A 57,671-nucleotide genomic window follows, 5' to 3' on the forward strand; every position below is an offset into this window, starting at 1 on the left:
TTGTGCTGCAAAGAGTGCTGGAGAAAGTGACCGGTGCGGGCATTACGGAGTACCTGGAGCAGACGCTGCGCGCGCCGCTGGAGATGACCTACTTTACCTTTGGTCTGGATGAGGTGGGGAAAAATGCTGTCGCGCGGAACTACGCCACGGGGCCCGACGCGCCTTTTCCTGTGTCCTGGGCGCTCAAGCGCGCCCTGGGCGCGGATATGTCCGCCGCTGCGGCTATTTCCAATGAGCGACGCTGGATGGACGCCATCATTCCCGCCGCCAATTTATACGCAACAGCGGAAGAAACCTCGCGTTTTTTTCAAATGTTGCTAGATGGCGGCGAGTGGCGCGGGCGGCGAATTCTGCAGCCCGTCACCGTAAAACGGGCGACTCAGGAATTCGGCGGCTGCACCTTCGATCGCACCATGATGATCCCCATGCGCTACAGCGCCGGCTTTATGCTGGGGGGAAACCCGGTGGGATTATGGGGACCGCATACGGAGCGCGCCTTCGGCCATATCGGGCTGATCAATAAGTTCTGCTGGGCGGACCCAGATCGGGAAATTTCCGTGGCGTTGCTCACGTCGGGGCTGGCTCTGCTGGCGCACCATCTGCCGCGATTGGCGGCGTTGATCCGGCAAATCAATCTGCAATGCGCGCCGCTCGCATTGTAATCGGAGCGACGCGAATTCGGGGCGTGGAATTACTCGTGGCTGGACCAGCGGTTGGCCTGTTGTTCGATTATCAGCATGACATTTTTCAATAGCTGACGCAGTCTGACCTGGGTCTGGGTGCGCTCCACCACCTGAGAGACGGACGCCTGCAAGCGATGCAGTTTGGGGCTGACCTGTCGAATGCCCTCGGTGATCATCTCATAGGGGTAATGGTGGTCCTGAATACTGAGTTTATTCAGTTCGGACGCTTCCTGCTGGAACACGCTCAACACGTCATAAATCGTATCTTTGTTAGTGATAGTGGACGCCTCCCAATAAGCGTCGTCCAGCACTTCAATCAAGTTGAGGAACTCGGTGCAGGCATCGGATATTTTTGCGGGTGTCATGTGCGCCTCAAATTTACGGATAAGCTTGGAACGTTCTTACATTCAGCATAGCAAAAACTGGCGCAGGCGCCTGAAAACTGGACACTCTCGCCCAGTCCTGGCCTCGGGAAGGCCTAAAACGTTAGTTTTAGCGAGGGTTGGCGTTATGTAACCGCATTGTGTGCGTAGCGGTTTAAAATGTGTATTAAGGTTAATTTTTGAACTATTTCTCCAATTGTGGAAGAAATGTGGATATACTGGTTTTTACCTATCCCGGCTGCGGGCGCTTCGGGAGGCCAAACAACAACAGGAAGTCGTAAGCCATGAACACCCTTGAGGCTCAGCGTTGTCGCTTGCAGGAAGAGTTAGCGTTGGCGGAAAAAGAACTCGAAGAGTTATTACGCACCCCGAACCCGAACAAAACGATGGTGAATTTCTACAGTGATCTGCTGGTGCGCAACCGCGAGCTGATCCGCATGATTGACACCCACCTCAGTCAGTCGTCCCATTGGATCACCGACAAAGCGATCGGTATCGCCAAACTGGCGGACGGCTTAGCTTAAACTGGCCGGGGTCCGGATCAAAGCTCCGGACTTTCGCTCTCTTCGCGGGTTAGAGACAAACGGCCGATCCAGTCACCGGTCAGCGTGCCGAAAAGCAGGACGTCGCCGACCTGCTCCACTGATGTGATGGTGTGCAGGCGTTCGCCCTCCGGGTCCTGTAGATTATGCAAAATCTCCCCTTGCTCATTGACGCCCAGCACGAAGCCATAACGCTCAGCCTGCGGCTGTAATGCTTCCGGCAGTTTGGACATGCGGCTTTTCAGCCAGGGAAACGAATGCATGAAGTCCAGTACGCCGTTGCGCGGCGCGATCAGCGCGATCCAGAATTCTCCCGCTCCATTGCTGGAAACGCCGTCAGGAAATCCGGGCAGGTTCTCTATCAATATATCGCTGGTTCCCTGTTTGGGACCTTGCAGCCAGTACCGGCGCACTCGGTAGCGGCCGGTTTCGCACACCGCCACAAAGTCTTCGTTCTGGGACAGGGCGACGCCGTTGGCGAAGTACAGGTCTTCCAGCAATACGGTAGTGACCCCGGCGCCGGGGTCATAACGGAGCAGCCTTCCATGAGGACGGCTTTCTATCAGGTCTAAGCGATGCTCATGTACGCCCCAGCGCCAACTGGCGTCGCTGAAATAAATAACGCCATCTTCGCCGACATCCACATCGTCGGCGACGCCAAAGGGCAGGTTATCCGCCTTGCTGGTCAGGACGGTGAGTTTGCCCTCTTTATCCAGTTGCAATAACCCTTTTGCGGCGTCGGCCACGATCAGGTCGCCGGCCGGATTGAACTCAAGCCCCAGAGGGCGGCCGCCCGTATTGGCGAGGACTTTGAGCTCTCCATCCTTGTTGATGCGGACTATGTCGCCGTTGGCGAGTCCGGCGTAAATGGCTCCGTCGGCGTCCTGAGCCACGTCTTCAGGGCCGTCCAACCGCCCCTGACCGATCAGCTCCGCTTCCAGCAGACGTTGATTGGGAGCGTAGGACCCTTCCAGATCCGGCGCCGATGGCGCGTCGTAGGCTTCCGGATTAATGACGGCGGGCGAAAACAAAAAGTAGGTCAGTAAGATGACCCCCACCACCGTCAGTAGTCTGAGAGAGGCTTTCATTACTCCGCGTGGGTTCCTGTCCGTTTATTGAAGCGGATAGGTTACTCCATCAGGCGATGTAATGCGTCATACTCGTAAGTCACCAGCACAATGATGTCCCCGTCTTCACCCTGGGGCTCGGCGTCTGCGGCATAGCGTTCCAGATAGACATAATCCAGCAGTCCATCCTCCCGGTATACATAATGCTCGCACCACTTGAAATAGGGGGTGTGAATGTCGGTATAGCGGCGGGTCAACCTGCGGCCCTCGGCGTCATAGGTGAAGTTGGACGCCGCCACTTCACACCCCGGCTCCGTAACGCAGGAGCTCTCCGGCCTGTCTGTAAAGGTGCGTGCGCCGTTCAGGCTGCCGTCACTGGCGTACGCGTATTGCGTGGTCAGCTTTTCCAGGTCGTTATCGTAGGTGTCGTGGGACAAACGTCCGTCGCCGTCAAAGACGAATGAGCGTTTGACCAGCACCTGATTATGGGAGGCGCTGTCGGTGGAGTAGGAGTTAATGCGGACGAGACCTGCGCCCGCGTCTTTCTGCGGCTTCATCTGGCCTGTAACGGTTTCGCTGGTGCGTTGGCTCAGCGCGGCGTCACTGACTTTGCTGAAGGTTTCCACCCAACGGCCGCGATCCAGCGTCAGGACGTTGACGACGTCCCACTCGCCATCCGCGGGTGAAATCTCCGTATACAACGGGTCCAGGCTCAGGGAAGAGACATAGGCGTCCAGAGACAAGGCGCGACGGCTCATATCGACGCCGCCGTCCAGACGCACCGCCGCCACTGCGCCTTTGGAATCGTAGGTCAGCCCGGCGCGGCCGACGTGCTTGCGTTGCGGGTCCTGTACGCCGGCGAGGGCGAACAGTTTAACATCGTTGTCATTGCGTCCCTCCAGCGCCGCGCTCTCCGTGTCTGCATGCACATACCAGTTTATTTCTTTGACCGTTAAGGGATCGCTGAGGGCGTTTTCATACTGTAGTGCAGTCTTCCAGGGACTGAAGTCATAGGCCGTGAAGTCTTCCGTTGAACGGATATCTTTCATGACGCCCGCCGCCGCATAAGCGATTTTGGGCGCGTTGTGCAGCAGACTGGCGCTCATCACCTTCACCTTGGTGGCGTCCAGGTGGTTGAGGCGGTTGGCGGCGTCGATACTCTGCGCTTCTTCCGTCATCATGTTCTGCAGCGCCATAGCGAAAGCCTTGGCGTAGACATGGTGGCGATACTGCCCGCTTTTGACGTAATCGAACAGGTAATTGTTATTGAAGCCCACTCGCTCACGGGCGCGTTGATGAGCCTGCTCGACAGTGGCTTCCGGGTTTTCCTCCCGCATCAGATCGTACTGCATGCGCACCAGTGTGGTCAGAGGGGAAATGACCGGACTCCCCGGCGGCGCCATCAGAAAGTAGGCTTTATCCACCAATCCCGGCTCGCTGGAGGCGCAATCCGTCGCCGGAGGGGCGACGGCGTTAATTAAATCTTCGTCTTGCGTCACGCAGGGAAGCGCGTAGGCCATGAGCGGGTATAGCCTGGGATCGTCCACGCCAGCCAGTTGTTCCGCCGTAAACTCATACTCCCCGCCAACGCCGCTCATTACGGCAGGCTCGTCATCGCCAGCGAGGTAATCCCCATTCAAATCCAGCCAGACCTTGGCCTGACGCAGGTAACCGTCCAGCACTACGCCATGAAAGTTGGCGTTGGGCGGCGGCGGTTGCTCCGGCTCGCGAGGGTCGCGCAGTGTGGATACATCGGATTTCTCGCCGCCGCAGGCGCTCAGAAGCGGCGTCAGCAGGCTGACGATAAGCAGTGCGCCACAGTGGATTCGCATGGTGGTCCCTGTCCTTTTTGTTTTTGTGAGCGAGTCAATCTAGCGGGGAGCAAGAGGAAATTCGTTGATAGGTTTAACAAATGTTTACAAAGGATAAGAGGAGAGTGGCGGTATCCGCCGCGCAGACAAAAAAATGCCTCGCTTCCGGGGTGTCCCTATTAAAAAGTCCATCCTGGTCCCATCGCGAGGCTTAAGGCACGAGCGTAGAGGTAACAGTCGTTGTACAAAAGAAGTACCCTGACTATTGATGAAGAAACGTTAAGCCTGTAACAACTTAGCGAAATCTCTTCACCCTGTTTATCGCACAGATTGTGCCAATTTCGACTTTTTATTTAACGTATTGATAATTAAGTGTTTTATTTTCATTTCAGTAAAAAATACGGAAAGCTAAGGGAAGATTTCATGCCCTAAATCTAATCCAGGCTGCTCCATTGCGGTGCATTTTGGCCGTCTGGACAGGTTTTAGCGGGAAGAGGCATCCAGATGGGGACGCTGACGATAGCCCAGACGTCGCCAGATCATGGCGGTGAAAGCGAAGTACGTGGTCATACTTAAGGCGAAGAACCACTCAATGACGTTCTCCCATCTGTCCTTGGCGGGGTTTTCCAGCAACAGGCTGTTGGCGACGCTGGCCAGCCCCAGGGCCAGCATCCACCAGCACAGCCAGGTTTTCGCCCGCAGCCATTTCTGAACGCCGGTGGCGGCATGCAATGCGGGCGAGCGAAAAAGCGTCAGGAGGCTGCGCAAAAGCAGCATTTGCGCCAGCACGGTGAAAGAGAAATAAATGGTGACGCCATACTGCCGCAGTAACCGGTAGACGCGTCCGTCCACGCCGAGGAAATCGGCGTATAACACCAGAAACAGCGCGCCGATCGCCCCCAGGCACTGCATGGCGCGTACAGCGCCTGTCGAAGCCTGATTAAGCTTGAGAAAAGCGCCCGCCTGGAACCAGAAGACGAGCAACAACACAGCGTGGATAATCATGCCGGCGCGAAACAGATACAGGGCGTCGCTGGAGCGCGCCGCCTTGCTGATGGACACGCAACCGTCCCAGTACGGCAAACAGCCGTCGATAGCGCCGACCAGACTACTCCAGAGCCAGGCGGCATGAGCCACCAGCACAGGCAGTAAAAAGTTGCTCCAGGCGATTCGCTGCGGTTGCATGACGGCCTACTTTGGCATCGCGTTTAGCTGACACTTTAATGCTATAGTGCGCAATTGACGACTGCGCTATTAAGGCATGGATTTTATTCAGAGGTGAATGATGCGAACCGAGCGTATTCAATTGATGAGCCCGTCCCCCGGCACCCGTCGGGAGTTGCTTGTCCATCGACTGGGACAGGCGGATGCGCGCCCGAAAGTGTATTTCCAAGCGGGTCTGCATGCGGATGAGTGGCCCGGTCTGCTGGTGCTGCAACATCTGCTGGCGTTATTGCAGGATGCAGAGCGTCGGAACGCGATCCCAGGGGAGATCATTGTGGTCCCCTACGCCAACCCCATTGGTCTTTCCCAGAATGTATTCGGCTATGTGGCGGGTCGATTCGACCTGACCGGCACCGGCAATTTCAACCGCAACTTTGCGGATCTTTACCTGGATACCCGCGACAGCGTGGAAGGTCGACTTGGCTCTGACCTGGAAACCAACAATGAGCTGGTGCGCAACGCTTTACGCGCCGCGGTGGCGGCGGAGCTGGCGGAAGATGAAACCACAGCATTGAAGAAAACCTTGCTCGCCTTGTCCATCGATGCGGATTATGTCTTCGACCTGCATTGCGACGACCACTCCAGCGCCCATGTCTATTCCGTCAAACGTCAGGCGGACAAGGCGCAGGATCTGTGCCGTCATATCGGCGCCCGTTATCTGTTGACGGAGGATCTGGACGGAGTCGTTGCGTTTGACGGCTCGCATTTGCAACCCTGGCATTGGCTGCAAAAGGACTTTCCCGATAACCCCATGGAAATGCCGAAGCTGGCGGTGACGGTGGAGTATCGCGGTCAATATGACGTGTCGGATGAGTTAGCCGCCGTCGACGCCGCCAATCTGTTCAACTATCTGGTCGGCGAAGGTCTGATTCAGGGGGATGCGCAGCCGCCGCAACTGGAGGACGTCCATGTCAGCGCATTGGAGTCAGTGGATTCCATGAAGGCGGAGGCGGCGGGATTGCTGGTGTTTCAAAAGCCGTTGGACGCCTGGTTGGAGCAAGGGGATGTTTTCGCTGAGATCGTCTGCCTGGACGGCGACCAGCCCAATCAGCGCACGCCTGTGCGGGCGCGCACGGCGGGATATCTGATGGCGCGCACCCACCGCCGGCTGGTGCGACCCGGAGATCAGATCGCCAAGGTGTGCGGTGAAAAACCGCTGCCTCATCGCAAAATTGGCAATTTGTTGCAACTTTAAGCGGCATTGCCGACACTTAAATTACAACTATTTATTTGGCTGTGAACGCTTAAACGCGGTAAAAGGCTGCGTAAGGCGAAGGAACACTCCGACTCCGCTCATGAAGTGTATGGCGGATCGGGACACAATAACGGGGAGTTTAAGCGTTTTGACGATGTGATTCTGATCAGGTGTGGAGTCAGTGACGGTAAGGGTTGTCTGGTTTAAACGTGACCTCAGGGTCACCGATCATGGGCCGCTTTATCACGCCGCCCGACAAGGTCCGGTGGCGCCGCTGTATGTGGCGGAGCCGGAGTATTGGGCGCAGCCTGACGCCGGCGAACGGCGTTGGGGATTTGTGCGGGAAACGCTGCAGGAGTTGGACCAGACGCTGAGCAAGCTGGGCCAGCCCCTGTGGTTCATGCATGACAGCATGATCAACGTGCTTGAGTACCTGAAAGACCGGTTTGGCGTTTTTGAGCTGTATTCCCACCAGGAAACCGGGGTGCAGTGGTGCAATCGGCGCAATCAGATCGTTCGCGAATGGTGTCGCCGTAATGGCGTGCTGTGGCGGGAGTGGCCAGTCTGCGGCGTGCTGCGTCGCGCTACGGCCGCTGAGCGCTGGCAGGCCGCCTGGAAAGACTTCATGGCGCAGACCCGCTACCCCAGTCCCAAGTCTCTGCCGATGCTGGGCACGTCGCCGCTCAAGCCGGAAGCCTGGCCTGAGACCATCGGCGCAGACCCCACGCCTTGCGTGCTGCGACAGGCGGGCGGACGCGCCGCCGCCGCCCAGGAGCTGAAGAGTTTCCTGCAGACGCGGGGTATAAACTATTTTCGCGACACCCATTATCCCGCCACCTCCTTTGAAGGCGGCTCACGTCTGAGCCCTTATCTGTCCCATGGCGTCATCAGCTTGCGAGAGGCGGTGCAGCAGTCGCGGCGCGCCTTGCAGATCTACCATACCCACCGCTCCGCGGATTGGGTGAAGTCTATGACCGAGTTTCTGTCCCGGCTCTATTTGCGCAGCCATTACATGCAGCAGATGGAGGACGAGCCGGGCATGGAGTCCATCAATCTGCACAAAAGCTTCAACGGATTGCGTGAGCATCAGTTCGATGAGGCCAAATTCGAAGCCTGGAAGAACGGTGAAACAGGCTTTCCCCTTATCGACGCCGCCATGAAGGCGCTGATCAACTACGGTTGGATCAACTACCAGTTACGCGGGCTTCTGATGTCCTTCGCCGCCAATCAGTTGTGGTTGCACTGGCGTGAGCCGGCGCTGCATATGGCGCGTCTGTCCACGGATTATGACCCGGCGGTGCATTTTCCGCTGACGCAACAGTTCGCGGGCACCACAGGGATGTTCGAGCAGAAGATTTACAATCCGGTCACTGAGTCGCACCGGCTCGATCCCGCCGGCAAATTTATCCGGGCGGAATGTTCCGCGTTGCGGGAGGTGAGCGACGCTTATTTGCACGCGCCGTGGAAAATGCCGCATGCGGAGCAGATCATGTCCGGATGCGTATTGGGACAGGATTATCCTATGCCTATCATTAATAACGAAGACGCTTCGCTTATCGCCGGCCAACGCCTGAAAGCCCATCTGGAAGAGCGGCTCGATCCGATGGAGACCGCTCGCGTACGCGCTGCTCACCTGCGCTCCATCAAGCTGGACTGAGCACGCAAAAAAGCCGGCGCGCCCTGGGGCGGCCGGCGAAAAAGGGGAGCCTGCAACGGACGTAGCGTTATGCTTCTTCGTCGCCTTCTTTGTCGCAGTTTTCAGGGTGACGGCGACGTTCTTTGTGCTGACCGCGCGCCTCGTGCATTTCTTTCAGCTTTTCCATTTGCTCTGCGTTCAGCACCGTGGCCAGTTTGGCGTCAGTTTGCGTGCGCAGATTTTCCATCGCAGTGTGCATCTCTTCACGCTGGGGCTTGTATTGCTCCTTCAGGCTGTGACGTTGCTCGCGGCTCTCTTCCATGATGGTCTGGAACTGTGCTTTCTGTTCTTCCGTCAGCGACAGTTTTTCCGCCAGACGGTCAATGTTCGGGCCTTGGTGGGGGCCGCCCTTGGCCAGTGCGAATCCGCTGGCGGCGATTAAACATGTCAGGGTGAATGCAGCGAATTTTTTCATAACCGTTTTCCTCAATTTCCTGTTTGGCTTTATGTGATTATCAATCTATGCCCGAAATGTGCAGGAAATGAGGAGGCATTAAGGAATAGAGATTACAACGCCGTCATCCTTCGTATTTATAGCCCAGACCGTAAACGGAATGGATGTAATCCTGGTCGGGAAACAGCTCGGTCATTTTCTTGCGCAGCTTCTTGATGTGGCTGTCCACGGTGCGGTCGCTGACGATGCGATGATCTTGATAAATACCGTCCATAAGCTGGCTGCGGGAAAAGATGCGGCCGGGTTCGTCCGCCAGTATTTTCAGCAACTGAAACTCAATGGCGGTCAGCTCCAACGGTTTGCCCCGCAGGACTGCGCGATAGCGCGAGGGGTCCAGCATCAGCGCGCGTTCTTCTACGGGCGCGCCGCGCACACGGCGCAGGATGGCCTTGACCCGCGCCACCACTTCACGAGGGCTGAAAGGCTTGCAGACATAGTCGTCCGCGCCCAGCTCCAGGCCGAGCAGCCGGTCGATTTCCTCCACCCGGGCGGTCACCATAATAATGGGCGCGTCAGTGAAGCGACGCGCTTCCCGGCACACGGACAGGCCGTCCAGACCCGGCAGCATCAGATCCAGCAGAATCAGGTCCGGGGCCTCGGCGCGGATACGCTCCAACGCCTGCTGACCGTCGCCAATGATGTCGCATTGGTAGCCTTCCTGCTGCAGATAGTCTTTGAGCAGACTGGCGAGCTTGGGTTCATCTTCCACGATGAGTATGCTGGCTTGAGGCATGTGCGTTGTCTCCGCTGTCGTTCAGATAAGGGGGCCGGCTTCACTCTTTACCGGCTGGCAGCGTCACGTCTATGGCCAGTCCGCCAAGAGGAGAACGGGACGCGCTGATTTCGCCGTCATGAGCCTCGACGATTTTACGGCAAATCGCCAGTCCAAGCCCTGAGCCGCCGGTGTTGCGGTTACGTGAGTTTTCGACGCGATAAAGATGGTCGAACAGCTTGGGCAGGGCGTCATCCGGCGCGCCCGGACCGGAGTCTTCGATGCGCAGTCGGACCTGATTATGGTCAGTACTGAGGGCAACGCGCACCTGAGCGCCGGGGTCGGCGTATTTGCACGTGTTGCTGAGCAGATTATCCAGCAACTGGCTTAAGCGTGTGGCGTCCGCCCACACTATGGCGGGGCTGGGCGCCAGGTCGCTGATCAACTGAAAGCCGGCGGCGGCGAAACTGGATTGGTGTCTGTCCAGGGCGTGTTGCAGAATCAGGCGCAGATCTTCCTCGTCTTTCTGGTAGCGCAGGGCGCCCACTTCGGCGTTGGTCAGCTCATACAGGTCGTTAATCAGTTTCTGCAGGTGTTCAATTTCCTGCTGGATGGAGAGCAGGTTGTCCCGATTGGTCGGGCGAACGCCGTCCACCAGCGCCTCCAGCTCGCCTTTGGCGATGGCCAGGGGCGTACGCAATTCATGGGAAATATCCGCAATCCAGCGTCTCCGGGCGGTTTCATTGGATTTGAGCGTTTGCGCCAGTTGATGGAAATCCCGCGCCAGTTGTCCCAGTTCGTCTTTGCCCGAAATTTTCAGCTCCATGTCATAAGCACCCTGCGCCAGTTGCCGGGTGGCGGTTGCGAGGCGTTTGATGGGCGTTACGAACTGGCGCGCCAAAGGCAATGCGATCAACAGCGAAATGGCCACCATCAGTGCGCTGATGACCAGAAAGGCCTTGTCCTGGCTCTTGCTGAACGCCAGGTCGTTTTGCTCCGTCACCCGCACCCGCGGCGGCAGCGCCAGCCAGCCGATGGTCTGATCGCCGAGCTTTATCGGCGCCATGATGAAGTCACTGCGATAGCGGCCGGTCACCACCTGCTTGTCTGCGTCCAGCAAGGTAGGCGGACGTGGCGGATGCGGGCGGTCAGGGCGATTATCGCCGCCGCGCCGAGGCGGACGCCAGGGTTGCTGGTCGTCTTCATCGGCTTCCAGCAGGCGCCGCCACAAATTGTGATCGCGACGCAGGGGCTCCCAGCTGCCGGTTTGTCGATAGAAGCGTTGGAGATTATTGATCAGCGTCTCCTGCCGTTGCAGATCGCGGCGATTGACGTAATCCAGGAAACCCCGGTCGAAGCTCCACTGCATGAGAGAATACATGGCGGCGAACATCGCCGTGGTGGCGATCAGCAGCGCCAGAATAAGCTTGGTTTGAATGCGCACGTTGGTGTCCGGTTGGCCTGGTCGGGATAGGTCGCTTCACCGATTAATCTAGCGGCTTTTCCCGACGCCGTTAAGCGCAGGGACGCTATGAGGGCGTTATTTCCTAAGTTTTTTCACATTCGTCCGCTGGTGACGGGAGTGTGAAGAAGGTCATAAACCCAATGTCTGGCGTTATTTACCAAAAATTAATTTTTCTCTAAGATACGCCGGTTTTTTTACCTACCTTGTGGAATCCCCATGCGCAATTTATCAATTGGATTGATATCCATCCTGACAGGCCTTGTCCTGACTGTTGTCGTCACCTGGAACAGTATCTTTTACGCCGAGCCCGGCTATGTGTATCACGTCAGAACGATTTTGGGCGATGAACACGTGGTGTCTGACGTCGGTTACCAGTTTTATCTGTGGGGTCGCTGGAACGCCTGGAAACGCGCGTTGACCGTGCAGGCGGTGAAAGGCGGCGACAGCACCGTTTCCTACGTCGAAGTGGAGAACTCGGAAACCAGCGCTGCGTTGCCGCCGCTGAAAATCATGTTTCTGGACCAGGTGGACGCCGCGGCGGAAGCCACCGTCCGCTTCAGCATTCCCACCGATCAGGAAGGCTTCACCCGTCTGGCCCATGAATACCGTACTCCCGCCAACCTGCTGCGCACGGCGCTGATTCCGGCGTTCAAGGAAACCCTGCAGGCCACCGCATCGCTGATGAGCGCGGAGGACTACTACAGCGGCGGCCGCACCGAGTTCAACACGGAATTTGAAAACCAGATGTCCAACGGCATCTACATCGTCAAGCGTGAGGAAATGCTGGTGAGCTCGCAGCGTAAAATTTCCGGCTCCGCCAATGTGTCGCTGGGCGCCTCTCAGGAAGAATACGGTGACGAAGCCAAAGCGGTATTCGTTGTGCGCAAAGTCACGGACGCCAACGGAACTCCCCGGCGTAAGGATCAGAAGTTCACCCAGTTCGGCATCAGTGTGGTGGATGCGCGCATTACTGACATGACGCCCAACAATCGTTTCATTGAGCGCATGCAGTTGAAGCAGAAAGCCAGCGCCGACCGCGCCATCGCCCGTGAGCAGCGGATTCAGGAAGAAGAACAGCGTCTGTTGGCGATCGCCCGCGGCGAGCGCGAAGTGGCGGAGCGTCAGGCCAAGGCCAAGGTGGACCAGATTCAGAAAACCACCGAAGCGGAAACGGACAAACAGTTGGCTGTGACGTCTGCGACCAAACTCAAAGAACAGGCGCGCATCGAAAAGGAAACCGCTGAGATCAATCTGGAAAAGGCCCGCATTGAAGCGGAAACCAAGCGCACTCTGGCGGAAGCGGAAGCCTACCAGAAAGAAGTGATCCTGAAAGCGGATAACGCGCTGGCGCAGAAGCTGGATGCGGAAATCGAAATTCACAAACTGTGGGCGGACGCCTTCGCACGCCGTTCCGTTCCGACCAACGTCTTTGGCGGAGGCGCCGCCGGTGGCGCGCCGCAGGGTTCCGATACGGAAGTCACCGCCTTTATGCAAATGCTGACGCTGGACGCCGCCAAACGTCTGGCGTACGAACGGGAGATCGGCAAGGGCGCCGACTGATCGGTGCAGCTGACAGCCGTCGTGAAAGGGGCGCCCGCCAAGCGGAGCGCCCCTTTTTTTATGGTTAAACCTCAACAAATCCTAGCGCGAGAGCGGCAGGGCGAGACCGATGAGGATAAAAAGGCCGCCGCAAAATCGATTGAAGCGTTCGCCATGGGTTTGCAGTTTCGGGCCGATGTGATGCGCGGACAGCGCCAGCATCGCCTCCACACTGAATTCGATGACTGCGAAGGTCAGCGCCATCGTCGCAAACTGACCTGACAGCGGCCGCTGCGGATCGACGAACTGGGGTAAAAAGGCGGCGAAGAAAATCAGCACTTTCGGGTTGGACAGCGCCGCCAGGGCGCCTTGGCGAAACAACATGACATTGTTGTGCGACGACCCGCCATTCGGGTTGAGGCGAAGTCCCGGCGCGCGCCATTGCTGGATTCCCAGCCACACCAGATACGCTCCCCCCAACCACTGCAACGCTGTCAAAGCCGTGACGGAAGACTGCAGTAACGCGCCAACGCCGAACATGGACAGCATCATCAGCAATAGAAACCCCAACACGCCGCCAAGAATTGTGAACACGGCCCGGGCGCGCCCATAAACCGCGCCATGGGTGAGCGCGAGCAGTCCGTTAGGGCCGGGAGAGAACGACAGGCCGGCGGTGGCGGCCAGAAACAGAAGCCAAGTTTGCAGAGTCATTGCTAACGCCTTGGTGAATGGGGGATGTGAGCAGTTTAAGGCGTAAGAGTGGATTTAAATGGTAATAATTAGACATATTGGGGTAGATTCTAGTCATTAGGAATTAAGGAAACACTACGTCTGAATATGACTCAACCTGCCCCATCCGCACCGGACGTACGCTTTCTATTGTTGCCGCTGCCGGAGTTCACCATGCTGCCTTTCGGTGGATTTCTGGATAAGCTGCGCTTCAGCGCCGACGACGAGGATTACAGCGCGCAACGCTATTGCGCCTGGCGCGTGCTGGGCCTGGAGCCGGGCAGTATTGTCTCCAGCAGCGGCGTCGCCATTGAAGTGCAGGAAATCGCGGCGCAGACGCGGCTCACTGATTTTGATTACCTGGTGGTGTTCGGGGGACGCACCGCCCGCCGCAGCATGGCGCTGGCCAGTGAATACGGACCACTGTTGCGTAAGGCGGCGGCGCAGGGGCTGTCTCTGGTCAGTATCGACAACGCCTGTTTCCTGCTGGCCGCCGCAGGATTATTGCAGGGGGCCAAAGTGGCGATGCATTGGCGTCATGTGCAGGAGTTTCAGGTTGCTTTTCCCCATATTGAAGTTCGCACCGGGCAGCTGTATTGCTTTGACGGTAAGCGCATCAGTTGTGGGGGAGGCGTCGCTGCGGTGGACCTGGCGGTGGAGTTACTGGCGCGACATTGCGGGAGAACCCGGGCGCTGAAAGGCCTGGCGGATATGCTGGTGGACGAGGCCCGCAGTGAAACCCATCCGCTGAAATCCCTGGCGCAGGAGAGCGGGCTCGGTCGTAACGTCGGGCGTGCTGCGAGCCTGATGCGGCATTGGCTGGGAGACGCCTTCACCGTTGAAGACATTGCGGCCGCCATCGGCGTCAGCCGCCGTCAATTGGATCGTCTCTTTATCACGGAGTTTGACTGCACGGCGCGAGCCTATTGGCGGGAAATGCGTTTGCAGCATGTGCGCTGGCGCTTGCTGAACTCCCACCACAGTCTGGCTGCGCTGGCTGATGAAATCGGCGCGCAGGACGTCAGTCATCTCTGCAAACTATTCCGCCAGCGTTTCGGCGTCAGCCCGGACGCTTTCCGCAAAAGCGGCGGTTGAGACCGCTGTTCATGCTTAGGTCCTTTCCCTTTATTCGAACCTTTTAACGCAATTTTTAAGCTTTTTATTCAAGGATATAGCTTCTAAGGTGAGGTTTTGGCCGGTTCACCGGGAGGAGATGGGTTATGGGTTTGCTGGTTGACGGAGTCTGGCGCGATCAATGGTACGACACCGCTAAAAGCGGAGGCAGGTTTGAGCGGGAAGCGTCTCGTTTTCGTCGCCGCGTCAGCGCTCAAGGGGAAGATGGATTTCCGGCTGAGTCGGGTCGTTACCATCTGTATGTCAGTCTGGCCTGCCCCTGGGCGCACCGCACTCTGATCTTTCGTAAGTTGAAAGGACTGGAGCCTCATATCAGCGTTTCCGCCGTATCTCCGGATATGATGAATAACGGATGGGAGTTTGACGCCGCCAAGGGGCTGCCGGATCATCTGTACGACGCTGACTACCTGTACCAGCTCTACCTGAAAGCCCATGCGCAATACAGCGGTCGCGTCACCGTGCCGGTGTTGTGGGACAAGCAGACTCAGACCATCGTCAATAATGAGTCGGCGGAGATTATTCGCATGTTCAATGAGGCGTTTAACGGTCTGACCGACAATCACGCCGACTTTTACCCCGAACCGCTGCGGGAACGCATCGACGCCGTCAACGAATGGGTGTACGCCCAGATCAACAACGGCGTGTATCGCTGCGGCTTCGCCACCACGCAGGAAGCCTACGAAGAAGCGTTCAACGGACTCTTCGCCGCCCTCGACAGAGTGGAGGACATTCTGGCGCGGCAGCCTTTTCTGGCGGGCGACTATCTGACGGAGGCGGACTGGCGTCTATTCACTACGCTGATCCGTTTCGACACCGTTTACTATGGGCACTTCAAATGCAACCTGCGTCGGATCGCCGACTTTCCGAATCTGAGCCAATACATGCGTCAGTTGTACCAGCATGAGCAGGTGGCGGACACCGTCGATCTGCATCATATCAAGCGTCATTACTACTATAGCCACGCCGCCATCAATCCCACGCGCATCGTTCCTCTGGGGCCGGAGTGCGTTTTGAACGGGCCTCATCATCGTGGTTCGGTGCGGATCATGGAATAAGTCTGCGGGTGGCCGGATGCGACAACAGGGTCTAGGCTATTAATCAGGCAGACTAATAGCTTCCTTCTATTTGTCTGCAACGACAGGGCCTGCCCATGTCAGGTCCTGTCTCCCGCGGCTCTCCGCCGCGCAGGCGCATCCATGCGCCAGATATTAACATGTCAATATCATTGCCATATTAATATTAGCGGTTACCTGAAATCATACGGAGCGGCGCAATCATCCTCTGCGTCGCCTGGAGGGCGAAATGGCGCTATGTTAGGTAAGGATAGAAGATGGTTATTCGCGTTCCTGTGGCTGGCGTTTGGAGTTTCGATGCAGATCGCCGCCGCGCAGGCGCAGGAACTCAAAGTGGCGCTGATGGTGTTCAGCGGCGATCAGCGGGCGGCGTTCAATGAATTGTCCCGCCAGTTTGAGAAAGAAAATCCTGGCGTCAGCGTACGTTGGCTGGCCTACGACGAGGATGCATATAAAAGCGGCATTGAGCGCTGGCTGAGCAAGAACGAGCCCGCCGACGTGCTGTATTGGCAGGCGGGGGAGCGATTGCTGCAATACGTGCGCAGAGGCTTTGTCGAGCCTATTGATGATTTGTGGGAAGCGCAAAACTTCGATGCGGATTACACCGAGGCGATCAAGGATATTGTCTCCTGGCGCGGCCGCGTTTATGCGGTTCCCTACTCCTACTATCAGTGGGGTCTGTACTACCGGCAGTCCGTGTTTCTTCGCCTGGGACTGCAACCGCCCCAGGACTGGGACGGCTTGCTGAAAATGTGCGACGACATGCGCAAAGCCGACGTCGCTCCCTTCACTATCGGCACCCATTATCACTGGACCTCCGCCGCCTGGTTCGACTATCTCAACCTGCGCATCAACGGGTTGGCCTTTCATCGGGAGCTGACCAGCGGAATCGCTTCCTACACGGACCCTCGCGTGCGCAGTGTATTCGAGCACTGGAAAACCCTGTTGGACAGAGACTGTTTTATCGACCACAAACTGCACCGCGAGTGGGATTGGAAACAATCGTTGCCGCTGCTCTATCGCGGGCGCGCCGGCATGCTGCTGATGGGTAATTTTTTCAGCAGCACCCTGCCGGGGGATCTGGCGGAGGATTTTCGCTTTGCGCCTTTCCCTGTCATCAATCCCGATTTGCCGCGCTACGAAGAAGCGCCGACGGATGTTTTCCTGCTGCCGGTTAATTCCGCCAACAAAGAATTGGCGAGAAGATTCCTGGCTTTTATGGGCAGGGCGGACGTACAGGCGGCCTTGAATGATAAGGTCGGCAAAATCTCCACCAATCTGCGCGCTGTCCATGGCGACGATTATTTCATTCGCGCCGGCGCGCAATTATTGCAATCCGCGGCGGGCATCTCACAATTTTTCGACCGCGACTCTCCCAAAGCCATGGCGGATGACGCGGTGAGAATCTTTACCGAATTTATGGTGGTGCGGGATGTTGATCGCACCCTGACCGCCCTGGAGCGGGCCCGGGAAAAACATTATTGACGGGCCAAGCCTTAGCAAATGCGCGGCAGCGGGTCGCCGCTGCGCCAGTCCACCACACGCTCCCCGCCGAACCCTGTACGCAGTCGAACGAAGCAACGCGGGTCCTCAATCACCTCGCCGATGATGGCGGCGTCGCGCCCTTTCGGGTGCGACCGCATTGCCTGTAACAGGGCGTCAGCCTGCTCCGGCGCACAGAAGGCGATTAATTTGCCCTCGTTGGCGATGTATAAGGGGTCCAGCCCCAGGAACTCACAGGCGGCGCGCACTTCCTGGCGAACAGGGATAGCGTTTTCGCGCAGACGCATGCCCACTTGCGCCTGTTGTGCGATTTCATTGAGCGTCGCAGCGAGACCGCCGCGGGTGGGATCGCGCATGCAATGCAAACCGGGGTCTACGGCGATCATTGTCGCCACCAGGTCGTGCAGGCTTTGGCTGTCGGAGCGCAGATCGGCTTCAAACTCCAGGTTTTCCCGCTGTGACAGGATCGCAACGCCATGATCGCCAAGGCAGCCGCTTACCAGAATACGGTCGCCGATCGCCACCCGCGCCACGCTACAGCTAACGTTCTCAGGCAGGCGTCCAACCCCGGTGGTGGTGATGAAGACGCCGTCGCCTTTGCCCCGCTCCACGACCTTGGTGTCGCCGGTGACGATGGCGACGCCCGCCTCCCGCGCCGCTTCCGCCATGGACAAGACAATGCGGCGCAAGTCGCTCAGCGGAAACCCTTCTTCCAGAATGAAAGCGGCGGACAGATACAGGGGGACCGCGCCAGCCATACAGACGTCGTTGACTGTGCCGTGCACGGCGAGAGCGCCGATATCGCCGCCTGGAAAGAACAAGGGGGAGATCACATGACTGTCGGTAGTCATGACCATGCGGCCCGGAGCGACCTGAAAACAGGCCTGGTCGTCGCCTGCGCGCAGCAGAGGATTATCAAAGGCCTGCAGGAACAGGGCGTCAATCAATCGCCGCATGGCGCGGCCGCCGCCGCCATGAATCAACTCCACGCAGCCGTGGCGAAAGTCGGGGTCCAGGCTCATTTAGCGAGTATGTCCGTAACTGTAGTGGGCGGCGCAGGCGCCTTCGGAAGACACCATGCAGGCGCCGATGGGATTGTCGGGGGTGCAGACGGTGGCGAACAGTTTGCAGTCGGTCGGCGCTTTGGCGCCGCGCAGCACCGCCGGACATTCGCAGGCTTTGTTCTCACGCGCTTCGCTGGGACTTAATTCAAAACGCCTCTCCGCATCGTAATCCGCGAATTCCGGCCTGATTCGCAAGGCGCTGTGCGGCATCCATCCCAGCCCGCGCCATTCGAAGCTATCGCGCAGCGTCATGGTCCGCGCCGCCATGGATTGGGCTTTGGCGTTGCCGGATGCCGTCACTGCGCGGGAGTATTGGTTCTCAACGTCGTAGCGACCTGCGTTGCACTGGCGCACCAGCAACAGGATCGAGTGCAGAATGTCGAGGGGTTCAAAGCCGGCGATGACGATGGGGGTGCGATAACGTCGCGCCAGCGAGTCGTAGGCGCCGCCGCCGGTAATGACGCTGACGTGGCCGGGTCCGACCAGTCCCTCGATGATGCGTTCGCCGGCCTGTTGCGCCGGCTCCAGGATGCCGGTGATCGCAGGGGGGGTGAGCACATGATTGCAGAACACCGAAAAGTTGCGCAGCTTCAGTTCCTGCGCTTTCAGCAGCACCGCTGCAGTGGGCGGCGTAGTGGTTTCAAAACCGATAGCGAAAAACACCACCTGGCGCTGCGGGTTTTCCAGGGCGATGCGCAATGCATCCGCCGGGGAGTACAGCATGCGCACGTCGGCGCCTTGAGATTTTGCTTTCTGCAGACTGGTGCGATGGGCCCCGGGAACGCGCAGCATGTCCCCGTAACTGCATAGAACGACCTGATGCCTTACCGCCAGTTCAATGGCGGCGTCGATGCGCGCCATGGGCAGGACGCAGACGGGGCAACCGGGTCCGTGAATCATCTTCACATTGGCGGGCAGCAGGTCAGGGATGCCGTAACGGAACAGGGTGTGGGTATGGCCGCCGCAGAACTCCATGAAGCGATAGCGCCTTTCCGGATCGGCTTCTGCGTGGATGCGGCGCGCCACTTCGGCGGCGTAATCGCCATTGCGGAATTCGTCGATGTATTTCATCAGTCGCCGCTCCCGTCGGACTCCAGACTTGCGCCGAGCTCCTCTTGCAGCGCCTGCATCTGGTCGAATAACTCTAACGTGCGCAGGGCTTCGTCCTCATCGATTTTACTGAGCGCGTAACCCACGTGCAGGATGACGTAATCGCCAACGCATACGTCGTCCACCAGCGCCAGGGAGATGCGTTTTTTCAAGCCGCCGATATCCACCAGGGCTTCGTCGTTGTCCAGCAGGCTTTCCACCTGCACCGGTATGGCTAGACACATGTGGGTTGGTCCGTCTCGATGACTGCGTTAGGCGCAGGGGGTTGATGTTGGGCGCGGAGATAAGCATACCAGACCTGGCCCAGGCTGATCCCGCTGTCGTTGGGCGGCATTTGGCGAGGCGCGTGAACTTGCATGCCCCGCGCGCGTAATCCGCACGTCAGCGACTCGCGCAGCACCCGGTTAAGAAAGCAACCGCCGCCCAGCGCAATGCGGCCTACGCCAGTTTTGGCGCGAGCCCAGTCGACCCAGGCGAGCAGCCCGCGAACCAGCACGTCGTGAAACAGGCGCGCGCCGGCGTGCGGCTCGCAGGTCGTCAGCGCGTCCAATAGAGGATAAAGATCCAGAGCGCCTTCAGAGGTGATTTCAAACAAGAATGACGCGTCTGACGTCGGCGGCGTTTGTCGGCACAGGGTCTCCAGCGCCATCGCGGCGTGAGCTTCGTGATCTGTATGATGGCGTACGCCCAGAATTGCGGCGGCGGCGTCAAAGTAACGCCCGGCGCTGCTGGTGCGGGGACAATTGACGTTCTTCGCCAGCATTTGGCGTAGCATCGCGTAACCCGGATGTGCGCCGAACAGGCGCTCGGCGTCCTCCTCTCGGCCCTGTGACAGCAAGGCGGCGACGCCAAGACGCCAGGGTTCGCGCACGGCGCTGTCGCCGCCGGGAAGCGGCAGCGGACGCAGTCCCCCGAGACGCCGATAATCGGCGCCGTTCATCCACAGCAGCTCTCCGCCCCAGATGCCGCCGTCGTCGCCCAGTCCAAAGCCGTCCAGCGCCAGCCCCAAGACCGGGCCGCGCAGCCCCGCTTCCGCCATGGTCGCCAGACAGTGGGCGTGGTGATGCTGCACTTGCAGCAGCGGAACGTCCAGGCGTTCGCTATAACGGCGGGCGGCCTGGGTGCTGTAAAAATCGGGATGCAGATCGCAGGCGATCAGGTCGGGCTGTATGGCCAGGGTCTCCAATAGGCGCTCCACGGTGAGATCGAGATCGCGGCAGGCGGCGGCGCGATCCAGGTCGCCGATATAAGGCGAAACGAATGCGCGATTCCCCTGGCTGACGCAAAGGGTATTCTTCAGAAATCCGCCGAAGGCCAGCACTGAGGGTCCTTCCTGGGCCAGCTCAATCACGTTGGGCGCCAGCCCGCGACCGCGTCTGACATAGATGGCGGGCTGGGAGTTCTGCAGGACGGAGTCATCGCTACGCGCGAGGATATCTCGGTTGTGCAGCAGAAAGCCGTCGGCGACGCCCTGTAAATCCCGCAGGCATTGCGCGTTGTCGGTGATCAGCGGCTCGCCGCTGAGGTTGGCGCTGGTGACCACCAGGGTCAGAGGCTGCGCCTGCTCCAGCCAGGTCGTATCCGCGGGGCATCGCAGGGCCTGGTGAAACAACAGGTAATGAATTGGCGCATAGGGATACATGACGCCGATATCCGCGCATTGCGGCGCTACGCCGGACAAACGGCGGTCGCAATCAGGGCCTTTGCGCGTCAACGCGATAGGCGCATCGGCGCCCTGCAGCAATTGTTCCGTGTGATCGTCAATTTCCGCCATCCCGGCAAGCGAAGCGCGGTTCAACGTCATGATTGCGAAGGGTTTATGGGGGCGCTGCTTGCGCTGACGCAGGTCCGCCACCGCGCGCGCATTACCGGCGTCGCATAGCAGGTGGACGCCGCCGACGCCTTTGACGGCGATAATTTGTCCCTGACTCAGCCCTTGCCAGGCTGCGGCGATGGGGTCGATGTTCTGGTGAAGATCTCCGTGTTTGTCATACCACTGCAAGGCAGGGCCGCAGGCGGCGCAACTGTTGGTTTGCGCATGGTGGCGACGCTGCTCTGGATCATTGTATTCATGCAGACATGCCGGACACTGTGGAAACGCATCCATACTGGTGCGGGCGCGATCGAACGGCAACCTTCGGATCAAACTGTAGCGGGGGCCGCATTCAGCGCAGGTGATGAAAGGATAGCGATAACGGCGATGATGAGGATCGAACAGTTCGTTCAGGCACTGGGCGCACAAACGCAAATCCACGGGGATGGCGCCCTGAACGGCTCCGGGGGTGGAGTCGACGATGGCGAAGTCATGTCGATGAGGAATCACTGTCGCCGTGTCGGCGGCGAGGGCGCGCACCTGCGCCTGTGTCGGTTTATTCGCCAGTAGCTGCGTTTTATAAGCCTGTAACTGACTGGGCGAACCCTGGATATCGATCAGCAGATCTCCGCCTTGATTCCAGACTTTACCGACGAGTCCCAGCGAGGTGGCCAGACGGTACGCGAAAGGACGAAAACCGACGCCTTGCACCACCCCGCTAAGGGTCAGGATTTCCCGGGCAGGCGCTGCTGTAGCCATTGTCGCCACTGCTCCATTCCAGCGCCGGTTTTGGCGGACAGATGGATGATTTCCATGTTCGGATTGACCCGACGGGCGTATTCCTGCGCCTTGTCCACATCGAAGTCGACATAAGGCGCCAGATCGATTTTGTTGATCAGCATCAGCTGGGAGGCGTGGAATATATCCGGGTATTTTAGCGGTTTGTCTTCGCCCTCGGTGACGGACAGAATCGCCACCTTGGCGGCTTCCCCCAGATCGAAGCCGGCGGGACACACCAGGTTGCCGACATTTTCGATAAACAGAATATCCAGCTCCGGCAGCGGCAGGCGCTCCAGGGCGTGGCCCACCATATGCGCATCCAGATGGCAGCCTTTGCCGGTATTGATTTGCACTGCTTCGACGCCGGTGGCGCGAATGCGTTCGGCGTCGAATTCCGTCTGCTGATCGCCTTCGATCACTGCGATATGCAGCGATTCTCTGAGCTCGGCGATGGTGCGGGTCAGCAAGGTCGTCTTACCGGCGCCGGGACTGGATACCAGATTGAGCGTCAGCACCTGATGGACGCCGAGCAGATCTCGGTTGGCCATGGCGAACTGGTTGTTCTTGTTCATGACGTCCTGCTCGATCAGCACCATACGCGTCTGAGACAGGCCGGACGCGTGGGCGTGAGCCGGCGCCAAAGGACTGCCGTTGAGGCTGGCGTGTTCATCGCCGCATCCGCAAACGCCACACATGTTTTTCTCCCTCTGATTAGCTATTACCGGGTGATGATGTCACATTGTAGCTCCGGTGAGTGAATTTTGGCGCAGCATCTGGTTGCATCTTGCCCCAAGTCAAACCCCTCGTCATGACGGCGACGCTCACAGGCCGGCGAAGGTATCCGGCTGCGCCTGAAACAGAGATTCGAACTGCGGTTTGCAATAGTAATAACCCTGCTGAAGATAAATCCCCAGATCCCGCAGCGCCTTGGCTTCGTCCAGGGTCTCCACGCCCTCGGCGATGATGGTGATATCCAGTTCGCGGCAAACTTCTGCGATGGCTTTGACGATAGACTGGCGCGGCTTGTGACGAGGCAGGTCGCGCACCAGCTGCATGTCCAGTTTGATGATGTCGGTCGCCAGTTCCGCCAGCAGATTCAGGCCGGAATAGCCGGAGCCAAAATCATCAATGGCCACCAGAAAGCCCTGTTTTTTATATTCGTGCACGATTTCGCTTACGTGTGGCAAATCCTTGATTTGCTCGCCCTCGGTGAATTCGAAAATGATGCGCGATGTGGGAATGTTGTGCTCGCGTGCGGATTCCAGGGTGGTGCGGATGCAGAGTTCGGCGCGATACACGGCGTTGGGCATGAAGTTAATACTGACCCGCGTATCCAGGTTCAGCTTGGCGGTCAGCTCAATGGCCTTCACCCGGCAGGCCTGATCGAAGCGGTAGCGGTTGTCGTAATCGACTTGTCCCAATATAGCGCCTGCGCTTTCGTTGTTGACGCCGCGCACCAGCGCTTCATGGGCGTACACGCTGTGTTCGTTTAGGTCGACGATAGGTTGGAACGCCATGGAAAAGTCAAAGCTCAAACCCGCCCCATGGGCGCATTCCGAACAGTTCAACGGCTTGAAATTATGTTGCGCCTTCATCCTCCGGCAGCCTCCCTTGGTTAGTCGCGATCTGTTGTCAGTTTAGTACAGACGGCGTGTTTTTCAGGTCTGCTCCCAGCTTTCCGCGCGCAAGGCGGCGGCGCGGGCGAACTGGTCATCGAAGCGACGGGGGAAAGGGAGGAAGCGGTGCTTATGTCGATATGGCTGTAACTGGCGCACGGTGTTAAAGCCGCAAGCGCTGAAGATGCGCTGCGCTTTGGCGAACCAGGGCGTGGCGGGGTACACGCAGCGATGGACCACGTCAGCCGGCAGAGCGGTCGGGCGCTGCGGCGACAGCAGCACAAGCTGCGGGGACACGCCCTCCAGGGCGGCGCTATCCCGGGCCAATGCGATCAGCTCCAGAATTTCCTCTGTAGAGCCTGCGTGCACAATCAGCCATAGCGGCGCGGAGGATAGAGCGTCTTGTGGTGAGGGCCGGACTGGATCAAGAGGCGGATCGTCCAGATGCAGAGAATCGATGCGGTCGCAGCAGGCAGTCAGCGCAGCGGCGTGATCCCCGCTGAGGGTCTCCAGCTGAAAACAGCGTTGATAGCGCGGCAAGGCGCCCTTGAGCATGGGGGCGTACACCGGCCAGCGCAGCAGGCGGGCGCAATGGATCAGCTCGGCGTCAGCAGGAAAAGGAAAGTCGCACAATTCTCCCAGCAGGCCGCCGGGAAAGGCGTCGATGATGATGCGTCGGTAGGTTTTCTGCGCCAGGGCTGCGGACAGCCACCGGCGCACGCCATCTGGATCTTTGCTGAGCCCCTGCGGGGCCCGTAGTGTGAGGAACTGTTGGGATAAAGGCGGCTCTGTGTCATTCCAGGCGGAACTCATCGCAAGTGTGACGGGTTCTTCCAGCCCCAGGGTATGAATCAACGCCTGGGCGCGGGTGATGTGTCCGAGGCCGCCTCCCAGCGCGTAGAAAAAAATCATGGCTATTGCCGCATCAGAATTTCCGCCATCAGGATATAGCGATGCTCAGGCCGGATGCGTTCGTCCAGCAACAGGCCATAGGCGGAGGACAGGCGATAGTCATTGATGCGATAGCGCTCGTCCTTGTCCGCGTCTTTGACTTTCACTTCCTTCTTGTCCTGACTCAGCTGGGCCTGACCGATAAAGATCTCCGTTTCGCCGGACACCCGATACACTTTGAGCTTGTCGCCCTTCGCTTTGATCTTCACCGGACGCGCTTCGTCGCCGTTGACGACGATTTTCAGCTTTTCAATGTCCCCTTTGACTTTGATTTCTCCGTTGAGGTCGTCCGCCCTCAGTTTGAAGTCGTCGCCCTTGCTTTTGACTTCCGCCACCAGCACGCCGTTTGGGCCGTAATACTTACGTTTGTCATCCTTCAGTCGGGAACTGAGGCGAGTCATGACGCCGTGATCCCGATAGCGGATGGAGAGGTCGTCATAGGACAGCGTGAACTCCACTACCAGATCGCCGCGGTCGTCTTCGACCTTGAGCGCCTGCGCTGCGGCGGCTTGCGTCCAGAGAGCGGTCAGGAACAACAGCCATAGCATGCGCCAGGACTGTAAAAGCGGGTGAGACATACAGATATTCCTCAAAGGCTGTGCAGATGACTGACTTTCTGTTCCAGGCTGATGACCTCACGGAACAGAATCTCATAACGGCTGATTTCCGCATCCAGGTTCAGGCGTCGCGCGGCCAGCTCGCGACAGGCGTCGGCCATTTCTTCCCGTTGCGCCGGCGCGACGGCGAAAGCGCGTCTGATGGCGGCGACGCAGGCGTCGGTCTGACCGGAATCAAACAAGAAGCCGTGCTGGTTGTCTTCCAACACGTCGGCCATGCCGCCGGCGCGGGACGCCAGCATAGGAACGCCGAGCGCGGCGGCCTCCAGCATGACGTTGGGCATGCCGTCGTAATAGGACGGAATGCACACGTAATCGCAGGCGAGATAGTAGGGCGGCAGAGCGTAGCGGTCCGCGAAGGGAACGTGGCTGTAATCCAGTTCAGGCGCGTTCTCAAGGCGCTCCTGCAGCGTCGGTTCCATATCGCCCACCACCAGCAGGTGCGACTTGTCCGCCAGGCCGGAGCGCAACAGCGCGTCGATGAAGTAGTCGCCGCCCTTTTTGCGCTTGATATGGCCGAACATCCCCAGTATCAGACGGCTTTCTCCGCCGATGCGCTGCCGGCGCAACGTCTGCGCCTGTTCGTAGTCGGACTGGATCGGGCTCCAGGAGGCGAGATCAATGCCGTTGGCGACCCATTCCACGGCGGCGCCCGGCCATAAGCGCTGAATCTTGGCGACTTTATCGCGGCTGACCGCCGCTACCCGGGCGCTGGCGCGGATCGCTTTGTCCAGCACGGCGGAGCGCTTGGGATCGAACACGGCGGCGTCAAAATCGTTGCCGCGAATCAGTACCGACAGCGGCTTTTGCAGCCAGGCGGCGTAGACCGGCCCGGCCAGCATCGGCGCATAGCCGCCGAAGGCGACTACGGCGTCGTAGCTTTCGGCGCCGAGGTGGGGCAGGGCGCACCAAAGCCGGTTCAGGGTATGGCTGACGTCCGCTTCCAGTGGGCAACGGATGTTGACCCCGCCCAGCTTGCGCTGCGCATTCAGGTCGCGCCACTTGCTGCTGAAGTGGACCAGATCAATGCGCCAGCCGCGGCGGCGTAATTCAGACACAATGCGGTCGCAGCTTTGCGCCATACCGCCCTGTTGCGGGAAGTGGTTCTGGGTCAGCCAGAGTAAGGTTCCGGTCATAGGCGCGCCTTCAGCTGTCGAACAGGTCGGCGGAATCATCGTCGCCGCCCAGGTCGTCCTGCATATCCAGCATATCGGCGGCGCCGACGAAAGCGGCGACTTCGTCCGCGCCGAATCCGTGGTCTTGCGTCAGCATGTCGGCGTCGCCGGTCTCGGTGTAGTAATGTTGGCGATAGTAATAAAACCAACGGGCGGAATTACCGCCGTCATCGTCCATGTAGGCATCGTCTTCCATATAGCCTTCGTCATCGCCAGTGTCGCTATCCCCTTGTACGGCGGCGCATTCAGTGCATAGCAACTCGCCTTCCACTGTCATACTGTGCCGGAGGCACATAGGACGCGAGCAGATGGAGCAAGTCATAGCGGAGGGCGCTTCACATGGGCGCAGTACGAAAAACCCGGCTTTTACTTTACATTCAATCATTGCATCACCCTACCGGTTTTAAGCTTTTATAAATCGCGGACACGCTGACCAGAAGCTCTTTGAGAGCCATTTTTTCCCCCGGACGAGCGCCGCCCGGCGCCTGGCGGCGACATCTGAGCACGCTTCTGCGTTCTCCTTCTTTCTTAACCTGCGGCGCTGTGGCGCCGGGCCTGATCTGAGCCTGATAACAGTCGTTCTTATAGCTCAGACTGACGTCCATGCGAGTTTTGATCTTGTACTTGGTTTTCATTTTGATTTTGCCGCGGGGGTTGCGCTTGCGTATGTTGCGGCGGCGCACCATATCCAGCACCTCCCAGTTCAGTACGCTGCCGTCGGCGAGGCTGAGGCTGCCCTGAAACCAGGGATCGCTGAACATGGACTCCTCCACTTTGGGATATTTGTTCCCGGCTTTGACAAAGTTGATGCGCTTTGACAGCAACTCTGGTCCCAGCAAATCCACTTTCAGCTTCAAGGGGGTTTCCGGATTGGCGTCCTGGCGCAGAATCGTCAGCAGAGGCAGCACGGAATCACGCAGTCGATTGGGAATATCTTTGCTTTTTAAGGAAAAGAAGGCGATAAGACTGAACACGAAGGCGACCGCAAAGCCTGCGGCGGCGGGGGGAAACTCAGCGACGAGCGAGCCGATAAAGCCCACCACCCAGAGGGCGATGGAGACGCCTACCCATTTCCTGACGCTATCCCCGCTTTTATCGCGGGCGGCCATAAAGCGTATGCGCTTGAGCCACTCGTCGATACTGAATTCCCCTTCGAGCTTTTTCGTGCGCATGGCTTCACGAAAGTATTTTTTTAACTCTGGGGTGGGCGCTGGCGCCCTGTGTTGCTTTGCTTTAGCCATCTACTTCCCCGCTATCAGTTCTTCATGAATGTGTTGCAGCGCGGCATTGGCGTGGGACCACTGCAACCCCTCCGCGATTTTGCGCTGCGCCGCGACGCCCATTTGCGTCACGATGTCAGGATAATCCAACAACACCCGCAGTCCGCGAGCCAATTCCGCCGGCCGTTCCGGCGCCACCAGATAGCCGTTCTCACGGTGCTCCACCAGCTCCCGCACCACCGGCAGATCGGAGGCGATCACCGGAACGCCCGCTCCCATGGATTCCAGAATCTTTAAAGGGCAGCAGCCCTGATCGATATTGCGCGGGCACTCCGTCAGCGGCGCCACGCTGATATAAGCGTTGCTGACCCAGGGCGCCAGCTCTTCCCTGCTGAGACGATGCAGCCAGGTGGTCCGTTCCGCCACGTCTAATTTTTCCGCCAGCTTCTGGTATCCCTTGGCGCGTCGGGATTTCACCGAACAACAGATCACCAGGTGCAGGTCCGGGATATCCTGTAGCCGTTGCAGCGCCCGTAACAGAACATCCAGTCCCTGCCACGGCTGCACCGCCCCAAAATATAAAATATAGCGCTTTGGCGCGGCTTCGGGGCGCGCATGGCCATAGTTAAGCTCCGTTCCGTTGGGAATCACGCTGACGCGTTCCGGCGCTACCCCGCGTCGCGCCAGATTGTCGCGGATGACGCCGGAGGGGACCACGATGCGGTCCGCCCGGCTCAGGCACTCGTCTTCCAGCGCGCGGATTTTCGCCAACGTGGCGGCCCCGACATTGGGATACGCCATGGGCAACTCTACGGAGGGCAGGCCATTGACCTCGTAAAGGGTGCGGTAGCGTCCGGCGGCGCGACGCACCAGCGGCAGGCCGCCCCAGGGATCGCGGAATTGCGCGACTTTCAGGCTGTCCTGCAACCCTCTTTCCAGCACGCCCTGTAGTTCGCTGCTGTAAGCCAGCGCGCGATGCAGATAGTTATCCAGCAAGCGTCCGAAGCGCAGGATTTCCACGGCGCCTTCCCGTTGAAAGCGAGGTAGGCGCTCATTTCCCAGCACATAGAGAAGTCCCCCTCCCGCGGCGTCAAACAAGGTTTGCGCTGCCTGCTGAATGTGCGTGGCGGCGCCTTTGGCGGAAGGATAAACATCGAAAGCGGCGTACAGTGCGGGATGAGATTGCAGAGGTAAATTCACGTTGTTGCGCTTATTCCATGAGGCGGTTGCTGAGCGTTTTGTTCTGAGGCTGGTTGACGTGTTTTCACGCCCGCGCATGAGAGCGTTAGCGGATACTAGCAGAAACCGGCGCCGCGTCTCTACTCCGGGCGCATAGAGCAAGAACCTCTCACTGGGATACGTTTTTTCACAAGAGATATTTGTTTTTCCAGCAAATTCGGCTTTAAGAAACCAAATCCCTGTCTAGACTTAGAGAAAACGCTCATATTTTTTTTCCGGGGTTGTGAACATGCACTTCAGACGTTTCAAAATCGGTCATCGCACCGCCGCCGGGTTTGTGGTCGCCCTCGCTTTCATTCTTGGACTGGGCTTGTTTTCATTGAAGCAGATGTCGGCCATCGCGCAATCTTCCGCTGAAATTGCGGAGGACTGGTTACCCCGTCAACGGGTGTTGGGAGAGATACAATCCTCCCTTAATTTCTTCCGCACCCAGGAGCTGTTACATGTGATGGCGGAGTTCAATCAGGAAATCATCGATGCGGATGAACGCATGAAAGCGGCGCAGAATAAGCTGGAAGGGTTGATGGCGGACTACAAGAAAATTCTGGAGTCCGAACAGGAGAAAAACCTCTTTGAAACCCTCACCGCCTCCTGGAAGAGCTATCTGGAAACCCACGACGAAATGATTGGTTTATCCCGGGTGAAATTCAAGGAAGAGGCCCGCGAAATGATGACCGGCCCCAGCAATGAAAGACTGGAGCAGCTACGCAAGGTCTATGTGGACCTGTCCGACTTTGTGGCGTCCGGCGCCGATTCCGCCAAAGGCCGCGCCAGCGAGCTGTATTCCGCGACCAAAGAACTGATGATTATCGCGATCGCCCTGGCGGCGGTGATTACTTTCACCTTCGCGCTGGTGCTGACCCGCAGTATCAACAAGCCGTTGAAATCCGTGCTGTCCGCTGCGCGCCGCATCGCCCGTAACGATCTGACCCAGACGATCGAAGTGGAAGGCCAGGATGAGATTTCCGACCTGCAGAAAGCGCTGGCGGAAATGCAGGATCGCTTACGTAAAACCCTGCAGAAAGTGACCTCCGCCGCCGCTCAGGTGGCCTCCGCGTCGGAAAATCTGAATGCGCTGACGGAGGACGCCACCAACGCCTTGAACATGCAGAACAGCGAGATTCAGATGGCCGCCACCGCCGTTACCGAAATGTCTACGGCGGTGGACGATGTGGCCAAGCACGCCAACGATGCCTCTGAGGCTTCGCAAGCGGCGGAGTCGGCCTCGACCAGCGGGCGTAAACAGGTCGGCGAAACCAAACAGTCTCTGGAAGAGCTGACCAACTCCGTCACCAGCACGGGGGGGGAGATTCAGGCTCTGGCCAATCAGGTGGGGGAAATCAGCCGCGTACTCGATGTGATTGGCTCCATCGCCGACCAGACCAACCTGCTGGCGCTTAACGCCGCCATTGAAGCGGCGCGGGCGGGAGAGCAGGGACGCGGCTTCTCGGTGGTGGCGGACGAAGTGCGCGCTTTGGCTCATCGCACGCAGGAGTCCACCCGGGAAATCACCCAGATGATCGACAATATCCAAAGCGTCACCCGCAAAGCCGTGAACTCCATGACCGCCAGTAACGAGCACACGCATAAAACCCTGTCACTGGCGGAAGCGGCGGATGGCGCGCTTGAAGAAATCATGCGTATGGTGGGACGCATCAACGAGATGAACCTGAGCATCGCCAGCGCGTCGGAAGAACAGGCCCATGTGGCCCGGGAAGTGGACCGCAATCTGGTGAATATCCGCGATGTGGCGGACCACACCGCGGAGGGCGCGCAGAAAACGTCGGCGGCCAGTCATGAGCTGGCGGATCTTGCGCATGATCTCAACGGCATCGTCGCCGGCTTTAAGCTGTAGTCATCGTCGTTTTGCCATAGCCGCCGCGGGAGACAGGGCCTGACATGGGCAGGCCCTGTCGTTGCAGACAAATAGAAGGAAGCTATTTGGCTGCCTGATTAATAATGGCAGACGTTCCCTGACACCGTCGGCGTTTGCGCGGTGGCGGACCCTTTCTGACCAACCATGCCAAACTCCACATAAGCGCCGGGCTGGATGGTTTTATTCCAATCCAGAGGGCTCGCCTTATAGGGATTTTGCCCGGATAAATTGGCGTTCCAGTGATTGTCAATCAGCGTGCCGTCGCTGTACTCCCAGTTGACTTCCCAACCGTCCAACGGCGTTGATCCCTGGTTGTGAATGCGGATCAGGGCAACGAAACCGCTGTTCCACTCATTCTGTATGATGTATTCGCAAGCCCCTTGCGAGTCGCCGTCGTCGAGGATCGCCTGTTGCGTCAAACTGGCTTCGCCGCCGCGACCGTCCGTCACTTTGAGCGTGACGTTATACACGCCGGGCGCAGCATACTCATGGCTGGCGGTTTTACCTGAACCGACGGCGCCGTCGCCGAAGTCCCATTGATAGTTGAGCGTGTCGCCGTCAGGGTCATTGGAGGCGCTGGCGTCAAGACTCAAAGTCAGACCGGCGGCGTTCGTGGTGAAAGCCGCCACCGGATCATGATTGGGGTCTGGATCGGGTCCATCGCCTGCTTCCGCCAAGTCATTGACGAAGGCCAGGGTCCACACCAGGGCGCCGTTCCAGTTGATGGTGATCTCATTGGTGGACCAGGAGCCGATGTCGTCGATGAAACACGTCTGCGGTTTGCTTTCGCAGCCGGATAACGCCGCTTTCGCCACATCATCCTCCAGTCCGGGGTTTGGTCCTCCCGCCAGCGCGCCGGGGGGCGCCCAGGGATAACTGCTATTGAGAACGCCGGCCCAAAAACGATGGTGAGGCTGTTTGACCGCATGGGCGCCATGCCCGGTGACGTAGGACAAAGACAAGGCGTTGCGGCCGAACAGGTAATCCACGGATTTCAGCGTGGCCTGGGCGTATTTGTCCTCGCCGGTGAAATCATAAGCCAGGGCGGTGATGGCCAGTTTGTTGGCCAATACATTATTGGAGCCCCAGTAATATTCCTCGTTCCCCAATGGCAGCAGGTACCCTTGCGAATCAATGACCGCGACCAGTTTGTCCGCTAATGACACCAGCGTTCCCCGGGCCCGCTCGCGCAAGGTCGCGCTGTGATCGGCGGGAACCATGGCCAGGGACATCAGGGCGGGAATGCGGGTTTGCGGCCAGGCCCAGTCAGGCGCCAGATCCTCATCCCATTGAATGTCGTGCTTGTAGCTGGCGTCGCCGGTGGTGACGAACAGCTCCGCCGCCGCCCACACGAATTCATCGCTGACGTCCTGGTCGCCGTATCCACCGCCGCCATTGTTGAAGTCGTCTTTGTAGATGACGTCAGGGTGCTGCTTGGCGGCTTGCCAGGCCCGTTGCGCCGCGGTCAAACAGCGGGCTGCGAAATCCGGGTCGATGTCTTTCCATATCCGCGCGCTTTGCGCCGCGGTGGCGGCCAGGTTCAGGGTGGCGGCGGTGGAGGGAGGAACCAGATAGCGCTGGCGCGGGTCTTCATGGGGCGCCAGCGGTAGACCGGTCCAGTTTTCATCATGCATTTTGTGATGAACCATGCCAGCCAGGGCTTCGCCTTCCGGAACCTGCATCGCCAGCAGGAATTCCATCTGCCAGCGGGCTTCGTCCAGCAGGTCGGGCACGCCGTTGCCGCTTTCGGGGATATTCAGGGTTCCGTCGGCGAAAGCGTCCTTATGCTTGCCGAAATGTTGATTGCGTTCATAGGCGTTCAACAGCTTCCACACGGAAATGCCGCCATTGACGACATATTTGCCGTGATCGCCGGCGTCATACCAGCCCTTGGAAACGTCCAGCGAGTAATTGCAGGTTCCCGGCCAGCAGGGGACGTTGTAATCGCCCAGGTTAGGCGCGACGCCGATGTGCCCCGCCGGGCGCGCCAGTTTGGCGTCCGGCGCATAGCTACTGCGTCCGCCGCCGGTAAACTGGGGTTCGATCTCAATGCCGCTGCGATTGTGGTAGTAGTAACGGATGGCGTCATACAACGGGCCGGTAAAAACCTGGTCGTCAATGGCGAAGGGATAACTGCGATCGCCGCCGACCTTCAGTTCGTAGCCTTCTCCTTCAATATCCACATTGGAAAAATCGATGTGATGCAGACGCTCGCCGGAAGCGGCGTCGGCGCCTTTACGTGCGGTCATGCCTGAAGCCACCAGGGCGCCATTGCGCCATAATTCCCAGCTTTGCGCGGCGTCATTGGCGGTGGCGTACACAGCGACTTTGGGCGCCTCCGGCAGATAACCGCGCTGGTTGACGCGAGGATTGCCGTCGGCGGAATACGCCTGGATCGGGGTCATGGCGGCGGCCAGTGCGGCGGCCAGGGCCAGGCTCATGGAACTTAATAAAAACATTGGCGTGCGCATAATCAGCGTCTCCTTTTCAGGTTTTTGTTGGTCCTCAGGCGATCCTCCCTGATCGCCTGGTTTCAGGTTCGTGCAAGCGGACCGGATCACCGGCCCAGCGTTTTATGCGATTTATTCAATCGGCGGATAAGCGTTCTCCACCAGCATGCGGAACTGCTCATGGAACCAGTGTCCCGCCGCCGGCGCGCCGTCTTTCGCTCCAGTGGGGTAGCCGGACTTGCCGATGTAGTCGGGGCTGCACATGGGATCGAAGCTCTTGCCCTCGTCATCGGGCGTGGTTTGTGATGGATCGCTGGTGCCGTCAGACTCGCCGGGGGGCTTGATCCAGACGAACGCATCCACTGGCGCACCGGCGCCGAAGGGCGCAGCGCGGGGACGTTCGCCCACCCCGGCGCCGTCAGCGTTGCACCAGTTGCCGCGATGGAAACGACGATCCAGGCGCGCGGCGGTGACATAGTTGTCTACCGTGTCGGCGGAGGCGTCCGGTCCGGTGGGGCGCTCGTCTCCACCCCAACCGTTGCGGCTGGTGTCGATCAGCAGGCCGAGATCGCTGGGGAAACCGGCGTTGACGAAGGCTTGGTGCAGATTTTCGGCAAAGCCTTTTTCGTCGAACTGAGGGTTCCACTCATAAAACTTGGAGGAGCGAATTTCCTGCCCGTTAATGCGCAAGCTCGGATCAGGCAGATAGACTTCTTCGGTGGGCGTGTAGTTGGAGACGTTGGAAACGAATCCGTCAATGACGCTCAAATCGCCGCCGGAAGCCTCTTTCACCACCTGCGTAAACAGCTGTACGGTGGGGCCGAAGTTGCTTTCCCAACCCAGCCAGCCGGAGTGGGCGATATCCAGATAGAGATAGACATTGGGCAATTGCGACAAACGGCTGATCGCATACTGCACGCCGTCGACGTAAACACCGTTTTGAGCCACTTTGGCGCACTCGGGGATGTCGCGGTTGGTGACCAGGTTCGGCAACGAGTCCGGCTCGATTACTGTGACAATGCGGATGTCGCGGAAGCGAGGGTCGGACATGACGTCATAGATCACGTCAATGTAGTCTGACTTGTAAATCGCCAGGCCATTCTGATCTGAATGCAGCGTGCCGTTGGAGGCCAGTGCGGCGCAGTCCCGATCTGGCAGGTTGTACACCACAAAGGTGGCGGTGATGGGCGCATCGCCGACTTTTTGCGTCAGCGCCGCTTCCAAATGCTGTTCAAGGCTCAGACGACCGCCGTTGAGGTCGCCGCCGTAGATGGCGTCGATACGATCCAGCCAGACCGCGGTGGGCGTGTCTTTCAATGTCGCCATTTTTGCGGCCAGAGAGGCGTCGACCTTGGCCATGGAAGCGTCCACCTGTTTCGCATAATCCGGGTTGATATAGGCTTTGGCGCCGGCGAAGGGGTTGTTGACGTGTGCATGATCGTCGCCGGGATCGGTATCGCCTTCCTCCACAGTGACGCTTTTGCTGGCGCTATCGCTTTGTTCGCCGTCGCTGACAGTGAGCTGGATGCTGTAGGTTCCCGCTTCCGCATAGGTATGGCTGGCGCTGACGCCAGAGGCCGTGGTCCCGTCGCCGAAATCCCAGATATAGGTGAGATTGTCGCCCGTCGACGCGGCGGCGTTAACGCTGACGGTTTTATCCACCACGCTGCTGGAGAAGCTGGCGGTGACCGGGTCCGCCGTATCCGGCTGTTTCACGCGAATGCTGCGGGAAGCCGTGACGGACGCTGCGCCATCGCTGACAGTCAGAGTGACGTTGTAGTCGCCGGGGTCTGCGTAGCTGTGGGAAACCTTGACGCCTGTCGCGCTGGAGCCGTCGCCAAAGTCCCACTGATAGCTGAGCGCATCGTTGTCCGGATCGCTGGAGGTGGAGGCATCGAAAACCACCGGCAGCGGCGCGTCGCCAACGCTGACGGAAGCGGTGAAGGCGGCGACAGGGGGACGGTTATCCGGCGCACCGTCATCATCGCAAACGTCTCCGGTGACGACGGGAATCGGGGCGGCAGCGGCGCCTTTAGCGCCCTGCATGCCGAACTCGATGGTCTGGCCGGGAGCGATACGCCCGTTCCAGCTCATATTGGCGGCCCGATAGGGATTGGTTCCCGATAACTGGGCGCTCCAGGAGTTGCTTAGCAGCGAGCCGTCGTCATAACGCCAGGCGACGTCCCAGCCGTTGATTTCGCTGGCGCCGGTGTTGGTGATCTTGATCAGCGCTACGAATCCGCTGTTCCATTCATTCTGCACGACATATTCGCACTTGGCGGCCTGTGCGAGGGGGCTCTGCACGGCGGCGAATCCCAGGGAAAGAGCGGCGGCAAGGCCGTATCCCGATTTCATTGAAAGTTTCATTGGCGTTCCCTTTTTGGAGAATTAAGTCAGTCCAATATTCAAGATTTTCGCTTTGTCGTTAGGGGCGCTGTGCGCCGGAAAAGCGCCATAAGGCGCTATGGGCGGCGGCGATACCGCTGAACCTGCCGCCGTAAATTCGCATTCAGCAAAAATGCCGCTGCCTTAGCCCGGTCCGCACTGGATGAGGCGGGGTGCGCTGGCGGCGTCGACTTTGACGCCTTGCATACCGAACTCCACGCTGGCGCCGGGAGGGATCTCCGCATTCCAGCTCATACTGGAGACGTGATAAGGGTTCTCGCCGGATAACTCGCCATTCCATACGTTGACGATGCGGGTTGCGTCTTCGTAGGCCCAGTCCACTTCCCAGCCGTTTAAAGGCGTTGTGCTTGTATTGGTGATGCGCATGGATGCGATAAAACCGGCGCCCCACTCATTGACGAGCGTATAGTCGCAGCTGGCTTTGGCGTCGGTTGACGCTTCCACGCGTATGTCCACGCGCGCGGGAGCCGAACGCAAGCCGTCGTCGTCAAACGCGATGTAGGTGAAGCTATCCTCGCCGACAAAACCGGGCGTGGGAGTGTAAGTCCAGGAGCGGCCAGCGCCGACGAGCACTCCGTGGCGGGGTTGGGCGTCAATTTGAAAGGCGGCGACAGTTCCGTCCGTATCGCTACCGAAAAGCGTTATATCGAGAGGGTGTCCCTGTGTGACTTGCAGGGACTGAGGAAGCGTTTTGGGAGGCTGTGGCTCGGTTTCTCCAGCGGTGAAAACGCTGGCTGGTTTGGCGGTGGCGCGGATGCCGTAGGCGCTGTTGATGAGGAAATCTCCCCAGGGCGTCAGGCGGCTGGCGTCAAAATCATGGGTAATGTCCAGTGATTCCGTACCCCCGCTGTTGCCCGACCAGGACCAGCCCAGGTAGCCGACGCGGTAAAAATCCGCCAGTTCCATGATGGCGGCTTCATCCACCTCTTCTCCTTGATGGTCGGCGCCAAACTCTCCCACCACCAGGGGTAACTTGTGGACATTGACGAAGGTGGACAGGTAGTTGTCGATTTTGCTGCGCTCGGCGTACACCTGATACATGTGCACGCTGAACACCAGGTTTTGCAGCGGATCTGTGGCGAAGACCTCTGGCGCCTGCTGCAGCATGGTTTCCCGCCAGTCCTGGCCCCAGGTGGGAGCGTCGATCATCAGCGTGTGGGTGAAGCCTGCATCGCGCAGACGCTGTATCGCTTCTTTATGAATCTGCGCCCAGGCGGTGGTGGGAACATTGTTGCCCAGGGGTTCATTGCCAATGTTAATGATGACGTAATCTTCCTGGCCCATGAGCGTGTCTTGAATACTCAACCAGTAATCCACGGCGGCGGATAACGGCGCCGCTTCCGGTTTTTCGCCGTAACCGGTGACGTCATGCACTTCCAGCACCGCGATCATCTTTTTGGCTTTGCACTGGGCGATGATGCGCGCCACTTCTTCTGCGGGGGTGCTGGGCCATTGATGGCCGGACCCCAGAACAATACGCACAGTGTTGGCGCCTACGGCGGAGATATCGTTTAAAGCTTGTTCCGTACGGTAGGTGTACCAGACATGAGGATGGTTGATCCCGCGCATGACGAAAGGCTTGTTGAAGCCATCCAGCAATTGCCCTTCCTGTACGTGAAAGCCCGCGTAAGCGACTGGCGAAGCCAGCGTGGCCGCCAGACAGCTGAGCAGTAATCGGCGAGGTTTGTGACAGATCAGACTTCTTAAACGCTTTCCTTTCATAAAAGATTCCTCATTTCCAGGTCGCCCCCGACCAACAGATATATTAGGAGGAGCGACAGATATGAAAATGTTTTCAAAATAACGTCATGAACTATCCGCATTTGGCGCGCTTTTTCAGCCTTATCGGCAGACTTCCCATAGATACTGAAATTACTGACAGGCCATTGTTGTCAGACTATTTGCCTATGCCGATCAAGGCGCTTAGTCTAAATAGTTGCACATTTGAAAACGTTTTCAAGTTTGTTGCAAAAAATACCCAAATCGAAGGGCTTTAGCAGTAAAAATCCTAGACCCAGGTCCCCCATCCCGCAATAGACACTTTGGGTTAGGTTTTATGGGGGGCGCTTGAGAGATCTCTCACAGGCTTTGCAGACAAGTCGGCTATCTCCCCTACGGCGAGATGACTAATATAGAAAGCGTAGGGACACGGATGCCAAAGTAAGGAAACGCAGCAAGGAGGCGACAAGGACGATCTTAATCAAAAGGAATGGATCAGGAAGGCATCAAAATCAAAAGGCGCGGCAAGGAGCTGCGCCTTTTCTTTTGGCGTCCAAAAACGTCAGCTTGACGTTTTCTCCCAGCCGTATTCCCTTCGCCATATTTCGTCATAATTCATCCTTTCCCATGCCTTAATTGGCCCGGCGGCCGCCTTTTGAGCGCCACATACTGCAGGCACGCTTCGCTCTACAAGAAAAAAGGTACGCCTGCATGCTAACGCTAAACGCAACCCATATCCTGTCCCGCCCGGCACGGGTCTGGACGCTGTTTTTTCTACTATTGTCGACCTTGTGTTGGGCCGGTTTCGCCCGCGCCCTGAACGACGACTGGTCGGATGTCGGCTCCGGCGAGTTGTTTTTCCTGCAAGATAACGCCTCCGCATCCCCCAGCTATCTTCCCGCCATCACTTTGTCCACCAGTTATGAAGCCAACGTGGCGGGTCTGATCGCTACCACGGAGATGACGCAAACATTCCGCAATGACTCTCAGCAGTGGCGGGAGGCGGTGTATGTGTTTCCATTGCCCGAAGACGCCGCGGTATACAGCATGGACATGCAGGTGGGAGACCGGCTGATTGTCGGCAAGATCGAAGAAAAGCAGAAAGCCGAAAAAGTGTATCAGCAGGCGAAAGCAGACGGAAAAAGGGCTGCGGTCGTGCATCAGCAGCGTCCGAACCTGTTCACGCACAAGGTGGCGAATATCGGCCCTGGTGAAATGATCACGCTGACGCTGCGTTATCAGCAGAATATTAGTTATCGCTCGGGCGCATTCTCTCTGGCTTTACCGTTGACGGTGACGCCGCGTTACATACCCGGCTCGTCAGCGACGCCAGCCTGGTCGGAAGAAGACAAAACCCGTCTGCGCAACGAGTTACGCAGCCATGAGCGCACGCTGATCAACGATAGTGGTTGGGCGCCGGCGACGAATCAGGTGGCGGACGCGCCGGAAATTACTCCGCCGACAGTAGCTAAAGAAGACTTATTGACCCCCAGCCATCAAGCTCGTATCCGGGTTCATCTGAATCCAGGTTTACCTGTGGAATCGATAGAAAGCGTCACGCACCGCATTCAATGGACGCAACAAACCAATGGATACGAAGTCTCTCTGGAATCTAATAAAGATGTACCAATGGACAAGGACTTCACGCTTACCTGGCGCGTGCGCCAGGGTTCGGAGCCGGAGGCGGCGTTATTTAAAGAAATTGTGGGCGATGATGTTTACGCACAATTGTTGTTGATGCCGCCGCAGTTTTCCGATGAGGGACTGAGCCTGCCGCGAGAGCTGATCTGGGTGGTTGATACCTCCGGCTCCATGGAGGGCGTATCCATCCAACAGGCGCGCGATGCGGTGCTGCAAGCGTTGGATACATTGACGCCCAGAGATCGTTTTAACGTGATTGAGTTCAATTCCCACGCCCGCAAACTGTTTCCACAAGCGGTCCCCGCCCAGGAGCGCGCATTGCAACAGGCGCGACGATTTGTGCGCGGCCTTAAGGCTGACGGGGGCACTGAAATCGCTGAGGCGTTGGATCGCGCGCTGAGCGATGCGGCGCCGGAAGGATACGTGCGTCAGGTTGTGTTTCTGACCGACGGCAGCGTTGGCAATGAACTGGCGTTGTTCAAGCAGATCGACCAGCAATTAGGCGATTCGCGCTTATTCACTGTAGGCATCGGTCCTTCGCCTAATCGCTTTTTCATGCGCAAGGCGGCGCAATTCGGCCGCGGCGCGTACAGCCATATCAACGATACAGCGGAAGTCAGCGACAAAATTGCGGAACTGACCGCCGCATTACGTCAGCCTGCGTTGCGGGATGTGCGCCTGGATGTGCAGTCGGCGCTGAACGCCGAAGTCTATCCTGTGGCGATTCCTGATCTCTATCGCGGCGAGCCGGTGCAACTGCTGTTCAAAGTGGAAGATGGCGCAGCGGCGTCGGAGCTACCCGCCTCGATCCAAGGATACGGCGTGGGCCTGTTGCAGGATGAGCAGCCCTTGTGGATGCGTAGCCTGGACTTGCAACAGGCAGCGCCGAGTCAGGGCGTGGCGCGGGCTTGGGCGCGTCACAAAATCGACCACTGGTTAGATCGTAAGAGCATGGGCGAGCCGGAAGAAAACGTGAGAGACGTCGTGCTGCCGCTGGCATTGGATTTCGCCTTAATGAGCCCCTATACCAGCTTCGTGGCGGTGGAGGAGACGCCGGCGCGTCCCAGAGACGGTGAGCTGGAGAGCGACGCCATTCCCAACTTGTCGCCACAGGGTTTGTCTCCGAACCTGGCGCGTATGCCCAGAACTGCGACAGCTTCGCCTCTGATGATACATGTAGGCGTCTTCTGCCTGACGGTGGCGGGCTTGTTGGGATGGAGAGATTTGCGGGAGTTGAGAAATCGCAAGCATCGTTTCGGGAGGCGCGTATGACACTTCCGAAGCGCGCTGCAGCGTTGATGTTTCTACTTGTCGGCGCGGTGAGTCTGGGCGGTGGCGGATACATCCAGGCCAAAGCCTGGCTGGCTCAAATATTGTTGGAACAGGCGTGGCGGGATACCCTGGCGGCCCGCGCTTTCTCAGGAGAAGACGCTGTGACCCACAAACCCTGGCCTTGGGCGGACACTTATCCCGTGGGACTTATGGAGGCGCCGCGATTGGCGGCGCGCTGGGTGGTGCTGGAAGGCGCCAGTGGACGTAACCTGGCGTTTGGCCCGGCCCATATGGAAGCCAGCGCGGTAGTGGGGGAGCCTGGCATGGCCGTGGTCAGCGGCCACCGCGACACTCACTTTCTGGCCCTGCGCGAGCTTCGTGAAGGCGATGTCGTACGCTGGCAGACGCCCGCAGGCCACTGGCTGGAATTCAATGTCACCGGGGCCCAGGTGGTGAATGCGGAGGAAGTCATGCTGGCGTTGCCCGGAGCGGATTCAGCGTCGTCCGCTATGCCGCCGCAGCTGGTGCTGACGACCTGTTACCCCTTTGACGGCCCGGTAGGAGGGCCGCTGAGGAAGCTGTTCTATTTGGAGCCCTCCCCTCAGACTGTTGCGTTATAAATGAAAAAACAGGGGCTTACGGTCGCTTCGTAAGAGATGGCGCTGGCGATGGTGAGACATGTCTCAAGGCGATGAGAGAATGTCTTACAACAGATAGCGGATATGTAGCCTGTTGCGTCCCAGGGCTGCTGACTAATATAGAAAGCGTAGGGACACACATCAGACGTAAGGACACGATGCAGGGAAGCAACAAGGATGAATAACGAGCCATAAGGAACGGCAAGGGAAGCATCTGATACGAAAGCGCGGCACGGAAGCCGCGTTTTTTATTTGTGCGCCAGGCATGGCGCGTAGTGCCTTGACGGGCGCTGTTCCGGTTCAGGTGGTGCTGGCCGGATGACTTGGGGGTGCAAGTCCCCTGTGGGCCCGGCAAGGGGAACCACTAGCCGAACGGCAAGGGTGTCCATCGTGAGGTGGAATCTGAAGGAAGCCGTAGGCAAAGCACTGGCCTGACGAACAGGAATCGCATACGAGGCGGCCACACTGGGTAAGGCGGCAAATACCGTCAAAGCCCGTACTTGCACGGAAGGTGTGGACGTAGATGCGGCGGGCATAAGTGTGAAGGTCACGCGTCTTACCCTGGGAAGTCTGGTTCTCTGCCGTTGTGCTACTCACCTCGTGAGGGGTGGGGATGGAGCGCCAGAACTCAGCCGAGGTCATAGTAGGTGCGTTACCGCGTACTGAAGGACTGAACATGGTTGACCGCCAGTAGGCGGTGAGTTCTCGTGATGTGCTTATGAAGACAGAAGCGATCCGGATGGGTCAGGGTATTCAGGGAGACGTCGGACGGTATCCGGCAGAGACTGAAGCCCGTGTTGAGGCAGACACGGGGGCTCACTCGTGGACGAACGCGGAGCCGAATACGCTGATGGAACAGGTGCTTGAGCGCCCGAACCTGATGCATGCGTATCAGCGGGTGATGTCCAACAAGGGCGCCGCCGGTGTCGATCAGATGCCGGTGGCGGCCCTGAAAGGCCACCTGCAACAGCATTGGCCAACGCTGCGAGAGCGGCTGTTGGCCGGAGACTACCATCCTCAACCAGTACGCCGGGTCAGTATCCCCAAACCGCAAGGCGGAGAACGGATACTGGGCATCCCAACGGTACAGGATCGCCTGATCCAACAAGCCCTGCACCAAGTGCTGAGCCCGATGCTGGAGCCGATCTTCTCGGACCACAGTTACGGGTTCCGCCCCGGGCGAAGCGCCCATCAGGCGGTTAGGGCGATGCAACGGCACATCAACGACGGTCACCGCTGGGTGGTCGATCTGGATCTGGAGCAGTTCTTTGACCGGGTCAACCACGATGTGCTGATGGGCCTGCTGGCCCGCCGCATCGCCGACCGACGGATGCTCACCCTGATCCGCCGATACCTGCAAGCCGGTATGCTGGACGGTGGGCTGGTCAGCCCAAGGCGGGAAGGCGCGCCGCAAGGCGGCCCCCTGTCACCTCTGCTCTCTAATGTGCTCCTGACCGAACTGGACCGGGAGCTGGAGCGCCGGGGCCACCGGTTCTGCCGCTACGCGGACGACTGCAATATCTACGTCCGAAGCGAGCGGGCCGGTCACCGGGTCATGACTAGCATTACCCATTACCTGAAAATGCACCTTCGCCTGAAAGTGAACGCGGAGAAAAGTGTTGTGGATCGACCATGGCGCCGGAGCTATCTGGGTTACAGCGTGAGCTGGCGCAAGCAGGTACGGCTGAGGATCGCGCCGAAGAGCCTGAAGCGCTACCAGGCCAAACTGCGTCAGTTGCTCAGACAATCACGAGGGCGACCGCTGCAGACCACCATTGCGCGACTGAATCCGGCACTCCGGGGCTGGGCGAACTACTATCGCCTGACGACCTCGAAGCGCCCAGTGGAAGGACTCGATGGCTGGGTGCGACGGCGGTTGCGCCTGTTGCTCTGGCGACAGTGGAAACGGACTTACACCCGAGCCCGTAATCTAATGCGACTAGGACTGTCCGAGCAGAGGGCTTGGAGTAGCGCAAGCAATGGTCGGGGACCTTGGTGGAATAGTGGCGCGTCCCATATGAACGCGGCGCTTCCCAAGAGGATGTTCGACCGCCTGTCTCTGGTAAGCTTGCTGGATACGATGAACCGGCTTCAGCGCCAATCATGAACCGCCGTGGTACGGAACCGTATGCCCGGTGGTGTGAGAGGACGGGGGAGGTAACTCCCCCTCCTACTCGATCAGCCTGATACGGGCGGCTTTTATTGTCACGTTTTAGCTTTTCGCAAAGCTCTTATTTATATGCCCTGAGAGAACCGCTTCCCATTCCTGTCATTTTTAATCTTCCTTCTGTAGAGTTAATGTAAGTTTTCGTTAACTTTTTTGACGCCTTTGCATACAATCCCTCGCTATAGGTGATTGATAAAGCCACTAATTTAAAAGTGGCGGTTGCTATAGCCGGTTTAATCAATCGGTTACGGAGTGTGGTGACAATACGGAAGTTGAAGGGTTAATCACTTTATCGCCCTCAAAATAATCACAATTTCAGTTCACACTCATTTTCCACCCTGCAAGACGAGGCCGCGCCAGCATGGCGGGTTTTTCTGCGGGCGCGCGCCGCCACAACAAATAGTTTTAGATCAGGGTGTCAGATGATCAGATTCGTATCTCGTGTATTGCATGCCGGTTTGACTTCCAGAAGCGCCATTCTCGTGGGCTCATGCATTGTGTCGCAGTCATTGTGGGCGGCCCCTCCCAGCGCGGTGGATGACTCGCGCACCATGGCCTCTGACAGCAGGCTTACTATCAATGTAATGGCGAATGACTTTGACTCCGATGGCGATGCTATCCGACTGGTCAGCGTCGGTTCGCCGGACAACGGCTCCACCGCCGCCAACGCCGACGGCAGCGTACGCTATATCCCCAATTCCGGCTTTATCGGCACTGATACTTTCACATATGTCATTGAAGACGACGCGGAGCCCGCCACCCGCTCTACCGCAACCGTCACCGTCACTGTCGTAGACAGCTCCGTGACGCCTTTGGCGGAGGGAGATAATGATCGCAAGGTCGCACAAGTGTTTGAGAGCGCTTGTGGCAGTTTGAACTCCCAGACGGACGATGAAATCTCAGTCGGCGGTAGCCTGTTGCTGGCCCGATGCGAAGGGCTATCCCAGTTGGGCATCAACAATCCTGAATTAGTGGCGGAAGCGCTGAATAAGATTGCGCCGGAAGAGACTTCTTCGCAAATGCGTAATTCCGCGTCCTCCAGCCGCTCGCAAAGCAGCGCAGTCAGTCAGCGGCAAAAATTATTGCAGAATGGCGCTACGGGATTTTCATTAAACGGCGTGGCCTGGAATGGCGCCGCCAGTGGCGGCGCAGCGGGTGAAGAATCTAGCCCCTGGTCGCGAGTGGGCGTGTTCGCCAACATTCAAAGAGAAGGGGGTGAATACGATAAAACCGGCCTGGAAAGCGGCTATGACTATTCTGGCGTAGTACTGACCTTAGGCGCGGACTATGCGCTGCGTCGCGATCTATTTGTCGGCGGCGCTTTTGGTTGGACGCACACTGGCGTTGATTACGCCAACCAGGGCGGCGAACTGGATACGGATATTTATACCTTCCTCGGCTACGCCAGCTATTTTGTGGGCGATTTCAGTTTTGACGTTCAGATGGGGTATGGCGCAACCCGTTTTGACTCCAAACGCCACATCGCCTACACCGACCCGACTGGTGATGTCGACGTCACTGCTGTCGGCGATACCAGCGGCGACCAGTTTCTTTTCAACACCCGCGCGGAATGGCAGTGGTCACACAATGCGCTGACCCTAAGCCCCTATGTGCGCTTGGATTACCTGAACAGCAACATCGACGGCTATGGTGAGAATGGCGCAGGCGGTCTCAATATGACCCTCAGCGAGCAACGCATTGATCAGCTGACGCTGGCGGCTGGCGTGCAGGGAACCTACGCCATCAGTCGTGATTGGGGGGTATTGATTCCTTCCTTCCAACTGAGCGCGTTGAGCGAGATTCATTCTGATCGCGATGCGGTGACAGGACGCTTTTCCTACGACCCAGACCCGAACAACCACTTTGATCTGCAAGCGGACTCCGAAGAGTCGTTGTTTTATCAGGCTGGCGTAGGAGCCACGGCTGTGTTGCCTCATGGCCTGTCAGTGTTTTTAGAATACCAACAGATATTTGGATACGAGCATCTCACCGCCTATCAAGTGCAGACCGGTGTGAGATACGAGCTATAACAGGGAGTCAGTCATGCTTAAGAAATGCCTATCCTTTTTCTCATTATTGATATTACTGCTGTCGCTGTCCGCCTGCGGCGGCTCTTCCAGCTCGACGGACGACGCGCCGGCGACGGATGGCGGCGCGACGCCGACAGAACCTACGGACCCGACAGATCCCGACACACCCTCGCCGGGCGGCGATTCTGGCGCAGCGCCTAAAGTCAGCGCCGGCGGCAATCAGTATGCCGACCCCAATGTCGTATTGTCTCTCGCGGGGACGGCGGAAGCGCTGGAAGGCGCTGAAATCGTAAGCACTACCTGGGCTCAGGTGTCCGGACCGACGGTTTATCTGTCCACGCCTAACAGCCTGAGCAATATGATTCTGGCCCCTGACGTCACTAAAACCCAGACTTTGAGTTTTAAACTGACGGCGAAAGACACCAAGGGCAAAGAAAGCTCGGATATCGCCAGTATTGTGGTGGAACCGCTCGCCAGTTTCGTGCGTGTAACCGGTTCCAGCGTCGATGAGGCGGCGGGTCAGGCGACATTGAAGCTGATTCTGAACAGAGCCTCTAATGCGCCGGTCACGGTGCAATACATGACCCAGAATGGCGCCGCCGCCAGTGGCGTGGATTATGTCGCCGCTTCCGGCGCTGTCACCTTCGAGCCCGGTGAAACCGAAAAGACAATCGCCATTGAAATCATTGATGACGAAGATGAAGAGGCGGACGAGCCCTTTACTGTTCGTATCACCGCAACGGAAAACGGCGTGGTCGCTTCCGCCGTCGGTACGGTCGTAATTCGTAATGGAATGGATACCGCGCCAGAATTGAAAGAGCAAAATATCGCCTTTACTTCCGCTGGTCCTTTGACCGGGTTGATCGGCGATAGTCTCACTAATGTGATCGACGAAGAAACGGCGCCAGGTAGCGGAGTGGTCACCTATGCGTCAGCTGACGAAAGTATCGCGACCGTGGATATTTCCTCCGGCGTAGTGCAACTGAAGTCCGCAGGCTCCACAGTGATTACCGCCGTTAAGGCGGCGGATTCTGAATATCAAACCGCGCAGGCGACGTATACCGTGGTCGTTGAAAAACGCCTTGGCGCGGTCACTTTCGCGACGCCTGGACCCTACGCCGTCGCTTATGAGGATACCTTCACCAATATCGCTACAGGCATCGGTTCTGGTGAAGTGCGTTACGCATCCAGCAATACATCCGTCGCCAGTGTGACCTCTGGCGGCGTCGTGACGATTGTAGGTGTGGGAAGCGCTGTCATCACCTCCACGCAGCTGGCGGATGACGTTTATCTGGAGGCGACCGCCACCTACGCTATAGAAGCAGACAGAAAAAAACTGGATCTTTCTTTCAAAGATGTCGGCCCTGTAGCGGGCGTCATCGGCGGAACTTATACCAACACCTTATTGGGTAATAAGGGCTCTGGAGCATTAACCTATTCTAGCGACAATACCGAGGTCGCCACCGTGAACGCTGAAACCGGCGTTGTGTCCTACGTTGGAGAGGGCAATGCGCATATTTCGGTAGTCAGAGCGGATGATGAACTCTATAAAGCAGCGACGGCCACTTACTCCGTTTCGGTGGGTAGAAAAATCCAGAGTATTGCCTTTGTAAACCCTGGCCCAGTGGAAGGCGTCTATGGCGAAACGGTGAATAACCCGATCGCAGAAGGCGCTCCTGGCAGCGGCTCCGTCACTTACTCTTCCAGCAACAGCTCGGTAGCGTCCGTTAATAGCGAAAGCGGCGTCGTACAGCTTGTTGGCGCTGGCTCGGCGGTGATTACCGCGGAAAAGGCGGGCGACTCCGTCTATAGCAGCGCAATCGCCAAGTACTCCTTGACCGTCAATAAAAAGGCGCAGACGCTCTTGTTAAGAAATCCTGGCCCTATTGAAACCAGCGTTGGCGAAGTGGTTATAAACGGTGTGACGGTCGTTGAAGGCGGCTCCGGCGCGTTGTCCTACAGCGCTGATGCGGAAACAGCGATTGAACTGGATAGAGAGACCGGTGAGGTTCACGCCGTCAGCGTAGGCGAAGCCCTGATTACAGTGACCAAAGCCGGCGACGCCAACTATAACGCAGCCTCCGTGAGCTATCGGGTTATCGTTGGCAAAGGCGTGCAGTCGATCGCCTTTATGACGCCAGGTCCGGTTGAATCCATCTATGGCGATACCTACACCAACGTCATTACCGGCGCGGCCCCAGGGACTGGCGCTGTTACCTATGCGTCCGGCAACGAAAGTATTGCAACGGTAAATAGCGCCTCAGGCGAGGTGAACATGGTCGGTGTCGGCAGTGTCGTGATTACCGCCACCAAGGCGGCGGACACTAATTATGAAAGTGCGGAAGCCAGTTACACCATTAATGTGGCGAAGAAAACGCCGACCCTTACTTTTGACAGCGCTGGCCCTCTCAGCCTGACCATCGGAGAAACCCTGACCAACGTCGCTACCAGTACTTCTACCGGGGCGGTGACTTATAGCGTCGGCGACGCCGCTATCGCATCAGTCGATTCGGAAAGCGGGCTGGCGACAGCGCTGGCGGTTGGAAGCACATCGGTTATGGCGACTCAGGCGGCGGATGCGAATCACAACGCCGCAAGCGCCAAATATTCACTGAATGTCACCAAGAAAACGCAAACTATCGCTTTCACACAGCCAGGTCCTCTGGATGGCGTTTATGGCGATACGCTGACCAACGCCATTAAAGACGGCGCGCCAGGAACAGGCGCTGTTCTCTACGCTTCCAACAATACCAGCGTTGCGACGGTAAATAGCGAAACCGCTGTGGTGCAATTGGTAGGTGTTGGAACGGCGACGATCACCGCCACCAAAGAAGCCGATGCGACCTATGAAGCCGCTACCGCCAGCTATACGATCACCGTGGCCAAGAAGAACCAGGTCATTGCTTTCCTTAACCCAGGGCCGATATACGCTAACGTGGAAGAGGCGGTCAATAACCCTGCTTCCACCGTCGAGGGCGGTGTGGGCGTCATTACCTACAGCGTCGATAATGCTGATGTAGCTGTAGCCGCTGCAGGTGAAGGCGTATTCAACATTGTTGGGATTGGCGAGGCCGTGGTGACCGCGACTAAAGCGGGAGATGCGAATCATAATCCCGTGTCTCTTCAATACCGAATCTCTGCAATAGAGGTGGACGTGGGAGCAGCGGCTTTTGTCGGCGCCGCAGATACGCAGGTGCAGCTGACATATGGCGCTGGCAGTTCCGTAAGCGACCTGTCGCTTATCAGTTCGACTAATCCAGAGTGCGATATCGCCAATTACAGTCTGTGTGAAAATGGAGCGATGACGCTGATTAATAGCGATACCGTGACTGAGAGTGCGGCATTGTTAGACAGAACCGCCTATTACTGGCTGATACATGGAGAAAGAAATAGCGCGTCAGCCACCATTAGGCAAGGAATCGGGGACTCAGGGAGCGAAGTTACGACGATTCGCGCCGCGCTTCCGCGTCGCTATGATCATCAGCTCGTTGAGTTCAACGGGACTCTGTGGATGATTGGCGGAATGGCGTTTGATGGTGAAGTCAGCGTAGCCAACGCTGAGGTTTGGAACTCCACTGATGGCGTGCTTTGGACCCGGAGAGCGATTATTGAATCGGAAGGAATGAACCAGCACAAAGTCGTTGTTTTCGACAGTAAGCTGTTTGTTTATAACGAAGGGGTGATTTGGTACTCCACCGATGGAGTGGCTTGGAATAAACACTCTGCGACCCCTGCTTTTGGCGTTAGGGAGGCGCAAGGATTTGCGGAGTTTCAGGGCGCACTCTGGTCTATTGGTTACGTTTCCGGGGATGACTTCCCCTCCATGTGGAGAAGCATCGATGGAGTTGAGTGGATATTGCAAGGCGACATCGACGGAGTGGGCTTGCGCAGCGACTATCAGATGGCTGTGCATAATGATCAAATATGGCTAGTGGCGGATGCTGAGGGAAGTCCATTACTGCAAAACGATGTGTGGGCCACATCCGATGGCGTTAATTGGAGTTCGATCCTGGCGGCGGGTGAGACGCCCTTCACTGGCAGGACAGACCACACTTTGTTTGAGCACGATGGAAAGCTCTGGATTATCGGCGGTAAGGGGTATGAGTTCGCCGTGTTCAACGACATCTGGACTTCCGTGGATGGTAAAACGTGGACGTCTGCGGATGCTCCGGCCTTTACTGCAAGGTTTTCCCATCAGGCGCTAGTCTTCGGCGGGCAGCTATGGCTATTCGGCGGCAGGTCCGACTCAACTGAAATGGTTCCGCTTAGCGATACGTGGCGCTCAGCAGAGGGTAGTAACTGGCGCAGATTAGTGAGAGCTAAATTCTCACTCTTGGCGGAATCTACACCCATGTAATCGAAAGGGTAATAACCTTCAAGAAACGCCGGCCCTGCGCCGGCGTTTTCATTTAAACCAGACGCAAGGCCCGTTCAGAGATCAGTCTTTCCACCACGCGAATTTTATGTGGGCCTTTCTCTAACAGGCTGTCCAGAGGCTGTGGCGCTGCGCATTGATGCAGAACCTCCCTTTCCATTGTAGTGGCGGCGCGCCAGTATTTTCTTACGCCAGGGGCGACCAACACAGGATGGGGTCCCTCAGCATTAGGAAGGGGCTGATTCAACATCAGGGCGCAGAGTAGCTTTTCCGGCGCTGCGGGAAACTCTATCAATTGCGACATGGGGGCGACGGTTACGGAAAAGTTGCGGCAGCGATTGCTGCTTGGCTCCATAGGGCTGACTGGAGAAAGCCGATATTCGTGAATCGCTTTCAGCGCGCTCTCGAACATGGTCAGCGCATGTAGCAGGGGGTCCTTGGTATGCTCGCAGATGAAAGTTTTGAACGACATCGCCTCCGGTACAAAATAGAGTGAACGGCAAGGCGTCGCGCGCATGTATTCCTCCACCAGCGCTTGCAACTGTAGGCGATCCAGCAGACGCAGGGTCAGCGGCGCGGCGATTTGTAGTCTGGCTTTACGCCACCATTTTTGCACATCGCAGGTGACCTTAAATCCCTTTGACGCCTTTAGGGCATGTAGCCAGGTACGTTCCTCCGCGCTTAAATCCAGCCGGTTTAGATCCATGTTGTCGGCGGCGTCGGAGGTGTGGGAGTGAATCATCTCCACCATCGCGATTTGTAGATCATGTAACGGCATAGCGGCGCTCCTCTATGACTGGTTGACGGTGGCGCAGCCAGATATCCCGGGCGGTCGCCAATTGTTTCTGAATGCCTCGTTCACCGACGATATCCAGCGCCTGTTCCAGCAACTCATAGATAATCGCATTGGCGTTTGGCGCGCGCTGGAGGGTCCAGTCCAGCAATTCCCACACCGGCTGAGGGGGTTCATCGCTGTGTACGTCCAGTTGCAGGCCGTCATGGATGGCGCCGCCCGCCACATGTATTTCCACTACTTTACTCATGTCCAGGCGGCCCAGCGCCTCATAGACGTCAAAGCCGAAATTGATGGCATTGCAGTACAGGTTATAGAGATCCAGTAAGAGACCACAGGAGGTTCGTTCGGTGATGCGATTGAGAAACTCAATCTCGTCCATTCCCGCGTCATTCGGCATATTGGGGAGGTAATAAGTCGTGTTCTCCAATAAAAACGGGGTCTGATAACGCTGCTGGATCGCCTCTATTCGCGGACAAATAATGTTCAATGCTTCCTCCGTGAACGGCACGGGCAATTGCACGCCGGCGTGTAAGCCGACGCCGTCAGCCGTGCGTATTTGCAGAAATCCCAGGTGCTCGCTGTGCCAATGGAACGTCTGCACGTCCGCAAAGCTATCCAGAATACGGATGTAGTCCTGATTCCAACCGCTAGCCGAGCCGATTGACAGCCCGAGGCCATGCACGACGACGGGATACAACCGGCACCATTCGATGACTGCGCTGAGTCGATCAGGGCTAAACCCAGTCCGCCGTTGCGCGCCGTCCCAGTACTCCTGACACAGGATGTCCGGGCTGACTTCGATGAAGTCGACTGCGTCGCCACAGGCCCGTAGCAGGGGGATAAACTCAGGCTGATAGTTAATACCGACGCCCAACTTGGGCAAGGAAGTTAAAGCGTTCATGGTAAAGGCTCCGGCTGCTGTATCGCCGGCCCGGAAAGCCCCGGACCGGCCAAAGTGATTGGCGCTTATCCACCGTACAGAGTGACGTTGACGGGAATCTTGGACTGGATTTTTACCACAGGGTCCAATCCCAGACGCAGATCAAGGCCGACTAACCCGCAGGTGGGACAGCCGGACTGATTGAGAATCTGTTCCAGGATGTTCTGCAGATCCCAGATACTGACTTCGTACTGGGGATCGAATGAAGCGCTGACCGTTTTACGATCGCGTGAAACACCGCTGTCGGTTGCAGCCGTTGCAGCGCTGGAAAAGCTGGCGATAGAAGCGGCGCCGGTTACTAACGCGGCATTGCGAAGGAAGGCGCGGCGATCGCTTTCGCGGGTTTGTGGAGGAGTGCTTGCGGATACATCATTAGTTGTGTCGGACATCGTGTCTCTCCTTTGCGGTTGTGTTGTCTGGCGGGGCCGGGCGTAAAACGGAAAGTCCCGTTTAACAACCCCTGAACATAGAGCTTAAATCCAGAGAGACGACCGAGCAGCGCAATGCGGCGCAAAGGAATTGTGAAATACTCACGTTTGCAGGCTGATGCGAAGAAGGTAAAGATGGCGTTAAGACCCGTTGAGGTCGTGGAAACTGCAACGGGTCCTTTGCAATCAGGCGAGTAGCTGCTTAATGCGCGCCTTCAGCATCTCAATGGCGACGCGGTTTTTGCCGCCCTTGGGGACGATAATGTCAGCATACTGTTTGGTGGGTTCTACAAACTCAAGAAACATAGGGCGGACAGTGGATTTGTACTGCTTGATGACCGACTCCATGGTTCTGCCGCGCTCTTCTATGTCACGCTGCAAACGTCTCAGCAGACAGATATCCAGGGGCGTGTCGACAAAAATACTGGTATCCAGGCGACTGCGGATATTCTTATCCGACAACAGCAGGATGCCTTCGATAATGATGACCCGACGCGGCTCCATGGAGATCGAATCCTTGGCCCGGTTGTGCTCTTTATAATCATAAACCGGCACGTCGATAGCGCGCTTTTCCTTGAGCTGGTCCATGTGACGCACCAACAGACCGTGGTCGAATGCGGATGGATGATCGTAATTGGTCTTCAGCCTTTCCTCCATGGAAAGGTGGGTTTGGTCCTTGTAGTAAGAATCTTCTTTGATAATGCCGATGTGGTGGGCGCCGACTTCTTCTTTCAGTTCGTCATAGATAGTGACGGATAAAAGGCTCTTGCCGGATGCGGAGGCTCCGGTGATGCCAATAAAAATGGGAGACATGCAGGAAATATCCAAATGTGGTCAGACCCGCCTAGTTTAATGCCTTGCCCCTGAACTGTCATGAACAGGGTTCAATATTCCTGCCAGATCGCTTGTTCTCTGGTCCGGACTATATGGCGTTTTAGCCTCCAATAACTCCACGTCTTTTAAGTATTGGCCTGATTCAAGACTAAAAGCCTTTTCTCGCATGTCTTATCACCTTGGGCCAGATAACAACGATTGGGGGCGGAAACGGCCATAATTATTATTCAATTGAGTTCCCTTACAATATCAACCCAAATGCGATAATCGAGTTTGATTATTTGAGCGATGTTGAAGCTGAGATATATGAAAAGGAAACATCCGCTCAATAATATGCGCAATTACGCTGTTTAATCATTTCAATGACATTTGTTTTTAATCATTGACGGCGATAATCAGCGTTAGCCATACATAAACAAAAGCGCCTCTGATGTTGGCAATTAGCCTGCGCCAGAGGCGCTTTTTTAATGTTGGGAATAACGTGGGAAACCGATGAAAAACAGGTCGTAATGTAAAGAAATGTTTCAGAATTGATTTAAATGTTACTTAACAGCGTTAATCTCAATAAATTCTGTTATTTCAGTTGATCTGCACGCATCAATTGTTTTATTAATGTTCGCCACGAAGTATCACGTTAGATGACGTGGCTTCGTACTCTCTGCAATCATAACGGACGCGTGCAGCTCTGTGAGCGGCGCGCTTTTTATTAATGGAAACGAGGATATAGATGGACTTGCCCATGGACAGAATGCTCTCGACCTTGCCCCTGACCGGTTTCGCTCACTCAAGCTTTTCCAGATTGACCATTTAGTCCGTACGGCTGCCCTGGACTCATAGCGGCTCGGCTAATTTCCCGGCGTTTTCGCTGCGCAGGCGCTCAGTCTGTGCGAGTGTTGATACATAAACGCGCCGCCCTCCGCGTAGAGAAAAGGAAGCCTGAAGACTCGCCTGTTCGCGCTTGATGTTTGCAAACATAAGTTCGGTATAAACAGCTTTATAACAAAGGACGTCATAAGATGTTTACATGTTCGCCACGCAATCTGGCATATATTGTATTTCTTCTTTTCACTCTTTCGGCCTACGCGGAAGAAGACGAATTTCCCGGTCGTCGCCAATACCCGGCCGTAGATTTCATTGAACTCCAGGAGTTCTATCAGCAATTGGCTGCTGGCGAAATCGTCGCCGTCGACGTACGTACGGACTATGAGTACAACACCCTGCATATAAAGGGCGCTTTTAACGTCTCATATACCTCTCATAACTTCGCAGAGGAAATGCAGGCGCTGCAAAAGCAGCATCCCGGCAAGAAACTGGCGTTGTACTGCAACGGCAAAACCTGTCTCAAATCCTACAAAGCCGCCAGCAAATGCCGTAAATACGGTATCGAGAACGTCATCGTCTACGACGCTGGCGTATTTGATTACGCCAAAGCCTATCCGCAAGACACCAATCTTTTCGGGGAAGTCCTGGGCGACCCAGGGCGCCTTATCGGTAAGGACAAACTCAAGGCTCACACGATCACTGTGGCGGAGTTTGAAGATAAAATCATCAAAACTGACGGCATTGTTCTGGATGTGCGCGACAAGCAGCAAAGGGAAGGCATCGCTATCTTCTTTATGCGGGAAAAGCGCGCCCCGTTGGACCGTCCGGATTTAATCGATCGCTATATCAATCAGGCGAAGAAGCGTAACGTGCCGCTGCTTATCTACGATCAGGCGGGCAAGCAGATCCGGTGGCTGCAGTATTATCTGGAAAAGCAGAACGTATCTTCCTACTACTTCATGGCCGGAGGAATCGACGAATATTATAAAACGCTCTAGGCGAGTCTGGCCGGCCGCGCGGAAAGGCCTTCCGGGCGTTTTCCGCGTCGCCTGAGCGTAAATCAGCGTTGATTCCAATTTATAAAACAAACCCTAGGCAAGGGACATAAAAAAGTGAGGAACCACCATGACGGATGATAAGAAAGAACGGGGGCTGTATGAGTTGTACGCGGACGATCCGGAACGCGCGGATTATCTGGTGTTCGGACGACGCGCCCACTCCGATCGACGCGGTTTTCTGAAAGGCGCTGGCCTCGGCGCCATGGGCGCCATGTTGGGAATGGCGATTCCTTTTCATCGCAACTTTCCCTCAGGGCTGATACCCGCCGCCATGGCGGAAGATACGGAAATTGGCCTGTTCAGCGGTAAAGACGGACTGACCCTGCTGAATGATCGCCCGATCAATGCGGAAACCCCCGCTCACCTGCTTGATGACGCGGTTACGCCCACCAGCCGCCATTTCGTTCGTAATAACGGCGTAGTGCCGGATATTGCGCGCAGCATGGACGCGTCTGACTGGAAACTGACCATCGACGGCGAAGTGGAGAAAGTGCTGGAGCTGTCGCTGGATGAACTCAAGTCCAAGTTCAAACCGGTCACCTTGAAGCTGCAGTTGGAGTGTGGCGGTAATGGACGCGCGGCGTTCAATCCGCCGGCGAAAGGCAATCAGTGGACAGTGGGCGCTATCGGCAACGCCGAGTGGACTGGAGTGCGCTATGCGGACTTATTGAAAGCGGCGGGCGTCAAACCGTCGGCCATTTACACCGCGCATCATGGTCTGGACGGACATCTGTCCGGCGATCCCAGCAAAACCCCGATCTCCAGAGGCGTGCCCATTTCCAAGGCGATGGACCCTCACTCCATCATCGCCTACGCCATGAACGGCGAGCCTCTGCCGGCGCTGCATGGCTTCCCGGTGCGCACCATTTGTCCGGGCTGGCCGGGCTCCACCTCACAAAAATGGCTGAGCCGGATTCAGTTGCGGGACATCGTGCATGACGGCCCCAAAATGACCGGATCTTCCTACCGCGTGCCTAAATTCCCTGTGGCGCCGGGAACGCATGTTGCGGACGAGGACTACCAAATCATTGAGTCCATGCCCGTTAAATCACTGATCACCACGCCGCAAACCAACCAGACCATCAAGACGCGCACACTGAAAGTGCACGGCCATGCCTGGGCGGGGGATAATGTGGTTAAGCGCATGGATATTTCCTATGACTTCGGCGTCACCTGGGTGCAGGCGGACCTGAAAGCGCCACCCAATCCCTACTCCTGGCAGGAGTGGTATGCGGAAGTGACTTTCCCCACCCGCGGTTATTATGAAATCTGGGCCAGAGCCACGGATGACAAAGGCAACATGCAGCCTTTCGCGGTGAACTGGAATCCGAAAGGGTATCTGAACAACAGCATGCACCGTATTGCGGTGGTTGTGGACGCCTGATCCGGGAAAGTGATCAGCGCCCAATGATGTTTGGATGCTGACAGAAGCGCCCTGGCTTTTCTCTCATCGGAAAGGGGAGTCAGCGGCGTAACTGTGTAACCTTGGCCAGCCAAGATAATGACGTCCATAGTCCTCCCTCAAAAAGAGGAAAAACCATGACAATAAAAACTCTGACTTCACTCCTGTTTGTCAGCGCATTGAGCCTGACGAACTATGCAAACGGCGCGGAGTCCCCATTCGGCGCGGACTGGCCGGAAGGCCCCGGATCGCAGGAAGCCGGCGCGTTGTGCGGCGCCTGTCATTCCCTGGCGCTGGTGAAACAGCAGGGCCTCAGCAAAGAAAGCTGGGATGAAGTGCTTACCTGGATGCAGGAAGAGCAGGGCATGCCGGAACTCAATGAGGAGTTGCGCAGCCTGATTCTGGAGTACCTGTCGAAAAACTTTAATCCGGAGACGCACGCTCAGCGTCGCAATAGCGCGCCGTGAAAGCGTGCAAGCTTATTCCACTTCTACACTATGCACCCGCACTTCCATGCCAGCGGTGACTTGTACGCCAAACTTACCGCAGTGAGCGCAGGGGTCGTAGAGCTGGTGGAGTGGAGTGGTCTGGCGGCAGTGCGGGCATTGGCCTGCGCCGGGTATGGAGAGATATTCCAGTGTGGCGTTTTCAACAACAGTGCCTTTGGCGACGGCGCTGAAGCAGAAGTCCATAGCGCTGGTTTCGATATGGGACAGTTCGCCGATTTCCAATACGATTTTGACGACCCGTTGAAAGCCTTCCTTTGCCGCGCTGTCCTCAATCAGTTGCACGACGTTCTCCATGACCGACAACTCATGCATGATCGCGATACTTCTCTCTGCTCTGCAACCAGCTCGCCAGATAGTCGAAGGCCTGGTTGAGATTGAGTTGAGCTTCTGGCGATAACGCCTCCTCGAAGCGATCGAACGCATAGCCGCGAATGCCCATCAGGAAGGCTTGCGTATTGGCGTCAAACAGGGTGCGTGACAAGGTCACCACCGCTTGCGGCGACAGTACGTGGCTGCCCATTTGGCGTTCGTCGTCGGCTTCAATTTGCTGCAGGAAAAAAGGCTTGCCGCCGCGCAGGCTGGCGTCGATAAACACGACTTGTTGATAGCGGCTTAATTCCAGAGCGTCTTCCACCGTTAGCTGGTAGTTGGTTTCCACCGTCACACCTGACAGATTAAGTTCTGCAATGCGATCCGCGCAGGCGGGACCGAGTCCGTCGTCCTGGCGGCCAGGATTGCCGTAACCAATCACCAGAGTGGATAGATTGATGTCCTTGGTCATCATTGCTGGGCTCCTTTGAACTCAGTCCGGGGGAATGTCCTGTCCCATATGCTGGCTATTGCTGTGAATCAGCGCGCCGTCGGCGTCGAATAGCTCCACGGTCAGCGGCATTTGTCCCAGGGCGTGGGTGGCGCAGGACAGGCAGGGGTCATAGGCGCGTACGGCGACTTCCACATGGTTCAGCATGCCTTCCGTGATGCGTTTTTTCCCGCCCAGATATTTTTTCGCCACATCCGTAACCGCCCGGTTCATGCCGTTATTGTTGTGAGTGGTGGAAACGATCAGGTTGCAGTAAGTGATTTGATCGTTTTTGTCGACTTTGTAGTGGTGGAATAAAGAGCCGCGCGGCGCTTCGATAACGCCGACGCCTTCTTCCCGACGTTCTCCGCTGACTCGCAGATCGGCGCCTTGCAGGTCCGGGTCCAGCAGTAGCTCGTGAATCTTCTCCACGCAGTGCAGCACTTCAATCATGCGCGCCCAGTGATAGGCGAGACTCATGTGATTGGGTTTGTTGTGGGTCAACGCGCGGAATTCCTTATGCTCGGCGTTCGCCAGGGGCGTATCGATAAAGGCGACATTATTCAGACGGGACAAGGGGCCGACGCGATACCAGCCGTCCAGCGCGCCGCGACTTTTTATGAAGGGGAATTTCATGTACGACCAGGGCCGCACTTCCTCCATGATGTAGTCGTTGAAATCCTGATAATCGACATGATCGAAGATAATATTGCC

At 57.5% G+C, this 57,671-nt stretch carries 47 protein-coding genes (2 of these 47 cut by a window edge); 17 read left to right on the forward strand and 30 right to left on the reverse strand.

Features of this window, described 5'->3' with window-relative positions; all coding sequences use genetic code 11:
• A protein-coding gene (locus HCH_RS00255) for an EstA family serine hydrolase (RefSeq protein ID WP_011394054.1) crosses the window boundary here: on the forward strand, positions 1-662 show its 3' portion. It extends 604 nt beyond the left edge of the window; 662 of the gene's 1,266 nt are visible here — the last part of the coding sequence; the start codon falls outside the window, past its left edge; its stop codon occupies positions 660-662.
• Between the two features lie 29 nt (positions 663-691).
• Here the strand turns inward: HCH_RS00255 and HCH_RS00260 are convergent, their stop codons facing one another.
• Positions 692-1,048, reverse strand: a complete 357-nt coding sequence (locus tag HCH_RS00260; RefSeq protein WP_011394055.1) for a hypothetical protein — start codon at positions 1,046-1,048, stop codon at positions 692-694.
• 302 nt (positions 1,049-1,350) lie between these two features.
• Between HCH_RS00260 and HCH_RS00265 the strand changes: the two genes are divergently transcribed.
• Entirely contained in the window at positions 1,351-1,590 is a 240-nt protein-coding gene (locus tag HCH_RS00265) for a hypothetical protein (RefSeq protein WP_011394056.1), read from the forward strand.
• A 17-nt stretch (positions 1,591-1,607) separates the two neighbouring features.
• Here HCH_RS00265 and HCH_RS00270 read toward each other — a convergent pair whose 3' ends face one another.
• From HCH_RS00270 to HCH_RS00280, 3 genes are all read right to left on the reverse strand, one after another.
• The gene (locus tag HCH_RS00270; RefSeq protein ID WP_011394057.1) at positions 1,608-2,696 is read right to left on the reverse strand and encodes an SMP-30/gluconolactonase/LRE family protein; all 1,089 of its coding nucleotides are present in this window, start codon (positions 2,694-2,696) and stop codon (positions 1,608-1,610) included.
• A 41-nt stretch (positions 2,697-2,737) separates the two neighbouring features.
• Complete coding sequence (locus HCH_RS00275) at positions 2,738-4,507, reverse strand: hypothetical protein (RefSeq protein WP_011394058.1); 1,770 nt, start codon at positions 4,505-4,507, stop codon at positions 2,738-2,740.
• A 462-nt stretch (positions 4,508-4,969) separates the two neighbouring features.
• On the reverse strand, positions 4,970-5,671 hold the full coding sequence (locus HCH_RS00280) for a hypothetical protein (RefSeq protein WP_011394059.1): 702 nt from the start codon (positions 5,669-5,671) through the stop codon (positions 4,970-4,972).
• 97 nt (positions 5,672-5,768) lie between these two features.
• Here HCH_RS00280 and HCH_RS00285 point away from each other — a divergent pair, with 97 nt between their 5' ends.
• Complete coding sequence (locus HCH_RS00285; protein WP_011394060.1) at positions 5,769-6,905, forward strand: succinylglutamate desuccinylase/aspartoacylase family protein; 1,137 nt, start codon at positions 5,769-5,771, stop codon at positions 6,903-6,905.
• A gap of 181 nt (positions 6,906-7,086) precedes the next feature.
• Positions 7,087-8,562, forward strand: coding sequence for a cryptochrome/deoxyribodipyrimidine photo-lyase family protein (locus HCH_RS00290; protein ID WP_011394061.1), 1,476 nt, complete (start codon positions 7,087-7,089; stop codon positions 8,560-8,562).
• A gap of 67 nt (positions 8,563-8,629) precedes the next feature.
• Here HCH_RS00290 and HCH_RS00295 read toward each other — a convergent pair whose 3' ends face one another.
• The 3 genes from HCH_RS00295 to HCH_RS00305 all read right to left on the reverse strand — a co-directional run bounded on the left by HCH_RS00295 (position 8,630) and on the right by HCH_RS00305 (position 11,211).
• The gene (locus HCH_RS00295) at positions 8,630-9,016 is read right to left on the reverse strand and encodes a Spy/CpxP family protein refolding chaperone (protein ID WP_011394062.1); all 387 of its coding nucleotides are present in this window, start codon (positions 9,014-9,016) and stop codon (positions 8,630-8,632) included.
• 103 nt (positions 9,017-9,119) lie between these two features.
• Positions 9,120-9,788, reverse strand: coding sequence for a response regulator (locus HCH_RS00300; RefSeq protein WP_011394063.1), 669 nt, complete (start codon positions 9,786-9,788; stop codon positions 9,120-9,122).
• Between the two features lie 40 nt (positions 9,789-9,828).
• Positions 9,829-11,211 (reverse strand): ATP-binding protein, encoded by a 1,383-nt coding sequence (locus tag HCH_RS00305; RefSeq protein ID WP_011394064.1) that lies wholly within the window; start codon positions 11,209-11,211, stop codon positions 9,829-9,831.
• Positions 11,212-11,448: 237 nt separating this feature from the next.
• Between HCH_RS00305 and HCH_RS00310 the strand changes: the two genes are divergently transcribed.
• Positions 11,449-12,792 carry an SPFH domain-containing protein gene (locus HCH_RS00310; protein WP_011394065.1) on the forward strand — a complete coding sequence of 448 codons (1,344 nt, stop codon included), beginning with the start codon at positions 11,449-11,451 and terminating at the stop codon, positions 12,790-12,792.
• An 81-nt stretch (positions 12,793-12,873) separates the two neighbouring features.
• Here HCH_RS00310 and HCH_RS00315 read toward each other — a convergent pair whose 3' ends face one another.
• Positions 12,874-13,482: a LysE family translocator gene (locus HCH_RS00315; RefSeq protein ID WP_011394066.1), complete on the reverse strand. Its 609-nt coding sequence runs from the start codon at positions 13,480-13,482 to the stop codon at positions 12,874-12,876.
• 126 nt (positions 13,483-13,608) lie between these two features.
• On the opposite strand from HCH_RS00315, the gene HCH_RS00320 reads away from it, so the two are divergent.
• The 3 genes from HCH_RS00320 to HCH_RS00330 all read left to right on the forward strand — a co-directional run bounded on the left by HCH_RS00320 (position 13,609) and on the right by HCH_RS00330 (position 17,192).
• Complete coding sequence (locus tag HCH_RS00320) at positions 13,609-14,595, forward strand: GlxA family transcriptional regulator (RefSeq protein WP_011394067.1); 987 nt, start codon at positions 13,609-13,611, stop codon at positions 14,593-14,595.
• Positions 14,596-14,720: 125 nt separating this feature from the next.
• A complete protein-coding gene (locus tag HCH_RS00325; protein ID WP_011394068.1) occupies positions 14,721-15,689 on the forward strand; it encodes a glutathione S-transferase family protein in 969 nt (322 codons plus the stop codon).
• Between the two features lie 255 nt (positions 15,690-15,944).
• Entirely contained in the window at positions 15,945-17,192 is a 1,248-nt protein-coding gene (locus tag HCH_RS00330; protein WP_011394069.1) for an ABC transporter substrate-binding protein, read from the forward strand.
• 11 nt (positions 17,193-17,203) lie between these two features.
• Here HCH_RS00330 and hypE read toward each other — a convergent pair whose 3' ends face one another.
• The 12 genes from hypE to HCH_RS00390 all read right to left on the reverse strand — a co-directional run bounded on the left by hypE (position 17,204) and on the right by HCH_RS00390 (position 28,756).
• Positions 17,204-18,232 (reverse strand): hydrogenase expression/formation protein HypE, encoded by a 1,029-nt coding sequence (gene hypE / locus HCH_RS34370; RefSeq protein WP_011394070.1) that lies wholly within the window; start codon positions 18,230-18,232, stop codon positions 17,204-17,206.
• Entirely contained in the window at positions 18,233-19,345 is a 1,113-nt protein-coding gene (gene hypD, locus HCH_RS34375) for a hydrogenase formation protein HypD (RefSeq protein WP_011394071.1), read from the reverse strand.
• The gene (locus HCH_RS00345; RefSeq protein WP_011394072.1) at positions 19,345-19,608 is read right to left on the reverse strand and encodes a HypC/HybG/HupF family hydrogenase formation chaperone; all 264 of its coding nucleotides are present in this window, start codon (positions 19,606-19,608) and stop codon (positions 19,345-19,347) included. The genes hypD and HCH_RS00345 overlap by 1 nt, the downstream gene beginning before the upstream one ends.
• On the reverse strand, positions 19,599-21,956 hold the full coding sequence (gene hypF, locus HCH_RS00350) for a carbamoyltransferase HypF (RefSeq protein ID WP_011394073.1): 2,358 nt from the start codon (positions 21,954-21,956) through the stop codon (positions 19,599-19,601). Before hypF ends, HCH_RS00345 begins: the two co-directional genes overlap by 10 nt.
• Positions 21,923-22,672 (reverse strand): hydrogenase nickel incorporation protein HypB, encoded by a 750-nt coding sequence (gene hypB, locus HCH_RS00355; RefSeq protein WP_011394074.1) that lies wholly within the window; start codon positions 22,670-22,672, stop codon positions 21,923-21,925. The genes hypF and hypB overlap by 34 nt, the downstream gene beginning before the upstream one ends.
• A gap of 126 nt (positions 22,673-22,798) precedes the next feature.
• The gene (locus HCH_RS00360; protein WP_011394075.1) at positions 22,799-23,572 is read right to left on the reverse strand and encodes an EAL domain-containing protein; all 774 of its coding nucleotides are present in this window, start codon (positions 23,570-23,572) and stop codon (positions 22,799-22,801) included.
• A 63-nt stretch (positions 23,573-23,635) separates the two neighbouring features.
• Positions 23,636-24,505: a hypothetical protein gene (locus HCH_RS00365; RefSeq protein WP_011394076.1), complete on the reverse strand. Its 870-nt coding sequence runs from the start codon at positions 24,503-24,505 to the stop codon at positions 23,636-23,638.
• Between the two features lie 2 nt (positions 24,506-24,507).
• The gene (locus HCH_RS00370) at positions 24,508-25,122 is read right to left on the reverse strand and encodes a hypothetical protein (RefSeq protein WP_011394077.1); all 615 of its coding nucleotides are present in this window, start codon (positions 25,120-25,122) and stop codon (positions 24,508-24,510) included.
• A gap of 11 nt (positions 25,123-25,133) precedes the next feature.
• Entirely contained in the window at positions 25,134-26,297 is a 1,164-nt protein-coding gene (locus tag HCH_RS00375) for a glycosyltransferase family 4 protein (RefSeq protein ID WP_049780802.1), read from the reverse strand.
• Positions 26,298-26,307: 10 nt separating this feature from the next.
• Positions 26,308-26,721: a hypothetical protein gene (locus tag HCH_RS00380; RefSeq protein WP_011394079.1), complete on the reverse strand. Its 414-nt coding sequence runs from the start codon at positions 26,719-26,721 to the stop codon at positions 26,308-26,310.
• Between the two features lie 4 nt (positions 26,722-26,725).
• On the reverse strand, positions 26,726-27,577 hold the full coding sequence (locus HCH_RS00385; protein ID WP_011394080.1) for a hypothetical protein: 852 nt from the start codon (positions 27,575-27,577) through the stop codon (positions 26,726-26,728).
• On the reverse strand, positions 27,578-28,756 hold the full coding sequence (locus HCH_RS00390; protein ID WP_158304915.1) for a glycosyltransferase: 1,179 nt from the start codon (positions 28,754-28,756) through the stop codon (positions 27,578-27,580).
• A gap of 268 nt (positions 28,757-29,024) precedes the next feature.
• On the opposite strand from HCH_RS00390, the gene HCH_RS00395 reads away from it, so the two are divergent.
• Positions 29,025-30,650 (forward strand): methyl-accepting chemotaxis protein, encoded by a 1,626-nt coding sequence (locus HCH_RS00395; RefSeq protein ID WP_011394082.1) that lies wholly within the window; start codon positions 29,025-29,027, stop codon positions 30,648-30,650.
• A gap of 98 nt (positions 30,651-30,748) precedes the next feature.
• On the opposite strand, the gene HCH_RS00400 is transcribed toward HCH_RS00395, so the two are convergent.
• From HCH_RS00400 to HCH_RS00410, 3 genes are all read right to left on the reverse strand, one after another.
• Positions 30,749-33,142 carry a glycoside hydrolase family 9 protein gene (locus tag HCH_RS00400; protein WP_011394083.1) on the reverse strand — a complete coding sequence of 798 codons (2,394 nt, stop codon included), beginning with the start codon at positions 33,140-33,142 and terminating at the stop codon, positions 30,749-30,751.
• Between the two features lie 111 nt (positions 33,143-33,253).
• Positions 33,254-35,488, reverse strand: coding sequence for a glycoside hydrolase family 6 protein (locus HCH_RS00405; RefSeq protein WP_011394084.1), 2,235 nt, complete (start codon positions 35,486-35,488; stop codon positions 33,254-33,256).
• A gap of 162 nt (positions 35,489-35,650) precedes the next feature.
• The gene (locus HCH_RS00410) at positions 35,651-37,249 is read right to left on the reverse strand and encodes a cellulase family glycosylhydrolase (RefSeq protein WP_011394085.1); all 1,599 of its coding nucleotides are present in this window, start codon (positions 37,247-37,249) and stop codon (positions 35,651-35,653) included.
• A gap of 708 nt (positions 37,250-37,957) precedes the next feature.
• On the opposite strand from HCH_RS00410, the gene HCH_RS00420 reads away from it, so the two are divergent.
• The 5 genes from HCH_RS00420 to HCH_RS00440 all read left to right on the forward strand — a co-directional run bounded on the left by HCH_RS00420 (position 37,958) and on the right by HCH_RS00440 (position 49,351).
• A complete protein-coding gene (locus tag HCH_RS00420; protein ID WP_011394087.1) occupies positions 37,958-40,159 on the forward strand; it encodes a marine proteobacterial sortase target protein in 2,202 nt (733 codons plus the stop codon).
• A complete protein-coding gene (locus HCH_RS00425) occupies positions 40,156-40,779 on the forward strand; it encodes a class GN sortase (RefSeq protein WP_011394088.1) in 624 nt (207 codons plus the stop codon). The genes HCH_RS00420 and HCH_RS00425 overlap by 4 nt, the downstream gene beginning before the upstream one ends.
• 736 nt (positions 40,780-41,515) lie before the next feature.
• On the forward strand, positions 41,516-42,904 hold the full coding sequence (ltrA, locus tag HCH_RS00430) for a group II intron reverse transcriptase/maturase (protein ID WP_011394089.1): 1,389 nt from the start codon (positions 41,516-41,518) through the stop codon (positions 42,902-42,904).
• 482 nt (positions 42,905-43,386) lie between these two features.
• Positions 43,387-44,994 carry an autotransporter domain-containing protein gene (locus HCH_RS00435; RefSeq protein WP_011394091.1) on the forward strand — a complete coding sequence of 536 codons (1,608 nt, stop codon included), beginning with the start codon at positions 43,387-43,389 and terminating at the stop codon, positions 44,992-44,994.
• Positions 44,995-45,007: 13 nt separating this feature from the next.
• Complete coding sequence (locus tag HCH_RS00440; RefSeq protein WP_011394092.1) at positions 45,008-49,351, forward strand: Calx-beta domain-containing protein; 4,344 nt, start codon at positions 45,008-45,010, stop codon at positions 49,349-49,351.
• 52 nt (positions 49,352-49,403) lie between these two features.
• On the opposite strand, the gene HCH_RS00445 is transcribed toward HCH_RS00440, so the two are convergent.
• From HCH_RS00445 to udk, 4 genes are all read right to left on the reverse strand, one after another.
• The gene (locus HCH_RS00445; protein ID WP_011394093.1) at positions 49,404-50,147 is read right to left on the reverse strand and encodes a hypothetical protein; all 744 of its coding nucleotides are present in this window, start codon (positions 50,145-50,147) and stop codon (positions 49,404-49,406) included.
• A complete protein-coding gene (locus tag HCH_RS00450; RefSeq protein ID WP_011394094.1) occupies positions 50,134-51,066 on the reverse strand; it encodes a DUF692 domain-containing protein in 933 nt (310 codons plus the stop codon). Before HCH_RS00450 ends, HCH_RS00445 begins: the two co-directional genes overlap by 14 nt.
• 65 nt (positions 51,067-51,131) lie before the next feature.
• Entirely contained in the window at positions 51,132-51,494 is a 363-nt protein-coding gene (locus HCH_RS00455) for a hypothetical protein (protein ID WP_011394095.1), read from the reverse strand.
• A 225-nt stretch (positions 51,495-51,719) separates the two neighbouring features.
• Complete coding sequence (gene udk, locus HCH_RS00460; RefSeq protein ID WP_011394096.1) at positions 51,720-52,346, reverse strand: uridine kinase; 627 nt, start codon at positions 52,344-52,346, stop codon at positions 51,720-51,722.
• Positions 52,347-53,383: 1,037 nt separating this feature from the next.
• Between udk and HCH_RS00465 the strand changes: the two genes are divergently transcribed.
• The 3 genes from HCH_RS00465 to HCH_RS00475 all read left to right on the forward strand — a co-directional run bounded on the left by HCH_RS00465 (position 53,384) and on the right by HCH_RS00475 (position 56,116).
• Positions 53,384-54,187, forward strand: a complete 804-nt coding sequence (locus tag HCH_RS00465) for a rhodanese-like domain-containing protein (protein ID WP_011394098.1) — start codon at positions 53,384-53,386, stop codon at positions 54,185-54,187.
• 127 nt (positions 54,188-54,314) lie between these two features.
• On the forward strand, positions 54,315-55,631 hold the full coding sequence (locus HCH_RS00470; protein WP_011394099.1) for a sulfite oxidase: 1,317 nt from the start codon (positions 54,315-54,317) through the stop codon (positions 55,629-55,631).
• Between the two features lie 155 nt (positions 55,632-55,786).
• The gene (locus HCH_RS00475; protein ID WP_011394100.1) at positions 55,787-56,116 is read left to right on the forward strand and encodes a hypothetical protein; all 330 of its coding nucleotides are present in this window, start codon (positions 55,787-55,789) and stop codon (positions 56,114-56,116) included.
• A gap of 12 nt (positions 56,117-56,128) precedes the next feature.
• On the opposite strand, the gene hypA is transcribed toward HCH_RS00475, so the two are convergent.
• The 3 genes in view from hypA to HCH_RS00490 are tightly spaced (at most 18 nt apart) and all read right to left on the reverse strand, a layout consistent with a single transcriptional unit that may run on beyond the window.
• Positions 56,129-56,470 carry a hydrogenase maturation nickel metallochaperone HypA gene (gene hypA, locus HCH_RS00480; RefSeq protein ID WP_041598333.1) on the reverse strand — a complete coding sequence of 114 codons (342 nt, stop codon included), beginning with the start codon at positions 56,468-56,470 and terminating at the stop codon, positions 56,129-56,131.
• Positions 56,463-56,942, reverse strand: a complete 480-nt coding sequence (locus HCH_RS00485; RefSeq protein WP_011394102.1) for a hydrogenase maturation protease — start codon at positions 56,940-56,942, stop codon at positions 56,463-56,465. Before HCH_RS00485 ends, hypA begins: the two co-directional genes overlap by 8 nt.
• A gap of 18 nt (positions 56,943-56,960) precedes the next feature.
• Positions 56,961-57,671 carry the 3' end of a Ni/Fe hydrogenase subunit alpha gene (locus HCH_RS00490; RefSeq protein WP_011394103.1) on the reverse strand. Its footprint extends 762 nt past the window's final position, so 711 of the gene's 1,473 nt are visible here — the last part of the coding sequence; its start codon lies beyond the right edge, outside the window; its stop codon occupies positions 56,961-56,963.

Source organism: Hahella chejuensis KCTC 2396 (genome assembly GCF_000012985.1).
Taxonomy (GTDB): domain Bacteria; phylum Pseudomonadota; class Gammaproteobacteria; order Pseudomonadales; family Oleiphilaceae; genus Hahella; species Hahella chejuensis.

What these genes read in the sequence shown, in the direction of transcription:
- HCH_RS00260 (WP_011394055.1), bottom strand. Translation starts at nt 1,048, where the DNA reads ATGACACCCGCAAAAATATCCGATGCCTGCACCGAGTTCCTCAACTTG.
- HCH_RS00265 (WP_011394056.1), top strand. Translation starts at nt 1,351, where the DNA reads ATGAACACCCTTGAGGCTCAGCGTTGTCGCTTGCAGGAAGAGTTAGCG.
- HCH_RS00270 (WP_011394057.1), bottom strand. Translation starts at nt 2,696, where the DNA reads ATGAAAGCCTCTCTCAGACTACTGACGGTGGTGGGGGTCATCTTACTG.
- HCH_RS00275 (WP_011394058.1), bottom strand. Translation starts at nt 4,507, where the DNA reads ATGCGAATCCACTGTGGCGCACTGCTTATCGTCAGCCTGCTGACGCCG.
- HCH_RS00280 (WP_011394059.1), bottom strand. Translation starts at nt 5,671, where the DNA reads ATGCAACCGCAGCGAATCGCCTGGAGCAACTTTTTACTGCCTGTGCTG.
- HCH_RS00285 (WP_011394060.1), top strand. Translation starts at nt 5,769, where the DNA reads ATGATGCGAACCGAGCGTATTCAATTGATGAGCCCGTCCCCCGGCACC.
- HCH_RS00295 (WP_011394062.1), bottom strand. Translation starts at nt 9,016, where the DNA reads ATGAAAAAATTCGCTGCATTCACCCTGACATGTTTAATCGCCGCCAGC.
- HCH_RS00300 (WP_011394063.1), bottom strand. Translation starts at nt 9,788, where the DNA reads ATGCCTCAAGCCAGCATACTCATCGTGGAAGATGAACCCAAGCTCGCC.
- HCH_RS00310 (WP_011394065.1), top strand. Translation starts at nt 11,449, where the DNA reads ATGCGCAATTTATCAATTGGATTGATATCCATCCTGACAGGCCTTGTC.
- HCH_RS00315 (WP_011394066.1), bottom strand. Translation starts at nt 13,482, where the DNA reads ATGACTCTGCAAACTTGGCTTCTGTTTCTGGCCGCCACCGCCGGCCTG.
- HCH_RS00320 (WP_011394067.1), top strand. Translation starts at nt 13,609, where the DNA reads ATGACTCAACCTGCCCCATCCGCACCGGACGTACGCTTTCTATTGTTG.
- HCH_RS00325 (WP_011394068.1), top strand. Translation starts at nt 14,721, where the DNA reads ATGGGTTTGCTGGTTGACGGAGTCTGGCGCGATCAATGGTACGACACC.
- HCH_RS00330 (WP_011394069.1), top strand. Translation starts at nt 15,945, where the DNA reads ATGTTAGGTAAGGATAGAAGATGGTTATTCGCGTTCCTGTGGCTGGCG.
- hypE (WP_011394070.1), bottom strand. Translation starts at nt 18,232, where the DNA reads ATGAGCCTGGACCCCGACTTTCGCCACGGCTGCGTGGAGTTGATTCAT.
- hypD (WP_011394071.1), bottom strand. Translation starts at nt 19,345, where the DNA reads ATGAAATACATCGACGAATTCCGCAATGGCGATTACGCCGCCGAAGTG.
- HCH_RS00345 (WP_011394072.1), bottom strand. Translation starts at nt 19,608, where the DNA reads ATGTGTCTAGCCATACCGGTGCAGGTGGAAAGCCTGCTGGACAACGAC.
- hypF (WP_011394073.1), bottom strand. Translation starts at nt 21,956, where the DNA reads ATGGCTACAGCAGCGCCTGCCCGGGAAATCCTGACCCTTAGCGGGGTG.
- hypB (WP_011394074.1), bottom strand. Translation starts at nt 22,672, where the DNA reads ATGTGTGGCGTTTGCGGATGCGGCGATGAACACGCCAGCCTCAACGGC.
- HCH_RS00360 (WP_011394075.1), bottom strand. Translation starts at nt 23,572, where the DNA reads ATGAAGGCGCAACATAATTTCAAGCCGTTGAACTGTTCGGAATGCGCC.
- HCH_RS00365 (WP_011394076.1), bottom strand. Translation starts at nt 24,505, where the DNA reads ATGATTTTTTTCTACGCGCTGGGAGGCGGCCTCGGACACATCACCCGC.
- HCH_RS00370 (WP_011394077.1), bottom strand. Translation starts at nt 25,122, where the DNA reads ATGTCTCACCCGCTTTTACAGTCCTGGCGCATGCTATGGCTGTTGTTC.
- HCH_RS00375 (WP_049780802.1), bottom strand. Translation starts at nt 26,297, where the DNA reads ATGACCGGAACCTTACTCTGGCTGACCCAGAACCACTTCCCGCAACAG.
- HCH_RS00380 (WP_011394079.1), bottom strand. Translation starts at nt 26,721, where the DNA reads ATGATTGAATGTAAAGTAAAAGCCGGGTTTTTCGTACTGCGCCCATGT.
- HCH_RS00385 (WP_011394080.1), bottom strand. Translation starts at nt 27,577, where the DNA reads ATGGCTAAAGCAAAGCAACACAGGGCGCCAGCGCCCACCCCAGAGTTA.
- HCH_RS00395 (WP_011394082.1), top strand. Translation starts at nt 29,025, where the DNA reads ATGCACTTCAGACGTTTCAAAATCGGTCATCGCACCGCCGCCGGGTTT.
- HCH_RS00400 (WP_011394083.1), bottom strand. Translation starts at nt 33,142, where the DNA reads ATGCGCACGCCAATGTTTTTATTAAGTTCCATGAGCCTGGCCCTGGCC.
- HCH_RS00405 (WP_011394084.1), bottom strand. Translation starts at nt 35,488, where the DNA reads ATGAAACTTTCAATGAAATCGGGATACGGCCTTGCCGCCGCTCTTTCC.
- HCH_RS00410 (WP_011394085.1), bottom strand. Translation starts at nt 37,249, where the DNA reads ATGAAAGGAAAGCGTTTAAGAAGTCTGATCTGTCACAAACCTCGCCGA.
- HCH_RS00420 (WP_011394087.1), top strand. Translation starts at nt 37,958, where the DNA reads ATGCTAACGCTAAACGCAACCCATATCCTGTCCCGCCCGGCACGGGTC.
- HCH_RS00425 (WP_011394088.1), top strand. Translation starts at nt 40,156, where the DNA reads ATGACACTTCCGAAGCGCGCTGCAGCGTTGATGTTTCTACTTGTCGGC.
- ltrA (WP_011394089.1), top strand. Translation starts at nt 41,516, where the DNA reads ATGAAGACAGAAGCGATCCGGATGGGTCAGGGTATTCAGGGAGACGTC.
- HCH_RS00435 (WP_011394091.1), top strand. Translation starts at nt 43,387, where the DNA reads ATGATCAGATTCGTATCTCGTGTATTGCATGCCGGTTTGACTTCCAGA.
- HCH_RS00440 (WP_011394092.1), top strand. Translation starts at nt 45,008, where the DNA reads ATGCTTAAGAAATGCCTATCCTTTTTCTCATTATTGATATTACTGCTG.
- HCH_RS00445 (WP_011394093.1), bottom strand. Translation starts at nt 50,147, where the DNA reads ATGCCGTTACATGATCTACAAATCGCGATGGTGGAGATGATTCACTCC.
- HCH_RS00450 (WP_011394094.1), bottom strand. Translation starts at nt 51,066, where the DNA reads ATGAACGCTTTAACTTCCTTGCCCAAGTTGGGCGTCGGTATTAACTAT.
- HCH_RS00455 (WP_011394095.1), bottom strand. Translation starts at nt 51,494, where the DNA reads ATGTCCGACACAACTAATGATGTATCCGCAAGCACTCCTCCACAAACC.
- udk (WP_011394096.1), bottom strand. Translation starts at nt 52,346, where the DNA reads ATGTCTCCCATTTTTATTGGCATCACCGGAGCCTCCGCATCCGGCAAG.
- HCH_RS00465 (WP_011394098.1), top strand. Translation starts at nt 53,384, where the DNA reads ATGTTTACATGTTCGCCACGCAATCTGGCATATATTGTATTTCTTCTT.
- HCH_RS00470 (WP_011394099.1), top strand. Translation starts at nt 54,315, where the DNA reads ATGACGGATGATAAGAAAGAACGGGGGCTGTATGAGTTGTACGCGGAC.
- HCH_RS00475 (WP_011394100.1), top strand. Translation starts at nt 55,787, where the DNA reads ATGACAATAAAAACTCTGACTTCACTCCTGTTTGTCAGCGCATTGAGC.
- hypA (WP_041598333.1), bottom strand. Translation starts at nt 56,470, where the DNA reads ATGCATGAGTTGTCGGTCATGGAGAACGTCGTGCAACTGATTGAGGAC.
- HCH_RS00485 (WP_011394102.1), bottom strand. Translation starts at nt 56,942, where the DNA reads ATGATGACCAAGGACATCAATCTATCCACTCTGGTGATTGGTTACGGC.